Source organism: Flavivirga amylovorans, from assembly GCF_030540875.1.
GTDB classification, from domain to species: domain Bacteria; phylum Bacteroidota; class Bacteroidia; order Flavobacteriales; family Flavobacteriaceae; genus Flavivirga; species Flavivirga amylovorans.
Genome location: NZ_JAUOEM010000004.1, coordinates 57,672 through 115,342, shown reverse-complemented (window position 1 = coordinate 115,342; position 57,671 = coordinate 57,672). Strand labels below are relative to the sequence as shown.

General features: G+C 32.8%; 51 protein-coding genes and 2 tRNA genes (2 of these 53 cut by a window edge). 24 read left to right on the top strand and 29 right to left on the bottom strand.

Going from position 1 to position 57,671, the window contains the following annotated elements:
• Positions 1 to 379 carry the 3' portion of a RagB/SusD family nutrient uptake outer membrane protein gene (locus Q4Q39_RS12220; RefSeq protein ID WP_303282775.1) on the top strand. Its footprint begins 1,097 nt before the window's first position, so the window shows 379 of its 1,476 coding nt (coding positions 1,098–1,476); its start codon lies off the left edge, out of view; it ends in the stop codon at positions 377 to 379.
• A 356-nt stretch (positions 380 to 735) separates the two neighbouring features.
• Here Q4Q39_RS12220 and Q4Q39_RS12215 read toward each other — a convergent pair whose 3' ends face one another.
• Positions 736 to 885 carry a hypothetical protein gene (locus tag Q4Q39_RS12215; RefSeq protein ID WP_303282774.1) on the bottom strand — a complete coding sequence of 50 codons (150 nt, stop codon included), beginning with the start codon at positions 883 to 885 and terminating at the stop codon, positions 736 to 738.
• Positions 886 to 906: 21 nt separating this feature from the next.
• On the opposite strand from Q4Q39_RS12215, the gene Q4Q39_RS12210 reads away from it, so the two are divergent.
• Both Q4Q39_RS12210 and Q4Q39_RS12205 read left to right on the top strand, forming a co-directional pair.
• Positions 907 to 1,224, top strand: a complete 318-nt coding sequence (locus tag Q4Q39_RS12210) for an IS630 transposase-related protein (RefSeq protein WP_303282773.1) — start codon at positions 907 to 909, stop codon at positions 1,222 to 1,224.
• Positions 1,190 to 1,747, top strand: coding sequence for a transposase (locus Q4Q39_RS12205; protein WP_345075378.1), 558 nt, complete (start codon positions 1,190 to 1,192; stop codon positions 1,745 to 1,747). The genes Q4Q39_RS12210 and Q4Q39_RS12205 overlap by 35 nt, the downstream gene beginning before the upstream one ends.
• Before the next feature lie 237 nt (positions 1,748 to 1,984).
• Here the strand turns inward: Q4Q39_RS12205 and Q4Q39_RS12200 are convergent, their stop codons facing one another.
• From Q4Q39_RS12200 to panC, 10 genes are all read right to left on the bottom strand, one after another.
• Entirely contained in the window at positions 1,985 to 2,641 is a 657-nt protein-coding gene (locus tag Q4Q39_RS12200) for a lipoprotein signal peptidase (RefSeq protein WP_303282772.1), read from the bottom strand.
• A 66-nt stretch (positions 2,642 to 2,707) separates the two neighbouring features.
• A complete protein-coding gene (locus Q4Q39_RS12195) occupies positions 2,708 to 3,088 on the bottom strand; it encodes a TraR/DksA family transcriptional regulator (protein WP_303282771.1) in 381 nt (126 codons plus the stop codon).
• Positions 3,089 to 3,092: 4 nt separating this feature from the next.
• On the bottom strand, positions 3,093 to 6,560 hold the full coding sequence (gene ileS / locus Q4Q39_RS12190) for an isoleucine--tRNA ligase (protein WP_303282770.1): 3,468 nt from the start codon (positions 6,558 to 6,560) through the stop codon (positions 3,093 to 3,095).
• A gap of 127 nt (positions 6,561 to 6,687) precedes the next feature.
• The gene (locus Q4Q39_RS12185; protein WP_303282768.1) at positions 6,688 to 6,828 is read right to left on the bottom strand and encodes a hypothetical protein; all 141 of its coding nucleotides are present in this window, start codon (positions 6,826 to 6,828) and stop codon (positions 6,688 to 6,690) included.
• 233 nt (positions 6,829 to 7,061) lie between these two features.
• Complete coding sequence (locus tag Q4Q39_RS12180) at positions 7,062 to 10,970, bottom strand: LamG domain-containing protein (RefSeq protein ID WP_303282767.1); 3,909 nt, start codon at positions 10,968 to 10,970, stop codon at positions 7,062 to 7,064.
• A 359-nt stretch (positions 10,971 to 11,329) separates the two neighbouring features.
• Positions 11,330 to 12,688, bottom strand: coding sequence for a DNA repair protein RadA (gene radA / locus Q4Q39_RS12175; RefSeq protein ID WP_303282766.1), 1,359 nt, complete (start codon positions 12,686 to 12,688; stop codon positions 11,330 to 11,332).
• 63 nt (positions 12,689 to 12,751) lie between these two features.
• Entirely contained in the window at positions 12,752 to 13,900 is a 1,149-nt protein-coding gene (locus tag Q4Q39_RS12170) for an alpha/beta hydrolase (protein ID WP_303282765.1), read from the bottom strand.
• Positions 13,901 to 13,976: 76 nt separating this feature from the next.
• Positions 13,977 to 14,936, bottom strand: coding sequence for a lysylphosphatidylglycerol synthase transmembrane domain-containing protein (locus Q4Q39_RS12165; RefSeq protein WP_303282764.1), 960 nt, complete (start codon positions 14,934 to 14,936; stop codon positions 13,977 to 13,979).
• Positions 14,937 to 14,941: 5 nt separating this feature from the next.
• The gene (panD, locus tag Q4Q39_RS12160; RefSeq protein ID WP_303282763.1) at positions 14,942 to 15,292 is read right to left on the bottom strand and encodes an aspartate 1-decarboxylase; all 351 of its coding nucleotides are present in this window, start codon (positions 15,290 to 15,292) and stop codon (positions 14,942 to 14,944) included.
• 13 nt (positions 15,293 to 15,305) lie between these two features.
• Complete coding sequence (panC, locus tag Q4Q39_RS12155; protein ID WP_303282762.1) at positions 15,306 to 16,157, bottom strand: pantoate--beta-alanine ligase; 852 nt, start codon at positions 16,155 to 16,157, stop codon at positions 15,306 to 15,308.
• Positions 16,158 to 16,356: 199 nt separating this feature from the next.
• Between panC and Q4Q39_RS12150 the strand changes: the two genes are divergently transcribed.
• From Q4Q39_RS12150 to Q4Q39_RS12120, 7 genes are all read left to right on the top strand, one after another.
• Entirely contained in the window at positions 16,357 to 17,166 is an 810-nt protein-coding gene (locus Q4Q39_RS12150; protein ID WP_303282761.1) for a glycogen/starch synthase, read from the top strand.
• 24 nt (positions 17,167 to 17,190) lie between these two features.
• A complete protein-coding gene (bamH, locus tag Q4Q39_RS12145; protein ID WP_303282760.1) occupies positions 17,191 to 18,861 on the top strand; it encodes a BamH family beta-barrel-assembly machinery protein in 1,671 nt (556 codons plus the stop codon).
• Positions 18,862 to 18,997: 136 nt separating this feature from the next.
• Complete coding sequence (glmS, locus tag Q4Q39_RS12140; RefSeq protein WP_303282759.1) at positions 18,998 to 20,845, top strand: glutamine--fructose-6-phosphate transaminase (isomerizing); 1,848 nt, start codon at positions 18,998 to 19,000, stop codon at positions 20,843 to 20,845.
• A gap of 212 nt (positions 20,846 to 21,057) precedes the next feature.
• Positions 21,058 to 23,889: a TonB-dependent receptor gene (locus tag Q4Q39_RS12135; protein ID WP_303282758.1), complete on the top strand. Its 2,832-nt coding sequence runs from the start codon at positions 21,058 to 21,060 to the stop codon at positions 23,887 to 23,889.
• Between the two features lie 10 nt (positions 23,890 to 23,899).
• Positions 23,900 to 25,408: an SGNH/GDSL hydrolase family protein gene (locus Q4Q39_RS12130; RefSeq protein WP_303282757.1), complete on the top strand. Its 1,509-nt coding sequence runs from the start codon at positions 23,900 to 23,902 to the stop codon at positions 25,406 to 25,408.
• Positions 25,409 to 25,575: 167 nt separating this feature from the next.
• A complete protein-coding gene (atpD, locus tag Q4Q39_RS12125) occupies positions 25,576 to 27,084 on the top strand; it encodes a F0F1 ATP synthase subunit beta (protein WP_303282756.1) in 1,509 nt (502 codons plus the stop codon).
• Positions 27,085 to 27,184: 100 nt separating this feature from the next.
• Complete coding sequence (locus Q4Q39_RS12120) at positions 27,185 to 27,463, top strand: F0F1 ATP synthase subunit delta/epsilon (RefSeq protein WP_303282755.1); 279 nt, start codon at positions 27,185 to 27,187, stop codon at positions 27,461 to 27,463.
• 54 nt (positions 27,464 to 27,517) lie between these two features.
• Here the strand turns inward: Q4Q39_RS12120 and Q4Q39_RS12115 are convergent, their stop codons facing one another.
• The 3 genes from Q4Q39_RS12115 to Q4Q39_RS12105 are packed head-to-tail and all read right to left on the bottom strand — an operon-like array spanning position 27,518 to position 29,772.
• A complete protein-coding gene (locus tag Q4Q39_RS12115; protein ID WP_303282754.1) occupies positions 27,518 to 28,072 on the bottom strand; it encodes a GNAT family N-acetyltransferase in 555 nt (184 codons plus the stop codon).
• Positions 28,073 to 28,078: 6 nt separating this feature from the next.
• Complete coding sequence (locus Q4Q39_RS12110; protein WP_303282753.1) at positions 28,079 to 28,519, bottom strand: LexA family protein; 441 nt, start codon at positions 28,517 to 28,519, stop codon at positions 28,079 to 28,081.
• Positions 28,516 to 29,772, bottom strand: a complete 1,257-nt coding sequence (locus Q4Q39_RS12105; protein WP_303283168.1) for a Y-family DNA polymerase — start codon at positions 29,770 to 29,772, stop codon at positions 28,516 to 28,518. The genes Q4Q39_RS12110 and Q4Q39_RS12105 overlap by 4 nt, the downstream gene beginning before the upstream one ends.
• A gap of 82 nt (positions 29,773 to 29,854) precedes the next feature.
• Here Q4Q39_RS12105 and Q4Q39_RS12100 point away from each other — a divergent pair, with 82 nt between their 5' ends.
• Positions 29,855 to 30,403, top strand: coding sequence for a hypothetical protein (locus Q4Q39_RS12100; RefSeq protein ID WP_303282752.1), 549 nt, complete (start codon positions 29,855 to 29,857; stop codon positions 30,401 to 30,403).
• On the opposite strand, the gene Q4Q39_RS12095 is transcribed toward Q4Q39_RS12100, so the two are convergent.
• The 4 genes from Q4Q39_RS12095 to Q4Q39_RS12080 are packed head-to-tail and all read right to left on the bottom strand — an operon-like array spanning position 30,404 to position 32,179.
• Positions 30,404 to 30,862 (bottom strand): DUF3157 family protein, encoded by a 459-nt coding sequence (locus Q4Q39_RS12095; RefSeq protein ID WP_303282751.1) that lies wholly within the window; start codon positions 30,860 to 30,862, stop codon positions 30,404 to 30,406. It lies immediately after the preceding gene.
• Positions 30,863 to 30,913: 51 nt separating this feature from the next.
• Positions 30,914 to 31,120: a helix-turn-helix domain-containing protein gene (locus tag Q4Q39_RS12090; protein WP_303282750.1), complete on the bottom strand. Its 207-nt coding sequence runs from the start codon at positions 31,118 to 31,120 to the stop codon at positions 30,914 to 30,916.
• Between the two features lie 2 nt (positions 31,121 to 31,122).
• On the bottom strand, positions 31,123 to 31,650 hold the full coding sequence (locus tag Q4Q39_RS12085) for a DUF2975 domain-containing protein (protein WP_303282749.1): 528 nt from the start codon (positions 31,648 to 31,650) through the stop codon (positions 31,123 to 31,125).
• A gap of 4 nt (positions 31,651 to 31,654) precedes the next feature.
• A complete protein-coding gene (locus Q4Q39_RS12080) occupies positions 31,655 to 32,179 on the bottom strand; it encodes a DUF2975 domain-containing protein (protein WP_303282748.1) in 525 nt (174 codons plus the stop codon).
• A 143-nt stretch (positions 32,180 to 32,322) separates the two neighbouring features.
• On the opposite strand from Q4Q39_RS12080, the gene Q4Q39_RS12075 reads away from it, so the two are divergent.
• From Q4Q39_RS12075 to bioA, 4 genes are all read left to right on the top strand, one after another.
• Positions 32,323 to 33,471 (top strand): aminotransferase class I/II-fold pyridoxal phosphate-dependent enzyme, encoded by a 1,149-nt coding sequence (locus Q4Q39_RS12075; RefSeq protein WP_303282747.1) that lies wholly within the window; start codon positions 32,323 to 32,325, stop codon positions 33,469 to 33,471.
• Entirely contained in the window at positions 33,464 to 33,877 is a 414-nt protein-coding gene (locus tag Q4Q39_RS12070; protein ID WP_303282746.1) for a putative signal transducing protein, read from the top strand. Before Q4Q39_RS12075 ends, Q4Q39_RS12070 begins: the two co-directional genes overlap by 8 nt.
• A complete protein-coding gene (bioD, locus tag Q4Q39_RS12065; protein WP_303282745.1) occupies positions 33,874 to 34,482 on the top strand; it encodes a dethiobiotin synthase in 609 nt (202 codons plus the stop codon). Before Q4Q39_RS12070 ends, bioD begins: the two co-directional genes overlap by 4 nt.
• Positions 34,483 to 34,566: 84 nt before the next feature.
• Positions 34,567 to 35,832, top strand: a complete 1,266-nt coding sequence (bioA, locus tag Q4Q39_RS12060) for an adenosylmethionine--8-amino-7-oxononanoate transaminase (RefSeq protein ID WP_303283167.1) — start codon at positions 34,567 to 34,569, stop codon at positions 35,830 to 35,832.
• Between the two features lie 6 nt (positions 35,833 to 35,838).
• Here the strand turns inward: bioA and Q4Q39_RS12055 are convergent, their stop codons facing one another.
• Positions 35,839 to 36,270: a cytochrome c oxidase assembly factor Coa1 family protein gene (locus tag Q4Q39_RS12055; protein WP_303282744.1), complete on the bottom strand. Its 432-nt coding sequence runs from the start codon at positions 36,268 to 36,270 to the stop codon at positions 35,839 to 35,841.
• Between the two features lie 136 nt (positions 36,271 to 36,406).
• Between Q4Q39_RS12055 and Q4Q39_RS12050 the strand changes: the two genes are divergently transcribed.
• The 5 genes from Q4Q39_RS12050 (at position 36,407) to Q4Q39_RS12030 (ending at position 42,101) form a co-directional block, all read left to right on the top strand.
• Positions 36,407 to 37,594, top strand: coding sequence for a beta-ketoacyl synthase N-terminal-like domain-containing protein (locus Q4Q39_RS12050; protein WP_303282743.1), 1,188 nt, complete (start codon positions 36,407 to 36,409; stop codon positions 37,592 to 37,594).
• A 59-nt stretch (positions 37,595 to 37,653) separates the two neighbouring features.
• Positions 37,654 to 38,286, top strand: coding sequence for a hypothetical protein (locus Q4Q39_RS12045; RefSeq protein ID WP_303282742.1), 633 nt, complete (start codon positions 37,654 to 37,656; stop codon positions 38,284 to 38,286).
• Positions 38,255 to 39,667 carry a flotillin family protein gene (locus Q4Q39_RS12040; protein ID WP_303282741.1) on the top strand — a complete coding sequence of 471 codons (1,413 nt, stop codon included), beginning with the start codon at positions 38,255 to 38,257 and terminating at the stop codon, positions 39,665 to 39,667. The genes Q4Q39_RS12045 and Q4Q39_RS12040 overlap by 32 nt, the downstream gene beginning before the upstream one ends.
• A gap of 118 nt (positions 39,668 to 39,785) precedes the next feature.
• The gene (gene bioB, locus Q4Q39_RS12035; protein WP_303282740.1) at positions 39,786 to 40,880 is read left to right on the top strand and encodes a biotin synthase BioB; all 1,095 of its coding nucleotides are present in this window, start codon (positions 39,786 to 39,788) and stop codon (positions 40,878 to 40,880) included.
• Positions 40,881 to 41,228: 348 nt separating this feature from the next.
• Positions 41,229 to 42,101: a cupin-like domain-containing protein gene (locus Q4Q39_RS12030; RefSeq protein WP_303282739.1), complete on the top strand. Its 873-nt coding sequence runs from the start codon at positions 41,229 to 41,231 to the stop codon at positions 42,099 to 42,101.
• Here Q4Q39_RS12030 and Q4Q39_RS12025 read toward each other — a convergent pair.
• Positions 42,091 to 42,567: a regulatory protein RecX gene (locus Q4Q39_RS12025; protein WP_303282738.1), complete on the bottom strand. Its 477-nt coding sequence runs from the start codon at positions 42,565 to 42,567 to the stop codon at positions 42,091 to 42,093. The two genes, Q4Q39_RS12030 and Q4Q39_RS12025, sit on opposite strands and share 11 nt — an antisense overlap.
• A gap of 106 nt (positions 42,568 to 42,673) precedes the next feature.
• On the opposite strand from Q4Q39_RS12025, the gene Q4Q39_RS12020 reads away from it, so the two are divergent.
• Complete coding sequence (locus tag Q4Q39_RS12020; RefSeq protein ID WP_303282737.1) at positions 42,674 to 45,205, top strand: DUF8693 domain-containing protein; 2,532 nt, start codon at positions 42,674 to 42,676, stop codon at positions 45,203 to 45,205.
• Positions 45,206 to 45,261: 56 nt separating this feature from the next.
• Here the strand turns inward: Q4Q39_RS12020 and Q4Q39_RS12015 are convergent, their stop codons facing one another.
• From Q4Q39_RS12015 to gdhA, 4 genes are all read right to left on the bottom strand, one after another.
• On the bottom strand, positions 45,262 to 47,673 hold the full coding sequence (locus Q4Q39_RS12015; RefSeq protein ID WP_303282736.1) for a TonB-dependent receptor plug domain-containing protein: 2,412 nt from the start codon (positions 47,671 to 47,673) through the stop codon (positions 45,262 to 45,264).
• Between the two features lie 5 nt (positions 47,674 to 47,678).
• Positions 47,679 to 48,398, bottom strand: coding sequence for a DNA repair protein RecO (gene recO, locus Q4Q39_RS12010; RefSeq protein ID WP_303282735.1), 720 nt, complete (start codon positions 48,396 to 48,398; stop codon positions 47,679 to 47,681).
• A complete protein-coding gene (porZ, locus tag Q4Q39_RS12005) occupies positions 48,398 to 50,734 on the bottom strand; it encodes a type IX secretion system anionic LPS delivery protein PorZ (RefSeq protein ID WP_303282734.1) in 2,337 nt (778 codons plus the stop codon). Before porZ ends, recO begins: the two co-directional genes overlap by 1 nt.
• Before the next feature lie 124 nt (positions 50,735 to 50,858).
• Positions 50,859 to 52,202, bottom strand: coding sequence for an NADP-specific glutamate dehydrogenase (gdhA, locus tag Q4Q39_RS12000; RefSeq protein WP_303282733.1), 1,344 nt, complete (start codon positions 52,200 to 52,202; stop codon positions 50,859 to 50,861).
• Between the two features lie 440 nt (positions 52,203 to 52,642).
• On the opposite strand from gdhA, the gene Q4Q39_RS11995 reads away from it, so the two are divergent.
• Entirely contained in the window at positions 52,643 to 53,437 is a 795-nt protein-coding gene (locus Q4Q39_RS11995) for a THC0290_0291 family protein (RefSeq protein WP_425555610.1), read from the top strand.
• Between the two features lie 4 nt (positions 53,438 to 53,441).
• Here the strand turns inward: Q4Q39_RS11995 and Q4Q39_RS11990 are convergent, their stop codons facing one another.
• Positions 53,442 to 54,581: a cystathionine gamma-synthase gene (locus Q4Q39_RS11990; RefSeq protein ID WP_303282731.1), complete on the bottom strand. Its 1,140-nt coding sequence runs from the start codon at positions 54,579 to 54,581 to the stop codon at positions 53,442 to 53,444.
• A gap of 87 nt (positions 54,582 to 54,668) precedes the next feature.
• Between Q4Q39_RS11990 and Q4Q39_RS11985 the strand changes: the two genes are divergently transcribed.
• Complete coding sequence (locus tag Q4Q39_RS11985; RefSeq protein ID WP_303282730.1) at positions 54,669 to 55,394, top strand: DUF3298 and DUF4163 domain-containing protein; 726 nt, start codon at positions 54,669 to 54,671, stop codon at positions 55,392 to 55,394.
• Here Q4Q39_RS11985 and Q4Q39_RS11980 read toward each other — a convergent pair.
• The gene (locus tag Q4Q39_RS11980) at positions 55,374 to 55,838 is read right to left on the bottom strand and encodes a DinB family protein (protein WP_303282729.1); all 465 of its coding nucleotides are present in this window, start codon (positions 55,836 to 55,838) and stop codon (positions 55,374 to 55,376) included. The two genes, Q4Q39_RS11985 and Q4Q39_RS11980, sit on opposite strands and share 21 nt — an antisense overlap.
• Before the next feature lie 140 nt (positions 55,839 to 55,978).
• On the opposite strand from Q4Q39_RS11980, the gene Q4Q39_RS11975 reads away from it, so the two are divergent.
• The gene (locus tag Q4Q39_RS11975) at positions 55,979 to 56,332 is read left to right on the top strand and encodes an arsenate reductase family protein (RefSeq protein WP_303282728.1); all 354 of its coding nucleotides are present in this window, start codon (positions 55,979 to 55,981) and stop codon (positions 56,330 to 56,332) included.
• A gap of 65 nt (positions 56,333 to 56,397) precedes the next feature.
• Here the strand turns inward: Q4Q39_RS11975 and Q4Q39_RS11970 are convergent.
• The 3 genes from Q4Q39_RS11970 to rseP form a co-directional block, all read right to left on the bottom strand.
• Positions 56,398 to 56,471: transfer RNA gene (locus Q4Q39_RS11970), tRNA-Asn, on the bottom strand.
• A 142-nt stretch (positions 56,472 to 56,613) separates the two neighbouring features.
• Positions 56,614 to 56,687, bottom strand: a tRNA-Asn gene (locus Q4Q39_RS11965).
• 72 nt (positions 56,688 to 56,759) lie between these two features.
• A protein-coding gene (gene rseP / locus Q4Q39_RS11960; protein ID WP_303282727.1) for an RIP metalloprotease RseP crosses the window boundary here: on the bottom strand, positions 56,760 to 57,671 show its 3' portion. It continues 417 nt past the right edge of the window; 912 of the gene's 1,329 nt are visible here — the last part of the coding sequence; its start codon lies beyond the right edge, outside the window; its stop codon occupies positions 56,760 to 56,762.

The following is a 57,671-nucleotide window of genomic DNA, read 5'->3' as shown; positions in this document are numbered from 1 at the left end:
CTCGAACAACGTGCGTCTTATAAGACTTTCTGACGTCTATTTAATGTATGCAGAAGCTGTTTATGATTCGGATCCTGCAACTGCTATAGACTATGTAAATAGAGTACGAAGAAGAGCGAGGGGCACACAACCAGCAACAGTTTTACCAGACTTAGACCCAACTCTTGTTGGTCAACCACTACTGGATGCCATCTATCATGAAAGACGTGTAGAATTAGCTGGAGAAGGATTTAGATTTCACGATTTGGTTAGAACAGGAAGAGCTAGTACGTTATTAGCTCCATTGGGTTTTATTGAAGGCACTCATGAAGTTGTACCGTTACCCGTTCAACAAGTAACCTTATCTAAAGGTGTGCTAATACAAAATCCTAATTATTAAAGTTTAAAAAGTTTACTTTAGTTTATTACCCAGTCATTATTTTAAAATTAATGGCTGGGTATTTTTTATATAGTTAAATCAAAATAAAATATCACATAGAGTATTGTAGACCTGTCAGGTTTTAAAAACCTGACAGGTCTTTCTAGTCGAATAAGTTTATCGTTTATCACACACTATGTCAATTAAGATTTCGCTATACTTACGAAACTGCCTATCTGTTTTTAAAGATTTCGACTATATTTAACTTGAAATAGGTTTAATTTGTTGAAAGTCAATAGTTTAAAAAAATATTATGTTAAACTCACGCTATTTTAATAACCATAGAGAGCTCTTTAAGTTTCGCATCTAAAGCATCTTCATGTAGTTGACATCCTATAATAATCGTTAATGTCTATTAAGAACGTAGTTGGTAAAAAAGACACTTTATAAGCTTTTGCAACGTTTCCATAATTTTCTTTGCCATCTGGGTCTTCATCAAATATAGTTAAATCATTATAATTTGTCATATTATTTTTGTATCTTGCTGTATGGCATATTCATTAGATTTCCGACAACAGGTATTTAAGATAAAGCAAAAAGAGGGGCTAACATTTCAAGAGTTAAGTGAAAGGTTTTCTATTCCAATAAGAACCCTTTTTAGGTGGCAAAAACGTATTGAGCCCAAAACCAAACGAAACAAGCCCTCTACCAAAATAGATATGGAAGCTTTGTCCAAAGATGTAAAAGATAACCCGGACCATTACCAATATGAGCGGGCAAAGACCTTCGGAGTTAGTCAAAGTGCTATATTTTATGCCTTAAAGCGTTTAAATATTAGTAATAAAAAAAACGCTGTTTCATCCTAAATCAGATTGGTTATCAAGATTTATTTTCCAGCTCAAGATATTTAGATATGAATTTATAGAAAAGCGAGCTATAGTCTATCTCGATAAAAGTGGGTTTGCTATGGACGCACCAAGAAGTAATGGCTATAGTTTAAAAGGGAAAAGGTGTTATGCTGGCAAGGACTGGCACGCTAGAGGTTGGGTAAATGCCATCGGAGCAATAGTAGGCTTTAATCTGTTTAATGTCTGTTTATTCGATTGTTATATAAATGCAGATGTCTTTTATGCTTGGTTAACCCAAGAGCTGCTCCCGAACATACCAAACAATGCAGTTATCGTATTGGATAATGCTGCATTCCATGAAAGAAATGATGCATTAAAAGCTATTGAGAAGGCTGGACATACTCCAGTATTCCTGCCCCCATATAGTCCAGATTTAAATCCAATTGAAAAGAAATGGGCGCAAGCAAAAAGTATTAGAAGAAAATTTGATTATACACATGATGAACTTTTTTATACGCTGATTTATGACGCTTTATTTTGATTTAGCTATAATATACCTGAAGAGTTATTCTTTATATGATCAAAAAAGAGAACTGTAGCTTACGACAACCTTCTATGATAAATTTTATAACGAAAACCAAACTTAAGATTGGATTGTGCATTTTGAGCCTAAAACTGAAATCACAGATGTTTAAGAAAATGATCCTAATTGAATTATTAATTATTGTGCAACCCCTAAAATAATCTATATTTTTTAGTCATTTACAATTAGATTTTCTTAATTATCAACTTCTTCCTTTACCTTTACTTTCTCGATATCCTTTGGAAATGCTTTCTTGTAAAAAACAATAAGCATGATAAAGCCTACGCTTATTGCCACATCTGCTACATTGAAAACAGGCTCAAAAAACGTAAAAAATTCACCTCCGTAAAACGGAACCCAATCAGGTAAATAATCATTGTATAAAGGCAAATATAGCATATCTACAACCTTACCATGAAGCAAACTATCGTAACCTCCAGCTTCTGGTAAAAATGTAGCGACTTGATTACGGCTACTATCAAATATAACACCATAAAAAACAGAATCTATTATATTGCCTAAAGCACCAGCAAATATTAAAGCTATAGCTAATATAAGAACTCTAGGGTTTTTGTTTTTTGTTGCATTATATAACCAATAACCAATAGCAAAAATGGCAAAAACCCTAAATAATGTTAATATTACTTTTGCTGTTCTATCTGATATAAATGATGTGAAATCGCTAATTTTTGTCCCCCATGCCATGCCATCATTTTCGATAAAAAATATTTTAAACCATCCAAAAACTTCAACACTATCTTGGAGTTTAAAATGGGTCTTTATATAAATTTTACTTATTTGATCAATAAGTAGGATAAGGATAATGATGAGGGTAGATTTTTTTAAGGACATAATAATGTTTAGACAAAAAAGCGCCTCGTTAAGAACCGAGACGCTTTTTTATAAATTAATTTATAATTATTGCATATTTTTAGCTTCTATACTCAATGTTGCGTGAGGTACTAATTTTAAACGCTCTTTATTAATTAGTTTTTTCGTTACACGGCAAATGCCATATGTTTTATTTTCAATTCTAATCAATGCGTTTTTAAGATCGCGAATAAATTTTTCTTGCCTAATGGCCAATTGAGAATTAGATTCTTTACTCATAACAGCACTTCCTTCATCAAATGCTTTAAAAGTAGGTGATGTATCTTCAGTTCCATTATTATGGTCGTTCATATACGCACTTTTAATAAGCTCTAAGTCATGCTGTGCTTTCTCTATTTTCTCTGTAATTAGTTTTTTAAACTCTGCTAAATCTTTATCAGAATATCTTACGTTTGCGTCTGTACTCATAATTTTAATGTTTTTGTATAAACAATTTGGTATTTACATCATCAAAAACAATTTCGATACCATTATCTAATTTATCAATAATTTCAAGTTCATTGGTTAACGTTTCCGTTTTAATATAGACCATATTTGCATTAACAGCATTTACAACATAATCATCTTTTTGAAGTCTCACATCAATTCTATCTGTTACTTCAAATCCTGAATCTTTACGTAAATTTTGTATGCGATTAATAAGTTCTCTCGCAATACCTTCTTTTCGCAAATCATCAGATATCGTAACATCTAAAGCTACAGTTAATGATCCTTCATTTGCAACTAACCAACCTTCAATATCTTGAGATGTAATCTCTACATCTTCAAGCTCTAAAGTAATATTTTTTCCATTAATTTCAACATCTAAAACACCATTTTGTTCAATTTTTTTTATATCATCAGCATTGAATGCTTTTATCGTGTTGGCTATTAGTTTCATTTCCTTACCAAAACGTGGCCCAAGCGCTTTAAAATTGGGCTTTATTTGCTTTACTAAAATATCTGAAGCTTCTTCTAAAAGCTCTACACTTTTAACATTTACTTCATGTTTTATTAACTCTGAAACAGCCAATATTTCTTCTTTTTGTTGATCATTATCAACTGGAATCATTATTTTTTGAAGTGGCTGACGTACTTTTATTTTCTCCTTAGCTCTTAACGATAAAACTAATGATGATATTGTTTGAGCGCTTTCCATTTTTCGTTCTAAACTTTTATCAATAAAGGCTTCATCATAAACAGGGAAGTTCGCTAAATGCACACTCTCAAATGATTCTTTTTGGGTCACTGAATTTAAATCTAAATACAATCTATCCATAAAAAACGGTGCAATTGGCGCTCCTAGTTTTGCAATCGTTATCATACACGTATAAAGCGTTTGGTATGCCGAAATTTTATCTTGCTCGTAATCACCTTTCCAAAAACGCCTTCTGCTTAAACGAACGAACCAGTTGCTTACATAATCTTGAGTAAAATCTGAGATAGCACGTGCTGCTTTTGTAGGTTCATAATCAGCATAAAAAGCATCCACTTTCTTTATCAATGTATGCAACTCGGACAAAATCCAACGATCAATTTCCGGTCGCTCTTCTAAAACTATGTCTGCTTCAGAATAATTAAAGTTATCTAAATTAGTATATAAAGTAAAGAAAGAATAGGTATTGTAAAGTGTTCCGAAAAACTTACGTTTCACCTCTTCTACTCCTTCTATATCGAATTTTAAATTATCCCAAGGGTTTGCGTTACTAATCATGTACCAACGCGTAGCATCGGCTCCATAATTACCTAAAGTTTCAAAAGGATCTACAGCATTCCCTAAGCGCTTCGACATTTTCTGTCCGTTCTTGTCTAACACCAATCCATTGGATACTACATTTTTATAGGCTACAGAATCAAAAACCATCGTTCCAATAGCATGTAACGTATAGAACCACCCTCTTGTTTGATCGACACCTTCTGCTATAAAATCGGCAGGAAAAACTTTCTTGTCGTTCCGAACTTGTTTCGGAGCCTCGTCATGAGAACCTGGAACAAGTTCAGGTTGACGAGAGCCATCTATAAACTCTCTATTTTCAAATGGATAATGCCATTGTGCATAAGGCATAGAACCAGAATCAAACCACACGTCAATTAAATCGCTTTCTCTGAACATTTTTTGACCTGATGCAGATACCAATACGATGTCGTCAACAATGTTTTTATGTAAATCTATCTTGGCATAATTTTCTTCAGAATTATTTCCAATTTCAAAATCTTCAAAAATATCTTTTGCTAAAACACCTGCTGAAACAGCTTTACCCATTTCAGATTTTAACTCCTCTACAGATCCAATACAAATTTCTTCTTTCCCATCTTCAGTTCTCCAAATTGGTAATGGAATTCCCCAATAACGTGAGCGTGATAAATTCCAATCGTTTGCATTCGCTAACCAATTTCCAAATCGTCCTTCACCAGTACTTTTTGGTTTCCAATTGATGGAGTTATTAAGTTCGTGCATACGATCTTTAATATCGGTTACTTTAATAAACCAAGAATCTAAAGGATAATATAGAATGGGTTTATCTGTTCTCCAACAGTTTGGATAGCTGTGCTTATATTTCTCAACCTTAAAGGCTTTATTTTCTTCTTTTAATTTAATGGCAATCTCTACGTCAATAGAACGTTCTGGTGCTTCGCCATCATTATAGTACTCATTCTTCACATACTTACCTGCGTATTCTCCCATTTCTGGTCTAAAACGTCCTTGCAAATCTACAAGCGGCACCAAATTATCATGTTCATCTTTTACCAGCATAGGTGGTACTTCTGGTGTCGCTTGTTTTGCTACCAAGGCATCATCGGCTCCAAAAGTAGGTGCTGTATGTACAATTCCTGTACCATCTTCTGTTGTTACGAAATCTCCAGAAATGATTCTAAAAGCATTTTCCGGATTATCATTTGGCAATGCATAAGGCAACAACTGTTCGTAAGTAATACCTACTAAATCTTTCCCTACAAATTCTTTAACAACATAAAAAGGAATTTTTTTATCTCCCGATTTATAGTTTAATAATTCAGATTTATCTTCAACTTGATTAAATTTTCCAGAAAACTGATAGTTAACTAGTTTCTTAGCTAAAACAACATTGATGGGTTCGAACGTATATTGATTATATGTTTCAACTAATACATAATCAATTTTTGGCCCAACGGTTAATGCTGTATTACTTGGTAATGTCCATGGTGTGGTTGTCCAAGCCATAAAATAAATATCACCTTCATTTTGTAAAAAGTCTGGTAACGAATCTTGATTTGCTTTAAATTGAGCAACTACTGTGGTATCGGTTACATCTTGATACGTTCCTGGTTGGTTTAATTCATGTGAGCTTAACCCTGTACCTGCTTTTGGTGAATAAGGCTGTATGGTATAGCCTTTGTAAAGCAAGGTTTTATTATAAATTTGCTTTAGCAACCACCAAACACTCTCCATGTATTTAGGATCGTAGGTAATATACGGGTCGTCCATATCTACCCAATAGCCCATTTTTTGTGTTAGGTCATTCCATACGTCTGTATAACGCATTACGGCTTTACGACATGCTGCATTATAATCTTCTACCGAAATTGTTTTCCCTATATCTTCCTTGGTAATACCTAATTCTTTTTCAACACCTAACTCAATAGGTAAGCCATGAGTATCCCAACCTGCTTTACGCTTTACTTGGTAGCCTTTCATGGTTTTATAACGTGGAAAAATATCTTTAATAGCACGTGCTAAAACGTGGTGTACTCCAGGAAGTCCATTTGCAGACGGTGGCCCTTCATAAAATACATAAGGTTCCTTACCTTCTCTGGTAGAAACACTTTTCTCAAAGATGTTATTTTCTTGCCAATATTGTAGTATCTCTTTTGCTACATTTGGTAAGTCAAGTCCTTTATATTCAGGAAATTTAGTGCTCATTTACGCTTTATTCTAATAAGGAAGCGAATTTAAGGAATTTTGAGAAAAAAGTAAGATTAAAAATGATTTTTGATAATCGAAAAATCTTATCTCAATATTCTTATGTTACTATTTCTATTTTGAAAGGTTATTCTTCTTTAAAATGGCTTCTACTGTTTTTGAAATTGGAAGTACTTGAAGTAAAGTTTTTAGTGCCTCGTTTACAGCTTTCATTTTTTTTATTGGCATTACCCAATAAATCAAAATAACGACTATAAATGTTAGACAAAAAGTCAAAATTATATTTTCCATTGTTTAAGTGCTGTTAATGAAGACAAAGTTAAATCATTAAACACTGACATATAAGCCTTTCCTCTTTAAATTACTCACCAGTCTTTAACATTTTAACTGTTAATAACTCATTACTTTTATCTGCTGTAAAAATGTCTTGAAATTCTTTATAAACAAAAAGAGCCAAAATAAATATTTTGACTCTTTTATTACTCTTATAAAAAAACTAAACTAATTAAAAACAATTTTTTTGGTTAATACCTCATTCGTTTCTGTTCTCAAGCATACAATATAGGCTCCTGTTGATATATTGTTAAATTTAAATCCATTTTCTAATCGATCTGTCGAGACGTTTTCAACTTCTAAAACGGTCTGTCCTCTCATGCTAATTAATGCCAACTTTTTAACTCCACTTGTTAGCTTTTTAGCATACAGTGTATTTGTTCTGTTTTGATAATAAACATAATTCTCGGTAAATGTCGCTTCTTCTGCACTCAAGGTGTTAGCTTCATTTTGAAAAACGATCTCAAACCTGTTATTAAACTTCCCTTGTTCTGAACTAAAACTGTATACTTCTTTAGTCGTTAATTCAAAATAAACGCCCGTTAGGTTATCTCTTAAATAGATATCTTGGTCTGCTATGTTCTCTGTTTCGGTTATTCGTATTTCAAAGGAATTATCTCCTGATGATTTAAAGTTTAACGGCACTACTTTATCAGGAGTAATGGCACTATATGCTTGCATATTCATATTCTTGCCTTCTAAACTTAAATTAAAATCATTATTTGTAGATTCATCGCATTCTGTATCGTACCCATAATCGAATCCGTCTGTGGTGGTGTCGCTAAAACCTAGAAGGAGCTCTCTTCTTGTTGCTGGTCCAGATGTTGAATTAAACTCTAATCGGATTTTTTGCATCACATTGCTATCACCAGTTTCTTTGCTCTCTATTGAGCTGCTACTTTTCTTAGATTTTGTACTTGATTTTAAAAATGAAGACCCATTATTATACGTACCGTCTGCATCAGATTCTTTTATAAATACCCGCTGACTGTTATTAAATTCCACGGTCCCATCTGCTATAATTTCTGTAATAAATCCTTGTCCTACGGGAAGATACCTTGATGGTGTTATTGTTCCATCTTGTTCCCCATTGTGAGCACCTTCTATTCCAACAAACTGATAGGCTCTTACAGATCCTAGCTTGTTTACCTGCGCGTAGCCTCCTTTGTACTCATTTAAAACATGTGAATCTCCTGCCCATTGTTGCCATAATTGTAAGGTGCCATCTATAACACCTGCATTATCGTCTATGAATTTATGGATATCCAATGCCGATGGATACGGGTTTCCTAGTAGGTATTCGGTTTTTGATACCGATGTTACTGATCCCGGACCTCCTACATCGATTGCATTTACCAGTATCGTGCCATTATTTGGCTTTCCTTCAAATATATATTGTTGCTCCAATCCAGCATTGCCTGTTCCTTTTTGCGTATAGCCTACACCGACTTCCAGTCCTGTATTTGGTGAAAGTGATGCCCAATCCCAATAGGTCAATCCATTTTTAAAAGTATACAACCAATAGGTACTTATCTTTCCTACTTCGTCATAAGACGTCGTAAAAGAAAAATTAACTCCAGATTCATCTTTTATCGTGTTTAAACTGAACGGGGTATTGTTAGGGTTATTTGTGGAGCCATTGTTATCTATTAAGCTTGTGGCACCTACCGCACCTACTGGGGACGACCAATAGTTATACCTATATACATTGGAGGTTCCTTCTTGGCGTCTTAAAATTTTACCCGTAGCTGAGGTCACCAAATCACTATGCTCCGTCTGAATTAATTGGCAATCATCTTCCAAATCCAAAGTCCCGTTTAATTCTAAATACCAAGAGTTTTCAATAAGATTCTCACTGTGAACCGTAAAAGTATTCCCTGTATCAATTATTAAGCCTGCCGTTTTAATTGGGTGACATGCCGATACATTACTTGCTATTTTTATAATACACCAATCTTTATTATTAGCTGTATTTTCAATATCCCAAACATCTCCATGTTGCCATGTTGATTGTGTTGTCCAACTACCGTTATTTGAAGAAACATAAGGCATTGGAGCTGTTTGATCTTGAATGGTAGTAATATAATTTATATATAATTCTTTATCATAACTTGAATAATCTGAAGTCGTCCCTTTTTTAATATTCGTCATTGGGTAATAGGCTATCAAATTTGTCCAAGGTACAGTATTACTTGTAGATGTGTCCTCAATATCTTTTCCCACAATAGATCCTATAGTATTCCCTGAATTATTTTCAATTTCTTGATACACCATCTTTTTTAATTGTTCGGAAGTTAACACAACGTCAAAGACTCTTACCTCATCAATGTCTCCTTTAAAGTATTCTTTATCAACTATGACATCATTGGAAAATCTACCAATTTCAAAATTTCCGTTAGCGTCTTCAGTATTCTCAATAGCAGCTCCTGTACTTGCAACATTTGTGGAACTTAATAATGTTCCATCAACAAATAACTGCATCAATCCTGTAGAACTAGTATACGTTGCGGCTAAATGATGCCATTCATCAAAATTAATAGCACTACAACTTATAGTCTCTTGTGAGTTTCCAACCGTTTTAGTAGTAAATGATGGCGTATTTCCATTTTGTAACCATAATTTACAACCTGTATCTTCTCCCAGAATAGTCATATTAGTAGCGTTTCCGGAATCAGATTTTATCCAAGCCATTATTGTTACATTATCTAACCCATCTATAAATGATGTTCTGGATAAATAATCATCTATCCCATCAAAATCTATAGAAGCAATTGTTGGCGGGTTAATATCAAATAAATCTCTATAATCTAAATCCCCTCCTAAAGTGGCATCGCTATCAACATCACCAAAAGAATTTGTAAGATCGGTAACATCTCCTGTAGTTACTTCATCATTAACATCCAGAAAACCAGTTACCGAATCAAAGTTATCATCTAGGCCATCATTATCAATGTCGATGCTGTTAAGTGTATTTGCCTGACCATTTTCTTGAATATCCGGTGTGCCATCATTATCGGTATCGCTATCTAAATAATCTTTTAATCCATCACCGTCTGTATCTTCTAATTGGTTTAAATCGGTACCTCCCATAGCAGACTCATAAACATCATCTAAACCATTATTATTAGCATCTGTAATACTACTACTCACATTACTTGGTGGGATATATCCAATTGTAGGCTGTGCTTCCACATTATCTGGAATACCGTCATTATCACTATCAATATCAACTGTATCTAAAAGAAGATCATCATCAAAATCGCATTTAGAACTTACTCCAAAGTTTGTTAATCTTATCCAAGTAAAAGTATCTGTTCCTGTTGCTCCATATAATAAATCTACATGAGAAAATTTATCAAACTCCATGTATAAATAGAAATCTGGATCATCTCCATGTGTTCCTCCATCATCTGGTTCATACTCCCAATCTGAATTTGGAGCTACTATGGTCGGGTCTAAACGATATAGGTTATAACCCAAAGGGTCGGGTCCGTTTGCAAAACCTGCTTGTTCTAAATTTGTTGTAGCACTTAAATATGGGGTTACTGTTGATGTTACTGTTGAAGGATTAAATCCTGCTATTTCTGTAAAATCTGAGCCATATGATGTATCTATATCTCTTAACTCTAAAATAATGTCGTATAAAACTGCTGGTGTACCAATAGGATTTAAAGGTGTTGCACTTCCAGCTTCAACCAGATCAAATGAATATGATACATAATCATCACTACTGGAATCAAATGTACTCACCCTCAATTCGTTATTACAATCTACTGTATACGAACCATTAATGTTTATTATGGTTAAAATAATGTCGTAGTATTTATTTTGATAAAAAAGAGCATTTGAGTACACTACCTTTTCTCCAGCCTTAACATCATACAAATCTGTAGCTGTTAGTAATGATGCATTGTTAAATTGAATAGATGCTGAACATTCGTAAGTATCTATAATACCATCATTATCATCATCTATATCAACAGAATCATCTATACCGTCTCCATCCGAATCTTGTGCAAAAGAATAATTATACACAAATAAAGCCATAAACAGGCTGAAAAGTAGTTTTGTTTTCATAATTAATAGATTTGGGTAGATCTAAATTATCTTACAATCAAATAGTTATATATTTTTCTCGTTAAAATTTAAAATTTTTCTATCAAATACAATAACATCGACGAAATGCATACTAATTGGTATACAGTCATTAAAGTATTGCACAGTTATTTGTAATAAAATTAAAATTACTGTTGAGGGAAAAATGCTTCAATTACAAAATCACTGGTTAGAAATCATTAATTTTATGATTTAGTGTTAAATACCCTACAATATTAATTCAAAAAATCGACAAAAACTAAAAAAAATCAGATAAAATACATTAAATGTTCGATGAAGCGTATATTTTATGCTTTTAAGGGGATTAAAATTGCTAAAAATCAAATAAGAATACCAACTAAATCTTCAATTTTAGAGATAAGTTGAATTTTAATCACGGTGTTTTTCAGTGAAATTTTATTGTATTTTGACACAAAAATAGAGGAGAATCCCAATTTTTCGGCTTCTAAAATACGCTGTTCTACACGCTGTACAGGACGAATCTCTCCAGAGAGGCCAACCTCTGCAGCAAAACAAAAATCTTTTTGTAGTGCCGTATCTTCATTAGAGGACAATATAGCAGCCACAACAGCCAAATCAATAGCAGGGTCATCAACCGTAATGCCTCCGGTTATATTTAAAAACACATCTTTTGCCCCTAACCGGAATCCAGCACGTTTTTCTAAAACTGCTAATAACATATTAAGGCGCTTAGCATTAAACCCCGTAGCACTACGTTGAGGCGTTCCATAAACTGCTGTACTTACTAAAGCCTGTACTTCTATCATTAATGGCCGCATGCCTTCTAAGGTTGCTGCTATGGCATTTCCAGATAATTCTTCATCTTTTTTAGAAATTAAAATCTCCGACGGATTGGTCACCTCTCGAAGCCCAGAACCTTGCATTTCATATATACCCAGTTCATTGGTAGAACCAAAACGGTTTTTATGAGCTCTTAAAATTCTAAATACATGATTACGATCTCCCTCAAATTGCAACACGGTATCTACCATGTGTTCCAATATTTTTGGGCCTGCAATATGCCCATCCTTAGTAATATGTCCAATCAATAAAACAGGGGTAGCTGTTTCTTTTGCAAATTTTATAAGCTCTGTGGTACATTCTTTAATCTGTGAAATACTTCCTGAAGAAGATTCAATATAATCACTATGCAAAGTCTGTATAGAGTCAATTATAACAATATCTGGTTGAAGCGCAGCGATTTGTTTGAATATATTTTGCGTTTTGGTTTCTGTTAGAATATAACAGTTATTATTATTTGGGTTAACACGTTCAGCACGCATTTTTATTTGTTTCTGACTTTCTTCACCAGAAACATATAAGGTTTTATATGGTAATTTTAACGAAATTTGAAGTAAGAGCGTACTCTTACCAATGCCTGGTTCTCCTCCCAACAACGTTAAAGACCCAGGTACTATGCCTCCACCTAGTACGCGATTAAATTCCCCATCGTAGGTATTTAGTCTTGGTTCTTTAGAAACATCTATATCCTTTATACGTAATGGAACAGATGCTTTCTTTGTTGTAGATGTTGGGGTTTTCCAATCATTCTTTTCTGGCTTTTGAATAACTTCTTCAACAATGGTATTCCACTCTTTGCAGGCATTGCATTGTCCTTGCCATTTTGCATATTGAGTACCACAGTTTTGACAAAAAAAAGTCGTTTTTACTTTTGCCATTATATCACTTGAATTTTAAAATTACGTATGAGCAAAATGAACTATTCTAAAAGTTATCTAATGTTAATAACCAAAATCTTCTTTAATTAAATCTATTTTCTCAATTAGTAAATCTTTTGAAATACCCGCAATTTCTTTTAAGGTATAAGCTGTTTGATACGTACGCATAGCTTTTTTTGGCTCTCCCATTTCCTCATAAAAACGAGCTAAATAATAACCTCCTAAAAGCGTATCTGGATATTGATCCCGAGCCATTTTACCTAACGCTTCATAATATTCAAACTGTTCTGTTTTTTCAATAGCTGCCGAAATTGCTTTAAAATCATTAATTAGAACTTTCTTTTTTATTCCAAGCAAATCATTAATTGTTTGATATTTCTCAACCAAATAGTCTACTGGAGATGTTTCTAATTCAAGGATGGTTTCTTTATATTCTTTTTTACTAATAGGCTGAAAGACTTTAAAAATATTTTCAAAGGCATTTGGCAACGCATATAAAGGAACTGAATAATGAGAAGGTGTTTCGAAACTATTAAAACTATAAAGTAAATTCTCATTTTCTATAGCTGAAAGATCTTTATTGAGTACATCAGTCATCTTCTTTATAGAACCAAGATCATTTTTAGTATTTGCTAAGTAATAGTATGTTTTAGACTCCAATTTACTTAAACGTTCTGGAAGATAGTCTAGCATATTTGGAGCTAATTCTGGACTAATTGCAATATAAGCTTGAAATAGAGGTTGAGATTTTAGTAAGTAATAATTAATAAAATTAGCTGTTTCTCCATGTCCGACTGCTATTCTAAAATTAGCTGTCCTATATTTTTTTTCTATATATGGAATAAGTTCTAAGCCTATAAACTCATAAAAAGCGGCTCCTGTTTCAATTGGTAAGGAATTTTGCTCTGAATACAAACAATCGTCAAATCGTTTATCAACCTGATTAATCCCCACAATAATGGACTCTGGCATATCTTCCCAATAGGAGTAATAATCTACATTACCAGCAACAGCTTCAAACATATAATCCCCATCTAGCACTACAAATAACGGATAGGTTTTATCTGTATTAGTTTTATAACCCCTTGGTAACTGAATTTTTAATTGACGATCTTCTCCTAATTTATAAGATTGAAAGGTTTCGTATTTAACTTGCGCTCCTAGGTTTAAAGAAACAAAAAGTAATAAAAAGAAAACAACTGCTTTTTTCATTTTTAAATGATTTGAGTTTTAATATTGGCAAGGTAATAAATAAGGCATAACAATTCAAACAGACCGCAATCGAAATCTATTTAGACTTTACTCTATTGTAAATAGGCAGATAAATTAATGACAGTCCTCCAAAAACAATAATCATGAGGGTTTGCGATGCCCACATAATCCAACCAAAAGCGATACTTGGCTCTTCAGCAATTCCAAATATTGAAAAAGCCGCATAAATAGCTAAAGGATAAGACCCTATACCTCCATTTGTAGCTGCAATACTAAAGCTTGCAGAAATAAAACCTATTAGAATGGCTCCCATTGAAATACCATGTAGATCTCCTATAGAAAAAGATGTTACATAAAACATAAGCACATACATGCCCCAAATAAAAAGTGTATGAAAAATAAATGCCCATTTTTTTTTCATTTTAAAAATGCTAAGGGCACCTTCTACTAATCCATTAATAAATGTTCTAATTTTTAAAGCTATTTTAGACTCACTATTTTTTATATATCTTAAAAAGAAAAATAATAACAAAAGTCCAATAGCCAACGCAATTATAATTTTTATAGGATTAAATTTTTCAACTAAAAAGCCGTATATAAACTCAAATTGAAGGAAAAGCGTCATAGTGATTATACCCAACATAACTATCATATCTGCGATACGTTCGGCAACAATAGTCCCAAAACCTTTTTCAAAAGGGACATCTTCGTAATTAGTAAGTATAGAAGCTCTAGCAACTTCTCCTGCTCTAGGTATCGTATAATTTATTAAATAGGTAGCAAATACAGCCATTACACTATTCCCTAATTTAATATTATAGCCCATTGGTTCTAGTTGAAAACGCCAACGGTATGCACGAGACAAATGACTTAAAAGCCCTAAAAACATACCCGAAATTATCCAGGTGTAGTCTGCGTTTTTGGCATAAACTAATAATTCTTCAACAGACACTTTAGACAATGAATACCAGACCAAAAAAACTCCCAGTAGTAATGGGAGCGTAATTTTTAGTATTCTTTTTATCTTGTGGTTCAAAACCTCTATTTTAATAAGTTGGTAGCTTCATCAGGGAATACTAAAGACGGCTTAAAACTTTTAGCTTCTTCAATATCCATAAAAGCATAAGTAATTAAAATTAACGTATCTCCAACCGAAACTTTTCTAGCGGCTGCTCCATTAAGTGTAATTTCACCACTCCCACGTGGTCCTGGTATACAATATGTTTCTAAACGTTCGCCATTATCATTATTAACAATTTGAACTTTTTCACCTTGTATAATATTGGCAGCCCCCATTAGATCTTCATCAATAGTGATACTACCTATATAATTGAGTTCAGCACCTGTGCATTTTACTCTATGAATCTTAGATTTTACTACTTGAATTTGCATGTGGCAAAGATAATTAATTTAACGCGATATTATCAATAAGTCTAATATCATCTGCATATACAGCTATAAATGCTCTATATGATTTTTTGCTTGATTTTCGCTTAACTGGTTTTAACGTTTCAGCATCAGCAATTATAATATATTCCAGTTCTAACAAATTATGCATAGAAAACCGATTTGCAACCCATTTCACCACTTCATTAGCACTATTTGTGCCAAAATGCTTTTTAGCTGCAATTAAAGTTTTATAAATAAAAGGGGCCGCTTCTTTATACTCAGGTTTTAGTCGTGTATTTCGAGAACTCATCGCTAAACCACTAGGTTCACGATGAATTTTACATCCAACTACATTAACTGGAATATGAAATTTATCCACTAGTTTTTTTATAATCTGTAATTGTTGAAAATCTTTCTCTCCAAAATAGGCATTATGGGGTTTTACTATGTCGAAAAAACGTTTTACAATTGTGCCAACACCATCAAAATGTCCATTGCGAAATTTACCTTCCATTTCAAACTCTAAACCATCAAAATCAAAATTTTGAGACACCGTTTTCCCTTCATAAATATCATCTACCGTAGGCGCATAAACTATGATGTTGTTTTTACTAACCGTTTTTAGTAAATCCATATCGCGCTCAAGTGTTCTTGGATATTTTTCTAGGTCTTCTTTGTTATCAAATTGAGTAGGATTTACAAAAATACTAACAATCACTTTATCATTATTATCCAAAGCTTTTTTAACTAATTGTAAATGCCCTTCATGCAAAGCACCCATTGTAGGAACCAACCCTAATGTTAGTCCTTTTGTCTTTAAAGCATCAATAGCTGCCGTAATTTGTTGTTTTTCTGAGTAAAATTCCACTTTTTAATAAAAAATTAACGCGTGCAAACTTAAGATTTTACAACCAATTTGCATAAAATTTTGTACTTTTGCGTGTTTTTTATTTTGAATTTCTAAAAGCTATACTATCAAAAAAACAAGCTTTAGAAAAAAATTCTTAAAAAAAAGACACTTAATTGCTAGTTATACCAGACTGTAAAAAGTCAACAAAAACAAACATATGAAAGATAAGAGGATATTGTACGTATCATCTGAAGTAGTTCCTTATTTGCCAGAAACCGAAATTTCGTCCATGTCATTTGAAGCACCAAGATTGGTGAATCAGCAAGGAGGTCAAATAAGAATTTTCATGCCTCGATACGGCAACATTAATGAACGCAGGCACCAATTACATGAAGTTATTAGATTATCTGGTATAAACTTGGTGATAAATGATTTAGATATGCCTCTTATTATTAAAGTAGCATCTATTCCTAAAGAACGTATACAAGTATACTTTATTGATAATGATGAATACTTTAAAAGAAAAGCAACGTTGACCGATGAAGATGGTAAATTGTTTTCAGACAATGACGAACGTGCTATTTTCTTTGCCAAAGGTGTTATTGAAACCGTAAAGAAATTAAATTGGTCTCCAGATGTTATTCACGTACACGGATGGTTGGCATCATTACTGCCGTTATATCTAAAAGAATACTATAAAGATGAACCTTTATTTAATGAAAGCAAAATTGTTACTTCAATTTATAATCAAAGTTTTAACAATTCATTAAATAAAGATATGCTTAATAAGATTAAATTTGACAATATTAATGAAGGTGCTGTTAATGTACTTGAAGAGCCAACATATAATAACTTAATGAAAGTTGCTGTTGACTACTCGGATGCATTAATTGAAGGATCTGAAAGTATTCCTGAAGATTTAAAATCATATTTAGAAGCATCTAATAAACCTGTATTAGAATACAAAAACAAAGATGAATTTGGTGAAGCTTATACAACATTTTTAAATACTAACGTTTTAAGTTAACCTAATTATATTCATTTAGTATATATGAAAAAGACGATTAAAGCCCTTAAATTTCCCGTAATTTTTCTATTAATTGCTTTGTCTTTTATCGCTTGCGATGAAGAGTTTAGTGTTTTAGAAAGTGATGTTTTAGGAAAAGGAAATGCTAACTTTGGTATTGGTGATACGATCCTTCCTATAACTGCATATAACAAAAAACTTAACACATTACAGATCAACAATTTAAACTCTAATTTGCTTGGGTTTTATAATGATCCTGAATTTGGACAAACCACTGCAAGTGTCGTTACTCAAGTAACTCCGACTTCATTAAGCCCTTCTTTTGGGGTTAATCCTGTTATTGATTCTGTTATTTTAAGTATTCCTTATTTTAGTAAGGTTATTGGTGTAGATACTAATGGTAATAGCACATATTCTATTAAAGACTCTCTATATGGAGATCCTGAAGCAGAAATTAAACTGTCTATTTATCGTAATAATTATTTTTTAAGAAGTTTTAATCCAAACTCAGCAAATAGTCCTCAAAATTATTTCTCTAATGGCAACAGTGGTATAAACCTAACTGATAATTTTGCTCTTATAGAAAATAACACTATAAACTTTGATGATCATAAAGGAGAAATATTAAAGGATACTATGTTTTCTCCTAGTGCTGATGCCATAAAAACAACTATTGGAGACGGTGACGATGCTGTTACTTCAAGAACTGTCCCAGCATTTAGAACGCATCTTGATGATACCGATGACACTAAGAATTTTTGGAAAACTACAATTATAGATATTGAAGGCCAACCAGAACTAAGTAATGTTAGTAATTTTTATGATTATTTTAGAGGTCTATATTTTAAAGCGGAAGCTGTAAGCGGCAACGGAAACATGTTCTTACTAAATTTCGCTTCTGCAGATGCTAACATAGCTATACACTATTCAACAGGAGAAGAAAATTCCAGAACACAAGCTACATATTCCCTTAATTTTAGTGGAGGCAATAGACTTAATACCTTTATTAACAATTACAATACAACATTTGTTGATGGAGATCCTGATTTAGGAGACGAAACACTTTACTTAAAAGGAGCAGAAGGATCCATGGCTATTGTAGATTTATTCGGTAACGACCCTGATGCTTATGATGATTTTATAAATGATTTTAGAAAAACAGATGATAACGGTGATTTCATCAAAGATAAAAGAACAGGTGATTTTGTATTAAAAAAAATCATTAATGAAGCTCAATTAATTATACACGAAGATATTTCTTCTGATAATGAAGGTCTTCATAGGTATGATAGAATTTATGCTTATGATATTAAAAACAATATTATTCTTGCTGATTATGGAGCTGATCAAGCTACTTCAAATCCTTCAGATCCGTTAAATTCTATAATATTCCATTTAGGACAGCGTGATCCAGATCAAAAGAAATACAAAATACGTCTTACACGGCATTTAAATAATATCTTATTGAAAGACTCTACTAACACAAAAATAGGTCTGGTATTATCCACTAATGTTAATTATCTAAACAATGCTGAAATATTAAATAGCAACAATGATGATGTTACTGCTATCCCTGCTGCGGCAATTTTATCGCCAAGAGGAACTATTTTACATGGAAATAGAGTTAGAAATGGTGTTGATTCATCAAAAAGAATGAAGTTAAGCGTATTTTTTACAGAACCCGAAAACAATTAGTCTTTAAATATATAGAGAAAGTCTTTAATAAGGTGAATTTCATCGTATAAACTATTCCTTATATATAATAAATAATCCTTGTTTGAAATTTATTTTACATATTTGCTCGAGCTAAAGCAAAACAAAAAAATTACTTATGTGTGGAATTGTAGGATATATAGGCCCCAGAGAAGCTTATCCAATTATAATAGAAGGTCTTAAACGTTTAGAGTATAGAGGTTACGATAGTGCTGGTATTGCATTATTTGACGGCACTGACCTAAAAGTTTCTAAAACTAAGGGAAAAGTGGTTGATTTAGAAGCACGTTCTGAAAAAGAAATCACTAAGCACGGATCTGTGGGTATTGGACATACACGTTGGGCAACACATGGTGTTCCAAACGATGTTAACTCACATCCTCATGTTTCAAATTCTGGAGATTTAGTTATTATTCATAATGGTATTATTGAAAATTATGAATCACTCAAACAAGAATTAATATCAAGAGGTTATACTTTCCAATCAGATACAGATACAGAAGTCTTAATTAATTTGATTGAAGATGTAAAAAAACAGGAAAATGTAAAACTTGGTAAAGCTGTACAAATTGCATTAAACCAAGTAATAGGTGCATATGCTATTGCTGTTTTCGATAAAAACAAGCCCGAAGAAGTTGTTATTGCCCGTTTAGGGAGTCCTTTAGCTATTGGTGTTGGTGAAGACGAGTTTTTTATTGCAAGTGATGCGTCTCCTTTTTTAGAATATACTAAAAATGCCATTTATTTAGAAGATGAAGAAATGGCTATTATTAGATTTCATAAAGGCATAAAAATTAGAAAAATTAAAGATGATTCTTTAGTTGATCCTTATATTCAAAAGCTTAAAATTAATTTAGAGGAAATAGAAAAAGGCGGTTTCGATCATTTCATGTTAAAAGAAATTCACGAACAACCTAAAGCAATTACCGATACTTATAGAGGTAGACTTCTTAGACAAGAGGCTATTATAAAGATGGCAGGTATTGAGGATAATATGAAAAAATTCTTAAATGCCGATCGTATTATAATTGTAGCTTGTGGTACTTCTTGGCATGCAGGTTTAGTAGCTGAGTACATATTTGAAGATTTAGCAAGGGTTCCTGTTGAAGTAGAATATGCTTCTGAATTTAGATATCGAAACCCAATTATTACAGAGAAAGATGTTCTTATAGCAATTTCTCAATCTGGTGAAACTGCCGATACATTAGCAGCTATTAAATTAGCAAAATCTAAAGGTGCTTTTGTATTTGGAGTATGTAATGTTGTAGGTTCATCTATTGCCAGAGAGACTCATGCAGGAGCTTATACACATGCAGGTCCAGAAATTGGTGTTGCTTCAACAAAAGCTTTTACAACTCAAATTACGGTTTTAACCTTAATAGCATTGCGATTGGCAAGAGCAAAAGGAACCATTAGTAGTTCAGATTTCCGTCATCATTTGCTGGAATTAGAAATGATTCCTAAAAAAGTAGAAGAATCTTTAAAATCTGATGCTCATATTCAAAAAATAGCTGAAATCTATAAAGATGTTAGTAACTTCTTATACTTAGGAAGAGGATATAACTTCCCTGTAGCACTTGAAGGTGCTTTAAAGTTAAAAGAAATATCCTATATTCATGCTGAAGGTTATCCTGCTGCAGAGATGAAACACGGGCCTATTGCTTTAATTGATGAAAATATGCCTATTGTAGTTATTGCAACAAAAAAAGGGCATTACGAAAAAGTAGTAAGTAATATTCAAGAAATAAAATCCCGTAAAGGAAAAATTATAGGTATTGTAACCGAAGGAGATGTTCAAGTTAAAGAATTGGCAGATCATGTTATTGAAGTACCAGAAACTTTAGAATCACTGTCTCCGTTATTAACGACTATACCTCTCCAATTATTATCGTATCACATTGCTGTAATGTTAGGTAAAAATGTAGATCAGCCTCGAAACTTGGCTAAATCTGTTACTGTAGAATAATTACTACATAAATATTATATCACTATGTCTTAAAATCTAAGGCATAGTGATAATGTTCAATAAACCTTCACTTTTTTTACAAAAAAACCAGTTCTTCACATGTTTTTTTGTTAAAAAATACTATGCATGCATAATTTTTTTCTATTTTTATGTTGAAGTAATATTTAATATCTTTATATTGCTTATCAAAAATATAAACTAATTCTTACTAAATGAAGACAATTTTCTCAATTTTACTGTTGTTGTTTTGCGGTTTATCTTATTCGCAAACAACTATTTCCGGCTTTGTTGTTGATGATAATAATCAGCCCATCCCAGGCGCTAATATTATTATTGTTGGTACTTCAACAGGAGTCGTAACAGACTTTGATGGTAATTTCTCTCTTACTGTTAATCAAAACCCTCCGTTTAGCATTCAAGCTAGTAGTGTTGGTTTTGAAACCGCTACCGAAGTAGTAACGTCAAGTAACCAAAAGTTAACCATTATTCTTAAAGAAGGAACATCCTTAGATGAAGTTGTAATTTCGGCATCAAGAACACCAGAACGAATTTTTGAATCGCCAGTAACAGTCGAACGCTTTGGATTAAAAGCAATCAAAAATACAGCTTCTTCCGATTTTTACGACGGATTAGAAAATCTAAAGGGCGTTGATATTAACACAAATAGTTTAACCTTTAAATCTATTAATACCAGAGGTTTTGCCACATTCGCAAATACTCGTTTTATGCAATTGGTAGATGGTATGGACAATGCTGCACCTGCTCTTAACTTTCCTTTAGGAAACCTATTAGGAATGATAGAAACAGATGTACAAAGTGTAGAACTCCTACCGGGAGCGGCCTCTGCCCTTTATGGTGCTAATGCCTTTAATGGAATATTATTTATGAGAAGTAAAAGTCCTTTTGATCATCATGGCATTAGTGCTTACTATAAACAAGGTATTACCTCTCAAATAGCTGCAGGTGATAATGATTATAAAGATTATGGCATTCGTGTTGCTCACAAATTCAGTGAAAAGTTCGCTGCAAAGGTTAACTTTAGCTATTTACAAGGGACAGATTGGGTAGCAAACGATACTAGAGGGAAAGATCGAACGACTACCTTTGTAGAAGGTAACAGCACCAGAGAAAATGATATAGACTATGATGGTGTTAATGTATATGGTGATATTGCTACCATTAATATTAAGACAGTAGCAGATAGACTAGCTGCACTAGGAAGACTCCCTAATCCCAACTTGGCTAATTTAGTGCCTTCAGTTAACGTTAGTAGAACAGGTTATGATGAAGCCGATTTAACAGATTATGATGCTAAAAGTATTAAAACCGATTGGGGATTGTACTACCGACCTTGGGAAAACGATTTTGAAATTCAATACGTTGGAAAAATAGGTTCTGGATCCACTGTATATCAAGGTTCTAACAGGTACTCCATAAAGAACTTCTTTTTACAGCAGCATAAACTAGAAATAAAAAATGATAATTTTTTCCTGAGGGGATATGTTACTGCCGACAATGCTGGTGATTCTTACGATATGGTATTTACTGGTGTAAATATAAACAGACAATGGAAAGCCGATGACGTTTGGTTTGGTGAATACACCGGTGCTTTTATAGAAGGTACATTAGCGGGGTTAAATGCCAACCAAGCACATGCTAATGCAAGACAAGTGGCAGATACTGGAAGGTTTGAACCTGGTACACCTCAGTTTCAAAGCGCTTTCAATACGGTGATAAACGATCCAGATGTATTAACTGGTAGTAAATTTAGAGATGAATCTAAAATCTATCATTCAGATGCCAACTATAACTTCAGTCATTTAACCGATTTTGCCGATATTCAAGTAGGTGGTTCCTATAGAAGATATGTCTTAAACTCGTTTGGTTCCATTTACACCGATAAATTAGGAGAGATTCCATATTCTGAAGTTGGTCTATACACACAAATTCAAAAGAAGTTTTTAGAAGATGAGCGTTTAAAGTTAACGGCTTCTATTCGTTACGATAAATCAGAACTCTTTGATGCATTTTTCTCGCCAAGGCTATCTCTTGGTTATAATTTAGGAGAAGACAATAATCATAATTTAAGAGCCTCTTTTCAAACAGGTTTTAGAAATCCCGATACACAAGCTCTGTATATTGGTTTCAATGTAGGAAGTATTATTTTATTAGGTAGTGCACCAGATAACCCCGAAAGAGATTTAAGAACAGTTAGTGGTGATGATATTTCTACCACTGGACAAAGCATTATTGGTAATAGCTTTGATTATGATGGTACTGGAGCTTATAATAACTCCTTTACAAGAACTTCGGTTGCGGCTTTTGCTGCTTCACAGAATCCTGCAGATCTAAAAATAGCTAATCCTGGTATTGTAAAACCTGAGCAGGTTAGTTCGTATGAAGTAGGTTATCGTGGAAAACTAGATAAGGTTATTATTGATTTTAGTGCTTACTTAAACCAATATCAAGATTTTATTACCACAGTAGATGTCGTTAACCCATATTATGGAGATGTTCAATTATCTCAAACTGCTCCTGGTGGAACTCCTTTAGCTATAGTTGCAGTAGCTAATAGCGACTTTCAAGCTTATAGAGCCTATACAAATACAACAGCAGATGTTAATTCTTATGGTGCAGCATTAGGGGTGACGACTAAGGTATTTGGAAACTATGATTTAGGTATGAATTACACCTATGCCAAATTAGATTTTGATCGTGAAGCCAATCCAGATTTTCAAACAAACTTTAACACACCAGAGCACAAAGTAAAAGCGTCTTTTGGAAATACTAATCTATTTAAAAACTTCGGTTTTAATGTAGCTTGGAGATGGAGTGATGATTATGTTTGGGAAGCTTCTTTTGCCACAGCAGAAGTTCCTGCTTACCATGTTTTAGATGCACAAATAAACTTACGCGTACCATCTTTAAAATCGACATTTAAAGCAGGTGCCTCTAATCTTTTAGGAGATGAATATTTTACAGCCGTAGGAACAGGACTAATAGGGTCTCAATTTTACCTTTCATGGACAATTAATAACTTATAAAAAGATCATTATGAATATTAGATATATATACCTTTTTGTCCTTGCTTTAGGATTTTTTGCTTGCGACGAAGACGACAAGATATTACCAGAAGAAGTCATATTACCAGAATTAACAGCAGGTACAGCAGATTTCTCGAATTACGTAGCTGTAGGCGCTTCATTTACATCTGGTTTTACAGATGGTGGTTTATTTAAAGCGTCACAGGAAAATTCATTTCCTAACATTTTATCAAAAGAATTTGCAAAAGCAGGTGGAGGTGCTTTTACACAACCTTTAATGAGTGACAATACAGGAGGTATTTTAGCAGGTGGTAACGTAGTACGAGGTTATAGGTTCGTTTTTAATAGCGACATTCCAGGACCGCAATCGCTAGATGCTTTTTTAAATGGATTAGGAGCTTCTGTTCCTCCTATTACTACAGAAGCTGGTGTAAGCATTGGTAGCGACTTTAAAAATTTTGGTATCCCTGGTGCAAAAAGCTGGCATCTTGTAGCTCCTGGTTATGCCAGATTAAATCCTTACTACGCACGTATAGCATCAGCGCCAACAGCTACAGTTTTAGCGGATGCTATGGCGCAAAACCCTACATTTTTTACCTTATCTGAAGTTGGGGGTAATGATGTATTGGGCTATGCCCTGTCTGGAGGAGATGGTTCTAATCTAATTACAGATAGTGCCACTTTTAATGATGCACTTAATGCGCTTATTACTGGATTAACTTCGGGAGGGGCTAAAGGTGTTGTAACTAACGTACCATTTATTACGGATTTACCACATTTTACTACAGTACCTCATAACCCTATTCCTTTAGACACAGAAACAGCAGCGTTTTTAAACAGTGCGGCGGCTTATGGTGCATATAACGCTGGTATTCAAGGAGCATTTGCTTTTCTAGTTGCAAATACACCTTTAACTCAAGAATTAGCAGATATTGAAATTGCAAAAAGAACAATAACCTTTGAAGCTTCTGCAAATAATGCTGTTGTAATTATGGATGAAAGCTTAACAGACTTAACAGGAATAAACGAAGAGTTAGTAAGCATGAGACAAGCGACTGCTGAAGATTTATTTGTGTTACCTGCATCGGCATTTATAGGAACAGAGGCCATTCCTGGAAATGCACAGACTGTTAATGGCGTCGCTGTTCCATTAGCAGACAAGTGGGTATTAACTCCAGAAGAGCAAGAAGACATTAAAGTAGCAACTGATGCCTATAATACCACTATTTCTGATGTAGCAAATTCGAATGATAATATTGCTTTAGTTGATTTAAACGGTATTCTTAGCGAACTAGCAAGTACGGGCATTGATTTTGATGGTTTTAATCTCAATGCAGATTTAGTAACCGGTGGTGCTGTAGGCTTGGATGGTGTTCATTTAACAGGCAGAGGCTATGCTCTTATGGCTAATAAATTTTTAGAAGCTATTGATACTCAATTTGGTTCAAATTTTATTGAATCTGGGAACGTTGCCAACGCAAATGATTACCCAACAAATTACTCTCCTGCGTTACAATAATTTAAGATTAAAATATTATTATAAAACACCTTCTGGCAGGAGGTGTTTTTTTATTATAAAAAAGCTCTAAAAACAACTTTTATTTTAAATTAAAAAATATATCTTTGCACGCGAAAACTAAAAGTGTTTTCATACAATTAAATCGCATAATATTAAATACATAAGTAATGTCTAAAGTTACAGGTAAAGTTGCACAAATAGTAGGTCCGGTAATCGATGTTGAATTCGGTGCAGGTTCAGAACTTCCAAAAATTTACGATTCATTAGAAATTAAAAGACCTGATGGTTCTATATTAGTATTAGAAGTACAGTCTCACATTGGTGAAGATACAGTTCGTACTATCGCCATGGATTCATCTGATGGTTTAAGTAGAGGAACTGAAGTTGTAGCTACTGGTGCGCCTATACAAATGCCGATTGGTGATGATGTTTATGGACGTTTATTTAATGTAATTGGAGACGCTATTGATGGTCTTGGAGATTTACCTAAAGCTAACGAAGCTGGGTTACCAATTCACCGTCAAGCTCCTAAATTTGAAGATTTATCAACATCCACTGAAGTTTTATTTACGGGTATTAAAGTCATCGATTTAATTGAGCCTTATGCAAAAGGTGGTAAAATTGGTTTATTTGGTGGTGCTGGTGTAGGTAAAACAGTATTGATTCAGGAGTTGATCAACAATATAGCAAAAGGACACGGTGGACTTTCAGTATTTGCTGGAGTTGGAGAAAGAACTCGTGAAGGGAATGACCTTTTAAGAGAGATGTTAGAATCTGGAATTATCCGTTATGGTGATGATTTCATGCACTCTATGGAAGCAGGTGGATGGGATTTATCTAAAGTTGATAAATCTAAAATGAAAGAATCTAAAGCAACTTTCGTATTCGGACAAATGAATGAGCCTCCTGGAGCACGTGCACGTGTTGCCTTATCTGGTTTAACTATTGCTGAGTATTTCCGTGATGGTGCTGGTGAAGGACAAGGAAAAGATGTATTATTTTTCGTAGATAATATCTTCCGTTTTACACAAGCTGGATCTGAGGTATCTGCATTACTTGGTCGTATGCCTTCTGCGGTAGGTTACCAACCAACATTAGCAACAGAGATGGGTGCGATGCAAGAGCGTATTACATCAACAAAAAGAGGTTCTATTACATCTGTACAAGCGGTTTACGTACCTGCGGATGATTTAACGGATCCTGCTCCTGCAACAACCTTTGCTCACTTAGATGCAACAACAGTATTATCTCGTAAAATTGCTGAGTTAGGTATTTACCCTGCGGTAGATCCTTTAGATTCTACATCTAGAATCTTAACGGCAGACATATTAGGAAACGAGCACTATGACTGTGCACAAAGAGTAAAAGAGTTATTACAACGTTACAAAGAGTTACAAGATATTATCGCTATTCTTGGTATGGAAGAGTTATCTGAAGAAGATAAATTGGCTGTAGGTAGAGCTAGACGTGTACAACGTTTCTTATCACAACCTTTCCACGTAGCAGAGCAATTTACAGGTATACCAGGGGTATTAGTTGATATTAAAGAGACTATTAAAGGATTTAACATGATTATGGATGGTGAATTAGATCACTTACCAGAAGCTGCGTTTAACCTTAAAGGAACTATCGAAGAAGCTATTGAGGCTGGAGATAAAATGCTTGCAGAGGCATAGCCTAAGCAAGTGCTGAATTTATTTCAGCATCTTAAATTTTGAACTTTGAATAGAAATTAAAAGACCCTGAAACAAGTTCAGGGTACTAAAACAAGTTTGTATGTATTTAGAAATTGTATCACCTGAAGCAACCTTATTTAGCGGAGAAGTAACTAGTGTTGCTGTCCCTGGAGTTAATGGAGATTTCGAAATGTTAAACAATCACGCACCTATTGTATCTTTATTAAAAGAAGGTGTTGTAAAAATTTCAGGAAATATTGAATTAGCTGAAGTTGTTCAGGATAAATTTACTAAAGGAGAAAAAGACACAACTTTATTAAAGATAAATTCTGGAACTATAGAGATGAAAGACAATAAAGTTATTGTTTTAGCAGACTAAATTTATTTTTATAAAATATATTAAAAACGTGAAGTTAATAGCTTCACGTTTTTTTTATACCCATTTCCAGATCATTAACTCCCACTCTTCACCTGCTTCAGTATGAACATCTAAAATCTCAAACCCGACTGCTCGATGTGCGCCAGATGAACGGTTGTTTTTAGAATTAACCTCTGTAATTACTGCATCAAAATCTGACTTTAACTCATCCTTAAAATAATGGTAAAGTCCTTTAAAAATTCCTTGCTTTCTATACGCTTTATCTATACAAATTTGTCCCACAATTAGATAGCGAAGCTCAGATAGATTTTTAGAAGCAATAATACCATCCATATACTCAAACATAGGTATAAGCGCAGGGACATCATTTCTAAAAGCATTGAGCATACATAAAGCATAACCTACAACGTTTCCTTTATATGTAGCAATAATATGTGGACAAGCATCATTCATTCGTTTTAAAACATCATAAGTATGCTTTACAGAAACAAACCCTTCTGCTTTCATAATTTCATTAGACAATAATATCTTAACATTGATACTTTGTAAATCTAAAATTTGTTGTAGTTCTTCTTCAGTTTCTGCACGTTTATAAACAATTTGGGTCATTACAAACTATACTTTCTTAATAACACTAGTAACAATACCCCATATAACAAAATCGTTATCACTAGTAATTTTGATTATCGGATAGTTAGGATTTTCTGGCTGCAACCATACTTCATCTTTATCTACTTTTAAGCGCTTTACCGTAAACTCTCCATCCAAAAAACAAACGGCTATTTTATTATTTGTAGGCTCTAAGCTTCTATCTATGACTAACAAATCATTATCATCCAATCCAGCTCCAATCATAGACTGTCCACTTACTCGAGCAAAAAAAGTAGCCTCCTTATTTTTTATAAGCTCTTTATCTAAAGACAAACGCTGTTCCTTAAAATCCTCAGCAGGCGAAGGAAATCCTGCCGAAATTCCTGTATCGAAAAAAGGAGCTCCTGAATTATTTGTTGCTTTTGGAGTAAAAAACGTTAGAGGTTGTGATTTGTGTCGTATCATGTTACTTTTATAATATCATTAATATTAGTTGTATACCTTGGAGATAATCGCTCTTGACGCATTTTCCAAGTTCGTTTTAAGTCCTGGTTTCCTAGCTTTACTTTATAATTTTCATATTTAGTATTCAATATATCTATAGTATCCATCAATGGTTTATGTTTTGGATTTTCACTTTCAAACATATCTAATTGATGGTTACTTGTTGGAACTAAACCAGTCACAATAACACCTGCTCGTTTATACTTCACGCCTTCTTTAAAAATTGAAACTACACTATCTAAAGCACAATTACTAATAATTAAAGATGAATTAGTTGGGTATGGTAAATTTACAGCTTTACTTGCCCTATGTTGCTCCGTTCCTTTTTTATGTCTGTCACTACTTAAAATAACATAGATAATATGACAACTAGAACCTTGCTTACGTAATTTTTCAGCACAACTTGTTGCGAATGTTGAGATTCGTTCTTTAATATTCTCAATATCAGAGAAGGTATATTCAAAACTTCTGGTTGTTGCAATCGCTCTTTTCGTTTGGAATTCATCCAATGTCAACTTAGAAACGCCTTCTAAATCTTTCTTTAGCTTCCATTCAGTAATTGAGAAATTCTTACGCACCCATTCATCTGGCAATTCGACAAAATCCAAAGCTGTATTGCATCCTTTTATTTTTAATCGCTTTTGCAATCCACGCCCAATCCCCCAAACAGCTTCTAATTTTATCCATTTTAAAGCTTTCATTTTTTTCTCTTCAGAATCAATTACATAAACACCATTGGTTTCGTTTGGAAATTTACGAGCTATTTTATTAGCCACCTTGCTCAAAGCTTTTGTTGGAGCAATCCCCACACAAGTAGGAATACCAGTCCATTTTAAAATGCGCTGCCTTATTTGGTTTCCGTAATCTTCAAAATTGTAATCTTCAAAACCTTTAAATTGCACAAAGGCCTCATCAATACTGTACACCTCAACATCTGGAGTAAACCCCTCTAATATGGTCATAACGCGACTACTCATATCCCCATACAATGGATAATTAGAAGAATACACAAGAATATTATTAGCCTTACAAAAGGCTTCCCATTTAAAAATAGGAGCCCCCATAGGAAGGTTTAATGCTTTAGCTTCATCACTGCGCGAAATAACACAACCATCATTATTACTTAAAATAGCAATGGGTTTGTTGCGTAAATTAGGGTTAAAAGTACGTTCGCAAGACGCATAAAAATTATTACAATCTACTAAAGCATACATAATAGTAAATATACAGGATTTCAATGTTTTTTAAAATACTATAATACATAATAAACATGGCGTCTTTTCTTATATTTGGTTTATGAATAAGCATATAATTGTATCCGAAAAGGGACGCCCTTTATGGCAGCGCATTATTGCCTCTCTTTTTTTCACTACAGCAATAGGGCTTCTGGCTTACATATTATACATGGCTAATTGGAATGATAACAATATAACAGATATTGGTCATAGTCTAGAATCTGTTATTTATTTAATGGGGATCGGCATTGCTTTTTCTTTTCATAAGAGCGTATATATAGATACTAAAAAATCAAAGTTTAGACAAACCTTTGAAATAGGTCCTATCAGATTGGGACAATGGATAACAATATCTAATTATGAGTATGTTTCTATATTTCATCAACCTCTCGAAGATGGAGAAAAAATATTTGAAGTTAATCTATGGTATGATAGAAACAAGCATTGGGAACTTTATGAAAAATATGACTATACAGAAGCATTTTTAATTGGTTATGAAATTTCGGAACTTCTCCAAATTAGTATATTAGACGCAACTGTTCCTAACAATTATAGATGGATAGACAAAAAAGCATCTAAAGAAACAGGTAAAATGGTATATTTAGATTAATTAAAAAAACGTATCCTTCTTTACGATAGAATTACCGATACGTTTGTAAGCCGTTTTAGTACCATTAGCACAAAAATGATAAACAGCTTTCGACTTTTGTTCTGAAACCGATATTAGTAAAACATCTGAAACCTCACATTTATAATCTTTAGCAACTTTCTTTTTCACATGAGCAATTGTTGCTCTCCCCTTTTTTAATTGGGCTTGAATTTTTTTATTCAACTTAGGCTCAACAAAATCCTCAGTTAAGTTACATCCTTCATTTTCTTTTGAATTTAAATCATCTGTTACAGTAGTATTATTTGTAACATCTTCAGACTTTTCTGCATCAATATACTCCCAAGTAAAATCAGCTTTAAGCAAGACACGCCTTCCATCTTCAGTTTTTACAATATGATTATTCTGTGCAAAACCGATACAGGAAATAGTAAGCAATAAAAGAAAGAAAAACGTTTTCATAATAGATTAAGAATTGAATTTGTATTTCAAAAATACATGTTTAAAGTCAAATCATCCCTCTACATACTCTAATATATCAGCAGGTTGACAATCTAATGCTTTACAAATAGCCTCCAATGTAGAAAAACGTACTGCTTTTGCTTTACCAGATTTTAAAATGGAAAGGTTTGCTGTGGTTATACCAATTATTTCGGCCAACTCTTTGCTTTTCATTTTACGCTCGGCAAGTATCCTATCAAGATTTACAATAATTGGCATAGTTATATGGTTAGTTCGTTTTCTTCTTGTATATGCTTACCCTTTTTCAAAACATCTAGATATAGATATATTAAAAAAGCTATTACTAAATGAGCTAATACTATAAAATAATCATCTTCAAGACGAAAAGCGCTTCCGCTTATTAAAAATGAAACAGTCAATATTATAATATAAATAAGAGGAATAACATTTAATATTAAAAAGAATTGCAATCGTTTTAAAGATTTTGTTTCAAACATGTTTTTTTTGACAAATACTTTTAAAAACTCTTTAAATGAGTAAAAATAGATAGCATAATATGACATGGCAGACCACATAATAAGAATGGAATAATTTAATGGAATATTTATCCGTAAACCTAGTATGGGAACCTTAATTTTGGGGCGATTTTCTATAACTTCAATAAACGGAATCTGTATGCCAAATTTATATTCAAAATATGAGAGTATTGAAAATATCATTATAAAAAGATATAAAGCTGAATATATATAAAAGAGAACTTTTGATGATGTATAAGCTATTTTTTTCATTTTTTTAAATTGTTAAATCGTTTTCTTCTTGTATTTCCTTAGCACGCTTAAATATTTCTGCAAGAATATAAAAAGCTAAGCCTGCTGGAATTAAAAAAGTGAATTCTGTTTTTAGTTCATTAAAAAAGTTGAAAGTAGATTTACCTATAGACGCTAAAAGAAATCTTAACACCAAAACGTTAATTGTATACCAAATAAAAATACTTCCTAACTTCTTAAAATACTTAATAATATTGATGCTAAAATAATTTCCGTTTTCCACCTCTTTTAGAATCGATAAAAAATAAGAAAATCCATAAATAAGATAAGCTCTACATAAAAACAAACAAGCACTAATAAAGTAATAACTCCATTGTATCGAATTTTTTGAAGTAAACCAAGATTCGTTTTTGTTTGCAGATTTTGCCCAACTCTGAAACTCTTTAAATTGATTAAAATCAAACTCTCTAATATCATTCAGTAAAATAGAAGCTGAAGACAGTAAAACAACCCAAGTAACGATCATCAAAATATTAGTATTATCTCTCATAATTATATAGCTAAAATTTGTTTTGTTTTCATTTTAAATTATTGTTTAACGATAACAAATATATAAAAATTATTGATAAACAATAATTTTTTATCAAAAAAAAGATATTTCTATAAGCTAATAGGTCTTTGTATCTTTACCCCATGTTTCCTAAAAAACTACAAAAAAGACTAGAAGAACGTAAAGCGAATAATGCGTTACGTCAATTGGGAATACAAAATAATTTAATAGATTTTTCATCTAATGATTATTTGGGTTTTTCTAAGTCTGAAATCATTTTTAATAGGACTCATGAATTTTTAGTTGGACACAACATAACCCATAATGGGGCAACAGGCTCACGGCTACTTTCAGGAAACCATCCGCTTTTCAATATTATAGAATCCTTATTATCTGATTTTCATAATAGCGAATCTGCTTTAATTTTTAATTCAGGTTACGATGCCAATGTGGGGATCTTTTCATGTATTCCACAACGAGGCGATATTATTTTATATGATGAATATATCCACGCATCTATTCGTGATGGCATTAAACTCTCTAATGCAAAAGCTTATAAGTTTAAGCATAATAGTTTACAGGACTTAGAGTATCTCCTCGAGCGCAATCGAGAGGTCTCACAAGAAACTAACATATACATTGTTACAGAATCTATTTTTTCAATGGATGGTGATTCTCCAGACCTAAAAGGGATGGCGCAACTATGTAAAGATCATAATGCTTATTTTATTATAGACGAAGCACATGCTGTTGGTGTTTTTGGAGAACGCGGCATCGGTTTAGTTCAACATTTAGAATTAGAGGAGGATGTTTTTGCTAGAATCATTACATTCGGAAAGGCTATTGGGACGCATGGTGCTGCCATTATAGGAAGTGATGCTTTAAAACAATATTTGGTGAATTTTGCTCGAAGCTTTATCTATACCACAGCTCTAACACCTCATACCTTAGCTAATATTCATGCTGCTTATCACGAATTAGTTTTAACCGAAAACAGAAAACAGCTTCATAAAAACATTGCTCATTTTAAAAGTGAGATTATTGAAAATGGCCTTCAAAACTATTTTATAGAAAGTGATTCCGCCATACACTGCTGTATTATTTCTGGAAATGACACTGTGAAATTAATCGCCCAAAAGTTTCAGGAAAAAGGTTTTAATATAAAACCCATATTATCACCAACGGTTCCAAAAGAGCAAGAGCGATTACGTTTTTGTTTACACGCGTTTAATTCTGAAGAAGACATATCGAACGTATTAAAATTACTAGCTACTCTACATACATATGGGTGATAGATTTAAAACAATAGCTAGGTTTCAATATTCATCTGAAGCCCAAATTATTAAAGGACGGCTAGAAGCAGAAGGTATTGAAGTTTTTTTATCAGACAATCTAACTATAGATACAGATCCTTTAGTAAGTAATGCTATTGGAGGTGTGAAATTAAAAGTGTTATCTCGCCAGGCATTAAAAGCACAACATATATTGGATTCTATTGAGAAGTACTCTATTGATGATGAAGGTCATACTATAAACTGTCCTAATTGTAAAAGTGAAAAAGTAGAATTATTTTCTACAATAAAAGATGCTAAATCATTATTCTGGTTTATTTTTGGTTTTTTATTTTCTTCACTTCCTTTTTATACAAAACACAAGTATAAATGTGAAGATTGCAAAACAGAATTCGATTTAAAATGAAGACATATTTCATCACAGGAATATCTACAGACGTTGGTAAAACGATTGCCTCAGCGATAGTCACTGAAGCGTTGCAAGCAGACTATTGGAAACCAATTCAAGCAGGTGAACTAGACCATGACGATAAACATACCGTTAAAAAACTTATTAGCAATACCAAGTCTAAAATTCACCCAAATAGCTATGCCTTAGAAACGCCCATGAGTCCGCATGCAGCAGCAGATATTGATGGAGTTTCAATAGACATAAAACAAATAAATGCTCCTAAAACAAAAAATCATTTAATCATTGAAGGCGCAGGTGGTTTATTAGTACCTATAAATGATACCCAAACGATTTTAGATCTTATTAAGCCCGACTATAAAGTGATTGTTGTTTCCAGGCATTATCTTGGCAGTATTAATCATACGTTATTAACAGTAAACGCTTTAAAAGAAAAAGGATTCGACATCTCTGTTATTTTTAGTGGCAATGAACATAAAACCACCGAAGATATTATTAATAAAATGACAAAGGTTCCCGTTATTGGCCGTATTAATGAAGAACCTTATTTTGATAAAAATGTGGTGAGTGACTATGCTGAATTATTTAAAAGCAGATTGTAACTGTCATTCCCGCGAAGGCGAATCTTATATATTGAAAATAAAAATAAAATAATGGATACTGCTCTCGCAGAAATGACGATACCTATGACTCTACAAGACCGCGATAAAAAACACCTCTGGCATCCCCTAACACAGCACAAATTGCATCCAGAAACTATTGCTATAACCAAAGCAAAAGACTGTGTTTTATATGATGAAAATGGCAACGAATATATTGATGCCATTGCTTCATGGTACACATGTATGTATGGGCATTGTAACGAATATATCACCAGTTGTGTTGCTACTCAAATGCAGCAATTAGATCAAGTGGTTTTTAGTGGCTTTACTCATGAACCTGCTATAAAACTATCTGAAGCACTTATTAAAATTCTACCAGACAATCAGAATAAAATTTTCTTTAGTGATAATGGTTCAACCTCTGTTGAAATTGGTATAAAAATGGCTTTGCAATTTCATTTTAACAAAGGAGAAAAACGCAATACACTTATTGCTTTTGAAGACGGGTTCCATGGAGACACCTTTGGTGCTATGAGCGTGTCTGGATTATCGGTTTACAACGGACCCTTTGAAGATTTCTTTTTAGAAGTTAAACGCATTCCAACCCCAAACGGAGAAAACAACGAGGCTATTTTAAACACTTTAAACGCCATAGTAGAAACCAATAAAGTGGCGGGTTTTGTATACGAACCTCTAGTACAAGGTGCAGCAGCCATGAAAATGTACAACTCAGAAGGCTTAAATGCTATTTTAGAACTTTGTAAAAAACACGGTATTGTTACTGTTGCTGACGAAGTTATGACCGGTTTTGGAAAAACAGGAGACTATTTCGCTTCGCTTCATATAGACACAAAACCAGACATTATGTGTTTAAGTAAAGCCTTAACTGGGGGTTTATTGCCAATGGCGCTTACTACATGTTCTGAAAAAATCTACGAAGCCTTCTACAGTAACGACATTAGTAAGGGTCTGTTTCATGGACACACATATTCGGCAAACCCATTGGCTTGTACAGCCGCTTTAGCAAGCATAGAATTATTACAATCTGAAGTCATTCAACAAAATATAAAAGCAGTTATTGCGTCACATAAAGCATTTAACAAACGTATAAAAACACATCCTAAAGTAAAATCCACACGACAAACAGGGATTATTTTTGCCTTGGATTTAAACATAGAAATGACACGTTATGGCAATTTACGAGACAAATTATTTAAATTCTTTTTAGATCATGGGGTATTTCTGCGTCCTTTAGGAAGCACTATCTATATTCAAGCACCTTATACAATTACTAAAGAACAACTACAGAAAATCTATCAAGTCATTGAAGATGTTTTAGAAATTGTTTAATCATAGTTAAATACCTTCTAAACCTTTGTCCAACAAATTAATCTCCTCTTTCGTTTCTTTTATTAAAACATACAATTTTTCATAAACCCATTCATCATTTATTTTATTAGCAACAACTATAATGCTTCCGTCTCCATTCTTACCAGCTATAGGAATTTCAAAATCAGCCTCTCCTTCATCATTCTTTAACGAAATATTTCCGCTTATAATACCATCCGTTTCAAGTGGCTCTCCTAAAAAATCAATAACATCCTCATTTTCAAAAGCCCTCTCAACGGCATAAGTATAAGGAGCCGATGATTTAAATATTTTAGAAACACCAAAAAATATGGCTCCCGCTCCCAATGCAAACAATATAATAATTGTTAAACATCCGCCCACTGGTAATACCCATGGCCAATTTCTACCAAACCAACTCTTTCTTTTTATGTCTTCCATAGAAAAGCGTTTTTACATAAACATAAGTATCATAACAGAATAACTTGTTACATACTTTTAAATTATTTTATTTTCATTTGATAAAACCATGTGAAATAAATACAATAAGACTTACTTTTGTCTAAAGTCTAAAATCTTGCAAAAACCAATCTCCATAACCGCTATTTCATCTATTTCTCCATTAGGAAAATCTTTAGATGATGCATGGAAAAGCTACCAAAACGATACGCATTGCCTTTCGGAAAAATCATTTGACAATGAAAATGCTTTAGTTGCTGAAATTCCTAAAGACGCTAAAGAACATATTGAATTATTACGTCAATCAGATTCCAAATACAAATCTCTTGATGACACTGTTTTATTTGCTATTTATGCATCTCGACAAGCTATAAAACAAGCTAACTGGAATGGTTCAGACAATTTTGGAATTAATATTGGGTCTTCTCGTGGGGCAACAGAACTTTTTGAAACCTATCACAAAGATTATCTTGAAAAAAACAAAGCCAAAACATTATGTTCTCCTACAACAACATTAGGTAATATTTCATCTTGGGTCGCTCACGATCTACAAACACAAGGCCCAGAAATTAGTCATTCTATAACCTGTTCGACTGCATTACACGCCATGCTTAATGGTATTGCATGGATTCATTCTGGTATGTGTGATAAATTTTTAGTTGGAGGAAGCGAAGCCCCTCTTACATCGTTTACCATTGCACAGATGAGAGCGCTTAAAATATATTCGAAAAACAAGTTAAGTGATCCCTGTCATTCAGAGCACAGCGAAGCATCTTTTCCTTGCCTAGCTTTAGATCTTAAGAAAAAACAAAACACCATGGTTTTAGGAGAAGGCGCTTCTATGGCTTGTTTAGAAACAGGTGAAAAAGAGAACGCCTTAGCTATTATAAAAGGAATTGGTTACGCCACAGAAATTTTAGAACATAATATTTCTATTTCAAGTGATGCCCAATGTTTTCAAAAATCGATGCAAATGGCTCTAGGCGATTTAAATCCTGATGATATTGATATTATTGTCATGCATGCACCAGGAACTATAAAAGGAGACCTTTCAGAATATAAAGCAATAGAAAAGATATTTTGTAACAAAACACCTGCTTTGACTACAAATAAATGGAAGATAGGTCACACCTTTGGAGCTTCCGGGGCTCTGAATATTGAATTTGCAGTTTTAATGTTACAAAATCAAAAATTTATTGGTATTCCTTATTTAGAAAATCAAGAATCACCAAAAAGAATAAAAAATATTCTTGTAAATGCTGTTGGTTTTGGAGGAAATGCAGTTTCAATTTTACTTTCAAAATAAATTGTAAGCTTATTCAAATAATCTTACATTTAAATCACTAATTTTTAATTCTCAAAACTATGACAGAGTGGTTTTTTAACTTAGAATTATTTCCAAAAATATATTGGCTAATAGCTATTATTGGCTCACTTATTTTTACAATCGTAATGATATTATCTTTTACGGGCGGTGATGCTGACGGAGCTGGAGATATAGATTCTGAAATTGATGGAGACACAGGAATAGGATTTCAATTTATCACTTTTAAAAACTTAGTTGGATTTTTTACCATTTTTGGATGGAGTGGCATCGCATGTATAGATGCTGGGTTATCTATGCCTATAACGATTATCATTTCTATATTCTGTGGATTAGTAATGATGATTATTATGGCCGCAATGTTCTATTTTATGGGTAAATTAACAGACAGTGGCACTTTAAACTATAAAAATGCGATTGATGCCATTGGTGAAGTATATCTTACCATTGGAGCCGATCGATCTAAAATGGGAAAAGTAAGTGTTAGCGTTCAGGGAACTATGCGCGAACTGGATGCTCTTACAGATTCACTAGTAGAATTAAAATCTGGAACAATAATAAAAGTAGTCGACGTTACCTCAAATGGTATCTTAATCGTCGACCAAACAAGAAAACCAATAGAACCTTTAAAACAACACACTTATGAAATTACTGATAATTCAGGAAGGGCCTAATTTAGGGCTCCCAATGACTCTTATTTTTGGAGTATTATTTATATTCCTTTTTTTAATAATTCTAATCAAACGCTATAAACGTTGTCCTTCGGATAGGATTTTAGTAGTCTACGGAAAAGTAGGCGGCGGGCAATCAGCCAAATGTATTCACGGTGGTGCTGCATTTATTTTACCTGTGATTCAAGATTATGAATTTCTTGATTTAACACCAATATCAATTGAAGTAAATCTGGTAAATGCCCTCTCTAAACAAAATATCCGCGTAAATGTACCCTCTCGTTTCACCATTGGTGTTTCTACCGAACCAGGTATTATGCAAAATGCTGCGGAACGTTTATTAGGATTAGGTCAAAACGAAATTCAAGAACTAGCTCAAGAAATTATTTTTGGTCAATTACGTTTAGTTGTAGCTTCCATGGATATTGAAGAAATTAATTCAGATAGAGATAAATTTTTGGCAAATATTTCACAGTCTGTAGAATCCGAATTAAAGAAAGTTGGTTTAAAACTAATCAACGTAAACATTACTGATATTGTTGATGAATCTGGTTATATAGAAGCATTAGGAAAAGAAGCTGCAGCACACGCTATTAATGCAGCTCGTAAATCGGTTGCAGAAAAAACAAGAGATGGATCTATTGGTGAAGCCAATGCAGTACAGGATGAAAGAACTCAAGTTGCCGCTGCTAATGCCCAAGCTGTAGAAGGTGAAAATACCGCAAAAATTGCTGTGGCTAATTCAGATTCGTTACGTCGTCAAAGAGAGGCAGAAGCAGAACGTGTTGCGATTGCTTCAGAGAAAGTACAAAGTGCAAAAGCATTGGAAGAATCTTATGCTGCTGAAAAAGAAGCTGAAACAGCGAGAGCAGAAAGAGAACGTTCCTCTCAAATGGCGGATATTATTGTTCCTGCAGAAATTGATAAAAAGAAAGTTGAAATTGATGCCGAAGCAGAAGCTGAAAAAATTAGAAGACGTGCCAAAGGTGAAGCCGATGCGATTCTTTTTAAAGCACAAGCAGAAGCAGAAGGTCTGTATGAAGTCTTAACAAAACAAGCGGCTGGTTTAGACCAAATTGTAAAAGCGGCCGGTAATAATTCTAAAGATGCCGTACTATTATTAATTGCAGATAAATTACCTGAGCTGGTTAAAACACAAGCAGAAGCCATTAAAAACATTAAGATCGATAAAGTAACTGTATGGGAAAATGGCGGTAGCGGGGAAGATGGAAAATCTTCAACAGCTAACTTCCTCTCTGGTATGTATAAATCGGTACCACCATTACAGGATATGTTCAATATGGCTGGAATGCAATTACCTGAATATTTAAAAGGGAAAGAGACTGGCGAAGACACTTCAAGCTCTACTGAAGAAGGAAAATAAGGTTTTTTTAAAAATTTTTAAAAAATAGGCCTCCAGAATTAGAGTATATTAATTAAAAGAATATTGAACGTATATTCTATTTAATTAGTATTTTTGATACAGATTATTAACTTGATTTATGAGCGAGATACGACACAACTGGACAAAAGAAGACATCATAAAAATTTATAACAAACCTTTAATGGAATTGCTTTACGAAGCAGCTACCGTTCATCGTTTGCACCATGACCCAAATGTCGTACAAGTATCTACTTTACTATCAATAAAAACTGGAGGATGCTCAGAAGATTGCGGTTATTGTCCACAAGCAGCTCGCTATCATACCGATATTGAAGGGAATGATTTAATGTCCGTACAACAGGTAAAAGCACAAGCTTTACGTGCAAAAGCTACTGGAAGTTCTCGTGTATGTATGGGTGCTGCATGGCGTAATGTAAAAGATGGTGATGAGTTTGATGAAGTTTTAGAAATGGTACGAACCATTAATAAATTGGATATGGAAGTATGTTGCACCCTTGGAATGATTACTAAAAACCAAGCACAACGACTTGCCGAAGCCGGTTTATATGCTTATAATCATAATTTAGATTCCTCAGAGGAATATTATAAAGAAGTCATATCCACAAGAGGGTATCAAGACCGATTAGACACCATTGATAATGTACGTAAAACAAACGTTACTGTTTGTAGCGGCGGTATTATTGGTATGGGTGAAAATATAGAAGATCGTGCTGGTATGCTAGTCGCTTTATCGACCTTAAATCCGCAACCAGAATCAACTCCTATTAACGCTTTAGTAGCTGTTGAAGGTACGCCATTAGAGGACGAGAAACCAGTTGAAATCTGGGACATGATTCGTATGGTTGCTACAACACGAATAGTTATGCCAGAAACACAAGTACGTTTAAGCGCAGGTAGAACACAGATGTCTAGAGAAGGGCAAGCCATGTGCTTCTTTGCTGGTGCTAATTCTATTTTTGCCGGAGACAAACTATTAACAACACCAAATCCTGATGTGAATGAAGACATGAAAATGTTTGAATTACTGGGTATGATTCCTCAAAAACCATTTACTAAAAAGGTACAACCACAAACGGTAGAAGCTACAGATTCTCAATATGAAGCTTTAGGTGAAAAACCAAAATGGACACGACCAGAACATACTATTGAGCGTAACGAAATTGCTAAAGAAAAAGCTAAAACTTTAAAGTAATTATATTTTTAAAGCTATTATTTATCTTTAGGCTAAACTAAAGGTGATTTCGACGTAAGCTTTGTTGAAGACATCTTAATAATCCAATGAAATATACCTGTTTGTCATGTCGACAGAGCGAAGCATGAGTGACGAGACATCTCATCATGATGAGATTCCTCCTCGTTCCTCGTCGGAAATGACATGATTTCTTCTTTAAAACCTTTTAAGTCTTTGATTATCAGTTTTTAATATACCGAACTGACGTTACTTAAAATATCATATTTCAACAAATTAGAAACAGCACTCGACATACTATTTTTGATTTCGTAACGTTTTTTTAACTTTGAGAACTAAACTATTTAAGTATTGGCACTTAATCTGCAAGACATTCCTCGTGTAAAAACCATTACTAAAGCGGACTTTTTAAAACATTATTTTAATCCGCAAAAACCTATTGTTATTGAGCAATTTATAAAGGACTGGCCCGCATATACCAAATGGAATTTGGATTATATGAAAGCCATTGCTGGCAATATTATTATTCCACTTTACGATGACAGACCGGTAGATTATAAAGATGGATTTAACGAGCCACATGCAAAGATGAAAATGAGCGCTTATATCGATCTACTAAAAAGTGAACCTACAAAATACCGTATTTTTCTTTGGAATGCCTTAAAAGAAATACCAGAGTTACAAAAAGATTTTACGTTTCCAGATTTCGGGTTACGACTCATGAAAGGTATCCCAATGTTGTTTTTTGGAGGACGTAATTCTCATACTTTTATGCATTATGATATTGATTTGGCCAACATTTTCCATTTTCATTTTGAAGGCGCCAAACAGGTTATTATGTTTAACCAAAAACAAAGTCAGTACCTGTATAAAATTCCACATTCATTAATCACCAGAGAAGACATAGATTTTAAAAACCCAGATTTTAAAAAATGGCCCATGCTAAAAAAAGCTAAGGGATATAAAACCGAATTAAAACATGGTGAACTTTTATACATGCCAGAAGGATATTGGCATTATATGCGTTATATAACAGCTGGTTTTTCCATGAGCTTAAGAGCTATTGCCAGAAACCCTAAAAACTTTAGCAGAGCGATATATAACTTATTGATTATGCGTAATTATGACAATATGATGAGACGTTTAAGAGGCCAAAAATGGATTGATTGGAAAAATGAGCAGGCCATAATAAGAACACATGAAAACAGTAATCTTATTGTATAAGTTCATTTGCTTTTTCATACACTAAATCAGACTCCCATCCTTTATATATTAGAAAATCAATTAATTTCTTTCTTCTCTTAAACTTGTTAGTTTCTTTAATAGAATTTGCCTTTTTTTCGGCTAAATCGTTGAAAACCTCGATATACTCCTCATTTCCTATTTCGCTAAGTGCTTGATTTATATTAACTTTGACCACGTCTTTTTTCTTAAGTTCATAAGTTAAACGACGTCGCCCCCAATGCTTAATTTTAAGCTTACCACTTACGAATGCTTTGGCAAAACGTTCTTCATTAAGAAAGTTATGTTCCAAAAGGTGAACGATTATCATATCGATAGCCTCAGGAATCATATGCATGTTAGTTAGTTTTTGTCTAACTTCTTGATGACAACGTTCTTGATACGCACAATAATGCTCTAGTTTTTTAGTGGCTTCTTGTACCGTATATGTTTTTTTTGATAGCTGCATGGTTTCAAAAATAACAATAGATAAATTAACAATAAGAATAAAAATTTATAAAAACCAAATCCGCTGTACTTAACGTAGTTTAAGTATAGATTTTAAACTTAACATCATGAAAAAAACTACGCCATTGAAATCCCTTGCTTTATTAATTAGTTGCTTATTTATATCCTCTATTGGGTTTGGGCAAACAAAATTGGCTGAAATTACTTTTGAAACACCTGGAGGTTATTCAACTGATATTACAGAATTTACAGATCAAGCCATAAGTACTGGTAGAGATTATTTTATCAGAACAGACGGTTCAACAATAAACGGAGTAGTTTTTTCAAACATTCAAGGTTCTTACTATTTTGCAGCGCAAGACATTGACGGAGAAGGAGCTACATTACCTGTAAGATTTTTAATGAATAATGTGAATATTAGCGGTTATACTAGTCTTGAATTCAGAGTACATTTGGCTGAAGATGACGATGGTGCAAACGAAGATTGGGACGATTCTGATTTTGTTCATTTCAATTACGACATAGATAATACTGGTACTTTTTCAGATTTATTATGGATAGAAAATGATGGTACAGTATTTAATACTGAACCTTTAATAGATACTGATTACGATGGTACAGGTGATGGAACGGCAATAACAAATACATTTACTCAATTCACTCAAAATATAGCTGGAACAGGGTCTTTATTAGATATTGAAATCGTTTTTAACCTAGATTCCGGAGATGAAGATATAGCTATTGATAATATTGAGATTTGGGGAACCCTTATTCCTTGTGGAGCACCTGTAACTTGGGATGGTTCTGCTTGGGATAATATTACTGGTCCTGACATTACTACTGAAGCCATTATTAATGGTAACTATAATACAAGTACAGCAAACTTTAGCGCTTGTAGCTTAACTGTAAATAATAATTCTACATTAACAATAAACGACAATACATATATTGAAATTCAGAATGATATAACTGTTGATATAGGTAGTTCTATTGATGTCCAACCTTACGGATCATTAGTTCAAAACAACGATTCTGGTGTTGTAACAAATAACGGATCGATGACAGTAGATAAAATAACTGCTCCCATGGACGCTTGGTATGAATATACTTACTGGAGTTCACCTGTTTCTGGAGAAACAATTAGTAATGCTATAACTGGTTCGCATCCAAATAGGCGTTTTATATTTAATGGACAAACTTTTTTAGATCATTGTGCCGAAACAGGGAACAATAATATTCTAGTTTGTGATGATGGTTTTGGTAATGGTGTACAAGATGACATTGATGATAATGGAGATGATTGGCAATCAATTAGCGGAGTAATGCAATCAGGAGTAGGTTATGCTACCACCTTGACTCAATTTGCTTATAATGTTGCGCCGGGAGCTTCAAATAAAACTTTTAGATTTACTTTTACAGGAGATTTTCATAATGGTATTTATAATATTCCTATTTATAGAAATGACTCAGAAACTAATGATAATAATTGGAATTTCATAGGAAACCCTTACCCATCGGCTATTGATGTTGATTTATTTCTTGCCGCAAACACGGTGATAGATGAAACAAATACTTTTCCACCTCGACCTATTGTAGGAGCTATTTATCTTTGGTCTCAAAATACGCCTCCATCTGCAATTGCAAACGGCAATCAACAACTCAACTTTTCAGACTCTGATTTTGCCATAATTAATGGTGTCACTCAAATTGCAGGTGGAGATGGCATTTCCCCTACAAACAGAAAGATTCCTTCTGGACAAGCTTTTTTTGTTAGTTATTCAGATTCAGCAACCCCTGTATCTACAAGTATTAATGGTGATGGACATACCATTGCACAAGGCAATATTACGTTTAATAATAGTATGCGAACTACAGGAGCTACAGATAACAGTCTATTCTTTAAAGGTTCTAGTTCAAAAAAGAATTCTAAAACTCAAGCAAATAAATTATGGCTTAATTTAATTTCAGATAATGGCATATTTAATCAAACAGCTATAGCTTATGTAGATAGTGCAACTGATGCTGACGATGGGTCTTATTTTGATACTCAAAAAAATGCAGCAATAGTGACAGGAGCTATTTTATATACAAATATAGAAGACTCTAACAAGAAATTTGGAATTCAGGGTAAAGCCGCAAATAGCCTTGACATAAACGAAACGATTCAATTAGGCTTTAAATCAAATGTTGGAGTAGCTACTTTGTTTAAATTATCAATAGACCATTTACAAGGTGATTTTTTAACTAATAATACCGTTTACCTAAAAGATAATTTACTTAATAAGTTACACGATTTATCTGCATCTGATTACACTTTTACATCAGAAGTTGGCGAATTTAATGACCGCTTTGAAATTGTATTTAATGCCAACTCATTATCTATAGATAATATTGCTGTAGACAAAAACAGTCTAAGTATTATTGAATTAGATAATGATCATGTTCAATTTAAGACCTCAAATAGCTTAAACATTAAAACAGTAGCCGTATTTGATCTTTTGGGAAGGCAATTATATAATTTTGAAGGGCAAAAAAGTTCTGAGACTTACAGGCTTTCTAATTTAAACAGTTCCATTTATATCGCTAAAGTCACATTGTCTAATGGTGCAATAATTACTAAAAAGGCGGTAAAAAAATAAAAAAAGACTAGAAAATAATATCAAACACCACTGCATCATTTGTTCGTGGTGTTTTTTTATAGGCTATATTTTAAAGACACAATAAGGTTTCTCCCTGCCGCGGCAATTCCTGAAGAATATGTTTTATAACGTTGGTCTGTGATGTTTTCTAAACTAGCAGTAACCGTAGTTGAATTACTTATTTTACATTGCGCTCTAAAATTGAATGTATGCCAAGACGGGCTATACGGATTACCGTTAGCATCAAGTGCATAGATATAGTCTTTCTCAACTTCAGAGGGTGCCAATTGATTAAAAGAAAGTTCACTATTATAATTTGCGAATACATCTAATTTTAACCCTTTAGATGTCCAAATTAAATGTGTGTTTCCAAAACTAGGTGCTACATGACGAATAGGGACTTCTATATCCCCTTCTTCTTCAGTGCCACCAATAGCACTATACTGGGATGTCAAATCAATGCGATTGGTAATGGCCGCTTTTAAACCAATCTCAAAGCCATAAATCCATGCTTTAGAAGCATTTTGTATGGCTTGTACATTACTTAACTCGCCATCGTAAACAATTTCTGTATTACCATTTAGATTATAATCTCTACGCACTAATGCGTTGTCTAAATACGTATAATATGAGCTAATATCCAATACTACTTTTTCATTAAAATCTAGCTTTAATCCTAGTTCACCTCCATAAGCATACTCTGGTCTTAAACTTTCGTTAGGCACTACTACTGAACCTGGCTCGGAGTCAAACACCTTGCCTATATCATCAACATTAGGTGCTCTAAAAGCAGAGGATGCGTTCAACTTCCATTGTATGGTTCTATTTGGTGACCATCTTATACCTGCAGTTCCAGTAAGTGCGCCTGCTTCATTTTTAGATGATTCGAAAGGCAGGTTTAAAAAAACATTGTTTTCTTTAAAGTTGGCTTTAGAAACAACATGATTAAAACGTAAACCAGATTGAAAAACAAACTTCGTATTGGGTTTATATTTAATACTGGAATATATAGCTGCCGATTGCCAACTAGCGCCGTTTGGATATCTGGAAATGGATGGAGAACTAAAACCATTAGATATATTTTCCTCTTTTCCGTGCGACATCACTTTATTATAAACATATTCTAGTCCATAAAAAAATTGTGTTTTTTGACTCAATGTTTTTTCTAAGTCTAAATTAAAAGAATAGGCATCTACGGCTTCTTCTCTAACATGTCTTGTTTCAGATTGAAAATCTCTGTCTAATCTACTTTCCTGAAAATTTTGATATGCCAAAGTGACTTTAATTTTATCATGTAAATTAGAATTACTACTTAATTTAGTGACCTGTAAATTAGACATAAACCATTGTTGTGGACCATAATTCCATTCAGCTGAACGCAAGGTATTATTTCTATATCTTATTAAACGATCGTACCTTGGAATATTTGATGTTTTAGTATAATATAAGCCTAAATCAAAACTTAGATTTTTATAAGGTTCATAGCGAACTTTTTGCATCATGTTTAATTGATCATACCCCGAAAATTTTTGAACTCGCGGATCATTATTTTCCATAATAATATCCCCTGTATCTGTAGTTAATACAAATTCAGGTCTTAAATAATCATCAGGCCCATTTTTACCCATTTTTAAATCTCCAAAATTTGTATAACTTCCATTAGTTACAAAGGCCCATTTTTTAAATCCTAAATTGAAATCAAAATGTCCCGTTTTTTCATCACTAGCGGATGAATATCTTGTAATAAGGTTTGATTTGAATAATAACGAATCGGAATAAGATAATTCCGGTTTTTGAGTATAAAAACTCATGACACCGCCAATAGCATCACTTCCATAAATTACAGAACCTGACCCTAAAGTAACTTCTGTACTTTGAACAGAAAACGGATCAATAGCAATAACATTTTGCAAATTACCACCTCTAAAAATAGCATTATTCATTCTTACACCATCAACAGTAATTAATAATCTATTCGTAGCAAAACCTCTAATCATAGGACTTCCTCCTCCTAACTGACTTTTTTGAATATAAACTTTCCCTGTATTTTCCAACAAATCGGCACTTGTTTGCGGATTTGAAAATTGGATACTTGAGCTACTAACACTAACTATTTTTTGTGGAATATCTCGTTTACTTTGTTCAAACTTAGAAGCCGAAATAACAATCTCTTCTAAACCTTGTGTGTTGGAAATTAAATAAACCTTGTTCGAATTCCCTAACTGAAGTTTTGTTATTTTTTTTAAAATATGGGATAAATGTTTAAAGTAAATTATTTCTGTATCTGAAAATTTACTTAAATCTGCTTCGCCTCTAAAATTGGTAACCACACTTTCTGATTTATCCACATTATAAATAGCTACGCCAAAAACAGGTTCTTTTGTAAGTTCACTAAATACCTTTATGTTCTGTGCCTGAGAAGATATAGATACAAGTAAAAAGAAGAAAAAGGAATAAAAAAACTTCATGCTTTTTAATTAAAAACCTGATTAAATATCTGTAATGATTTAGGTATATTAAAACTACCCAAATGTAATTCAAAATATAGCAATATCATACTTAAAAATGATTGTCTTTGCCTGGCATTAATTTGTACTGTAGACAATGCATCAAATGTTGTGCCTAATAGCTGTTTTAGAAGTGTTAAATTTTCTCCAGATATAGAATATCTATCTTGTGATTTTATTTGAAACTTACCTTCATTCAAGTTAAAAGAAGGGTAATCTATATTTTTTGTGTCTGGGTAAAACCCCAAATATCTTGTTAAATTAAGTAAGAATAACAAATGAAAATTTGAATATTCAGAGTGTGTATCAAGCCATAGTAGTGTTGTTTCAATATAACTGTAAAGTGCTTCGTTTTTTTCCTCTTCCTTTAGTGTATTTGATAACACTTCGGATAAAAACATAACAATAGAACTCTTTAAAACATTAGAATGCAAACTTGTATAAATAGAATTCAGTTTCGTTTCTTTTATAGTTTGTAATGATCTATTATTCTTATATAAAAGAACCAGTTGTAATTGTGAGAGCAACTGAAAATAAGCTGCTTTAGAACTCCCTTTTTTACTTTTTAAAACACCTCTTAATAAGAAGCTAACAACTCCTAATTGCTCTGTATAACACCTAACTATTAAGTCGTTATCTCTATATTTTAATTTAGATAAAACGATGGCATTTGTAGTAATTAACATTATCTAACAACCATTAATTTTAAAACCTTGGTTTCAAACGAATCTAAATCGGAAAGCATGATTAAGTAAACTCCAGAAGCAACAACATTATTTGCCATATTCTTTCCATTCCAAAAAGCGGTTCCTCCATCTATTTCAAGGTTAAAGCCTCTATATCTTTGATTCGTTCTCGATTGAGCTTCAGCGACTAAATTACCTTCGATATCTGTTATTTTGATATTTACATTTTCTGAGATGTCTTTAATCTTAACTTTGTCATCTACTATATTAAATCCTGGCCTTACTGGGTTTGGATAAACAAAAGCATTTTCTAAATCTTCAAAAGCACTTGATCCTCCTGCACGGAAGGATACTAAACCTCGACTTGTAGCAATGTATACAATACCATTTGTATCATTTATCGATACATCATTAATAATATTTGAAGGTAATGCAGAATTATCTTTAGTAAAATGAAATATTGTTTTCTGTCCATCTGAAGAAAAATAAAATAGACCAGAATCCGCAGTTCCTATCCATTTATTATTAGACCCATCTACTTCAATATCTGTTATATGTTGCTGAAATAATAGCTCTTTTGCAATACCATCTTCTTCAATAATAATTTCTTCTACACGAATATTTTCATCAGCAAAAAAATTTGAAGTATTATACAAAACACGTAATCCCCCTAAAGTACCTATCCACAGTTGATTCCGTTTATCTAATGCCAAAGCAGTTGCCCAAGCTGTTGGCATATTTTCATCTTCTTTACTAACACTTTTTAACAACGGACTTCCTCCATTTTCTCTAAATCCAATAAGCCCGAAATTGGAGCTACTAATCCATTTTGTTTCATCTTCAGCTATTTCAATATCTGAAAAACCCAAATTACCATCAATCCCGTCAGAAATAATATCGTTAAAACTATAAGAATTCCATACATTTCCGCTAGGGTTAAATGTTTTTAAAGGTTCATTTACTCTACTATTTAACACCCATAATAATCCATTTCTGTCAAATTCAGAAGTTCCAATTCTTATATCAACTCTGGTTGTGGCCATTGATTCAAGTAAACTATTTGTTTCATCGTAAAGCTCCGTAGGAATATTTTCATTAACTTCTAATAAACCTTTATTAAATGAACTTATAAACACTTGATCTGTATTAAGTGGATTGATGGTAATTTTATTTAAACAATTAGCCTCCAATACTTCGCTATACTGAGTATTAATCCATGTTTCATCTTTTAAATGGCTAAACCCTCTATTATTTAATGGAAATGGGTTAAATCTCGAAGTATATTCACCAAAAGTAACCCACAAGCCATTTGGTTCTGCTTCCAGAGAAAAAGGAATATTTAATAAAGGGCCATCTGGATGTAACTCTTCAAAAGCTATTGGATTTACCAAAGATGTTTTTAAAATCCCAAAATCTTTAGTACCGATATAAATATCATCTAAGCTTACTATAGCAACATTATATTGAGTATCAAAAGTAGGGTCTATGGAAGCTTGAGATACTTCATTAAAACTAGTATCATAAACAAATACATTGTTTTGCGTAGTTACTATTAAGTTTGTATCAACCGATCTCATATCCAGTGGAGTATCAGCATATAAAAACATTTCAGTCAAAACATCATTAACTATTTGATAAATTCTCCTATTAGTCCCTATGGCATATAATTTATCTACCTGAGACTCTATTGACAACCAATTACCTGAATTAGTTAATTGCCAGTTTTGAAAATCAATGAGGTTTGGACCAGACACTAGAGCCTTTCTAATACCAGATCCATCCTGACAAGCGGCATAAATATAATCATCAAAAATAGCTGTTTGATTAACTTGTACTTGATTCCCTCCATTACCAATGAAATAGGTATCTCCAAACTCTAATCTTTCTAAATCAAAAACTGAAATCCCATAGTTAGTCGAAATGTATATAACATTTTGATAGGCATTAATATGGTTTATTCTTTTATTTGTTGCGGGAATAGTAACCTTATCAATAATATCAACGACAGAAAGAATGTCATCATCATTATCGAAGGCCACTTCTATTAAACCATTCTCATATCCAACAACTAACAATTCATATACCTCACTATAATAAATCGTTGAAATTGTTTCTCCCGACAATCCATTAACAGTTGTAAGTTCTTCAATTTCATTTGTCTGTATGTCTAGACTAAAAATAGCATTTTCAGACGCTGCATAAATTTTATTATTGCCCTGTGTTATATCCTTTATACTATTATATGAAAAATGTCCCTGCCATAATGCAGAAAAATCTTGAGAAAACTGCAGTAATGGAGATAAAAAAATTACAAAAACGACAAATCTTTTAAACATATATACCTATTAGATATTCAAATATATTTATAACTAACGAGTTTTACTTTAAAATAATATATTTTAAATAAAAAAGCTCCTCATTCATGAGAAGCTTTTTTAGTATTTTATTTTCTGAAATTAATTACACAATACCCTGTGCTAACATAGCATCAGCTACTTTAACAAATCCAGCAATGTTGGCTCCTTTAACGTAATCTATATATCCATCTTCGTCTTTACCATATTCAATACAAGCATCGTGAATGTTAGACATAATATCTTTTAATTTTAAATCTACCTCTTCTCTAGTCCAATTAAATCTTAATGAATTTTGAGTCATTTCTAAACCAGACGTAGCTACTCCACCTGCATTTGATGCTTTTCCTGGAGCAAACAATATCTTAGCTTTATGAAATGCAGTAATAGCATCCTTAGTAGAAGGCATGTTAGCACCTTCACTCACACAAATACAGCCATTATTTAAAAGGATATTCGCATCCTCCTCATTAAGTTCATTTTGAGTAGCACAAGGTAATGCTATATCACATTTAATGTCCCAAGGTGTTTTTCCTTTAATAAACTCTGCATTAGGGTATGCTTCTAAATATTCACTAATTCTAGCTCGTTTTTCATTTTTTAATTGCATCACGAAAGCTAGTTTTTCGATATTTATTCCTTCTGCATCATAGATATAACCTGAAGAGTCCGAAAGTGTTAGAACTTTACCCCCCAATTGTATTACTTTCTCTGCTGCATATTGTGCCACATTTCCAGATCCAGATATCACAACATTTTTTCCTTCAAAGTTGTCTCCTTTATTCTCCAACATTTTTTGTGCAAAATAAACAGTTCCATAACCTGTTGCTTCTGGTCTAATTAACGACCCTCCCCAAGACATGCCTTTACCTGTTAAAACGCCTGTAAAACCATTACTTATTTTTTTATACATTCCAAAAAGGAAACCAATTTCTCTTGCTCCAACACCAATATCTCCTGCAGGCACATCTGTGTTATGACCAATATGTCTGAATAACTCACTCATAAATGCATGACAAAAACGCATAATTTCATTATCGCTCTTTCCTTTAGGATCAAAATCACTTCCTCCTTTTCCACCTCCCATAGGTAACGTAGTAAGACTATTTTTAAACACTTGTTCAAATGCTAAAAATTTCAAAATACTCATATTAACTGTTGGATGAAAACGCAAACCTCCTTTATATGGACCGATAGCAGAATTCATTTGAATCCTATACCCTCTATTTACTCGTATTTCACCTTGATCATCAACCCAACAAACCCTAAATGTTATAACGCGTTCTGGCTCAACCATTCTTAAAAGAATATTTTTACCATAATATATATCATTTTCAATAATATATGGTATAACAGTTTCAGCTACTTCCTCTACAGCTTGTAAAAATTCTGGTTCATGACCATTTCTTTCTTTTACTAAGTCTAAAAATGATTCAATATTACTTTTCATACACAAAAAATTGTATTGTTATTATTAAATAGATGATTTTTGGGTGCAAATATACGTTATCTTAAAAAAATACATTCTTTTTTTTAAAAATTCGCAATAAATAATTTCTACACGTTATAGAAGGAATTGATTGTTGTTTTGATTATTTTTCCCTGATATTTTTTTTAACAAGCGATATAAGTTCAATTTTAACAACATAGAATAAAGACATATAAAACTGTAATATAGACCTTTATGATAATAATTAAAACATCAAGTAGTTAGTTATCAATAAATTAAGTATTAATTTTCCATAAAATTTCAATAAATAACTTTTAATTTATTTGGAAGTATTTATTAAAATTTGTTATTTCAACGATAAAATTTGTTATTTCAACGAGTTTTTCTATATTTGCTTTCGATTATGCCTCATGAAAAACAAAAAAATTACTATGCTTAACATGAAACATTTAGCTTCTGTTTTTTGCTTATTCGTTATTTTTCAAACAGCCAGTGCTCAACTTGGCTTTTCTCATGAAATTGGAGTCATAACTGGTCCATTACAACTTAGATCTGACTACGGAAGTCGTGAAGATTCAAAAACGAATTTTGGAAACTCTGGGTTCGGAATAGGCATTGTACATTATTTAAATTTCTCTTACAGAGCAGATTGTAATTGTTACACTACGGACACTTATTTTAATGACCATTTTAAATTACGAAACGAGATATCATATAATAAAACCAATCTGGAACATCTAGGTGAGTTTGTTGATCCTAGCAAAACAAGCGTTTTGGCCGATCAATTAAGAGGTCATAAAGGTGTTTCTAAAAACTTAGATATAGGAACTCAACTTGAGTTCTACCCTTTTAGCATTCGTTCCTTTCAAGCCTTTAGTTATAGAATTGCTCCTTTTGTTAGTTTAGGAGTTCATTATACATCATTTACTCCTGAAGTTAGTACGACTTACGAAAACCCCAACCCGCTTTTAAATGGAAATGTTCTTGAACCTAGCAATTTTTATTCACTTTGGGAAGCAGGATCGGTAGACGCATCTTCAGGTAGCGCATGGTCTATGGTTTCTAGTGTTGGAGCACGATATAAGCTTAATAAGCTCTCCGATTTAATGCTGGATTTAAGATGGCAATATTATTTTAGTGATTGGGTTGATGGTCTTAATCATCAATTAGAATATAACAAGAGCAACGATTGGCTTTTATGGTTCAATATTGGCTATATCTATTATTTAGATTAAAAAATCACTTTAATGCTTGCTCTAAATCAGCAATTAAATCATCGACATCCTCTATTCCAACGCTTAATCGAATTAAAGAATCTACAACACCTGTTTTTTCCCTTTCTTCCTTAGGAATACTTGCATGCGTCATGCTAGCTGGATGACCAGAAAGCGATTCAACACCTCCTAAGGATTCTGCTAAGGTGAAGATCTTTAAGTTTTCAATAATTTTAATTGACTCCTTCATATCATTCCCTTTTGTAGTAAAAGAGAGCATACCACCAAAATCTTTCATTTGGGATTTAGCAATATCATGATTAGGATGGCTTTCAAAACCAGACCAATATACATGCTCTATTTTGGGGTGATTAGCTAAAAACTCAGCAACTGCTTTACCATTCTCACAATGACGTTGCATTCTAATATGTAATGTTTTTATTCCTCTCAATACTAAAAAGCTATCTTGAGGACCACAAATGGCACCACTAGCATTTTGTATAAAGTAAAGTCTATCTGCTAATTCCTTATCTTTTACAATTAAGGCTCCCATAACAACATCACTATGTCCTCCCAAATATTTAGTTGCTGAATGCATTACGATGTCTGCTCCTAAATCTAAAGGCTGTTGCAAATATGGTGTAGCAAATGTATTATCTACAGCTAGTAAAATGTTATGCTTTTTTGCAATAGCAGAGACTGCTTTAACATCAATAATACTCATCATTGGATTGGTTGGTGTCTCAACCCAAATTAATTTAGTGTTTTTATTAATATAAGATTCAATGTTTGACGCATCTTGCATGCCTATAAAATGAAACTTTATTCCAAAATCCTGAAAGATTTTTGTAAACAAACGAAAAGAACCTCCGTATAAGTCGTTAGTAGAAACTACTTCATCACCAGGCTTTAAAAGCTTAATAACAGCATCTATTGCAGCCAAACCAGAACCAAAAGCTAATCCATATTTTCCATTTTCAATACTCGCAAAAGCATTTTCCAAAGCATTACGAGTTGGATTATGAGTTCTAGAATATTCATACCCCTTATGCCCTCCAGGAGTTGTCTGGGCATACGTAGATGTTTGATAAATTGGAGGCATTACAGCACCGTAAGCTGCGTCATGTTCTTGGCCTCCGTGGATTACTTTTGTATTAAATTTCATTTCAAAAAACCTTTTTATAAAGGTAAGTTTTAATTCGGTGTATTCAAATGCAATAATTATCTTTAATGTTGATTAATTTACCCTAATATGTCTTATAAAAAAGCGCTTTTCATTATATGCTCACTTTTCATTTTTATAGCCTGTAAAAACGAAGTAAAACTATCATTTTCAGAAGTTAACGTTTCAACTAGCAATAATGATATTGTTGAAGTAAATATTCCAAATGCTATCGGAAATAAAAATATCGCTGATCAAATAAATTCAATAATAAATAAAAATGTCATAGCATCATTACATATTAGAGAATCAGATAATATCACATCAGAATCTATTGAAGAAAGTATCGATTTATTCAATAAAGAATTTCAATCATTTAAAACCGATTTTCCAGAAAGTATGGAACAATGGGACGCACAAATAGATGGAGAAATTTTGTTTCAATCATTAGAAATGATAAGCATTGCCATGACGTCTTATGTTAATACGGGTGGTGTACATGGAACTTTAAATATTACTTTCTTAAATTTTGAAATCGAAACAGGAACTTTAATTCCTAATAATAAATTATTTAAGGATATTGACGGTTTCAAAAAGGTTGCAAAAATTTATTTTGACAAAGCCATTAACGAAAAAGACATTATATTAGAAAACATGGATGCTTTCAAACTGCCATCAAATATGGCATACAATCAAAAGGAAGGTGTTATTTTACTTTATAACACTTACGAAATAGCACCATATTCTGCAGGTATTATTGAGTTTACTATTCCTTTTGAAGAAGTCAATTCTTTTTTACTTTTTAATAACTTTTAAAAGAGCTTTAATATATCCTATATGCAATCCTTCATGAAATAACACAAACTGTAATGCATCGTCTACATTAGTTAATGTATTACCTGTAGTAGAAACTGTATATTCATTATATGCTTTGAAGATTCCATTTTTATAATCCGCTTTCGTTTTTTCTATAGTTGAAAGAAGTAAATCTTTTATCTCATTAACTTCATTTTGTGCAACAAAAGCCTCTGGCTTACTATCTTTTCTATATTTATCAATCATTTCATCAGACAAGCTTGTTTGCAGTCCTGATAACTTATAAACCAAAAGTTGCTCACTTACTACTATATGTCCAATATTCCAAATGATGTTATTATTAAACGTTTCGTGAATTTTATTTAAATCTTCTAAGCTTGTTTTTTCTAAAATATTTTTAAGATAGTTTCTTGTATTAGAAAATACTTCGAATGTAAATTTCATATCATGTATTTTTTGGATAAATATACTTCTAAATGATATAATTACTTTTATTTTGTTGAAAATAGTTTTCGCAAACAAAAGTTTATCATACATAGACAATCTTATAGCGATAGTCATATGAAAAATTAAAAAGCTAACACATGAAAAAAGTATATTATTTAAAAACTTGTAGTACTTGTATTAGAATATTAAAGGATTTAAATCTGCCTTCTGAATTTGTTTTACAAGACATTAAAACTGAAGAAATAACAGTAAAGCAATTAGAGCAAATGAAAGCCCTTTCAGGTAGTTATGAGTCTCTTTTTAGTAAACGTTCTAAACTTTACAAAGAAATGGATTTAAAAAACCAACCATTAGAAGAACGTGACTACAAACATTATATACTGGAACACTATACTTTTTTAAGCAGACCAGTTATAATAAATGGTGATCAGATTTTTATTGGTAATTCTAAAAATACTGTTGCAGCAGCCAAAACAGCTATTCTTTCTTAATAAAAAAAAGAAAGATTATTACATAAAAAGGCCTGATATTTTCATATCAGGCTTTTCTAATCAAGCTCCTTCTCTTGGGCTCGAACCAAGGACCCTCTGATTAACAGTCAGATGCTCTAACCAACTGAGCTAAGAAGGAATGTATTACCGCCTAAGCGAGCACAAATATATATTTTTTTTAATAAGTAATTCTAAAATTTAATGTCCATTTGCACATTTTATTAAAATAAATGTTTGCATAAAAAAAACCTGACACTTTCATATCAGGTTTTAAATTTTTGCTCCTTCTCTTGGGCTCGAACCAAGGACCCTCTGATTAACAGTCAGATGCTCTAACCAACTGAGCTAAGAAGGAGTGTATTTTTCGCCTTAGCGAGCGCAAATATATGTATATTTTTAGTTACTGCAAATAAAATTTTTAAAAACTTTATCCAAAAATGGCTTTATAAATATCATTGCCATTAGCGAATAAAACTAAAGCTATCAAAATAAAGAAACCAACCATTTGTGCATACTCCATGAATTTATCTCCTGGCTTTCTTCCAGACACCATTTCATATAGTAAAAACATCACATGACCACCATCTAAGGCTGGAATTGGCAACAAGTTTAATACCCCTAGCATAATAGATAAAAAAGCTGTTAATTGCCAGAATGCCGCCCAATTCCAAGTAGCAGGAAACATTTTCCCTATGGCTGCAAAACCACCTATTTGAGACGCTCCTTTTTTAGTAAATATATATTGAAACTGTGCTAAATAATCTTTAATTGACCAATACCCAACCGATAAACCACTAGAAATACTTTCTCCAAAAGAATAATCTCTATGTTGATATTCAACATAAGATGTATCTGTAGGGATTGGTAAGATTCCTATTTTATTATCCTCAGTAGGTATTATTGAAATTGTTTTGACTACAGAATCTCTTTGAACTATTAAGTTAATCTTTTCTTCTTCTTTATTTTTTAAAGCATAGGTTAAATCGGAATAATAATTAATCTCTCTCCCATTAATACTTAAAATCTTATCCGTCAATAAAAGTCCAGCTTTCGCTGCAGGATAATCAGGAACTATTGAATCTAATTTAAAAGGAAACCTAGGCGTTAACGCTGGTATATCACCTGATTCAAAAAGTTGCGTTCCTATATCTTCAGGAACTGTTAGAGATTCAATTGAACCATCTATTCTTTTTACTTCAATATTATCGACTGTTCTAAACATTAAATAGGTAGACAAATTATCCGCTTCAGCAAAAGGAATGTTATTTATAGAAACTATTTTATCTCCATCTTTAAAGCCATATTGCTCCATGGTCTTAGTAACACCATATCCATATTT

Coding starts and splice junctions, on each gene's coding strand:
- Q4Q39_RS12215 (WP_303282774.1), bottom strand. CDS start 885: ATGACAAATTATAATGATTTAACTATATTTGATGAAGACCCAGATGGC.
- Q4Q39_RS12210 (WP_303282773.1), top strand. CDS start 907: ATGGCATATTCATTAGATTTCCGACAACAGGTATTTAAGATAAAGCAA.
- Q4Q39_RS12200 (WP_303282772.1), bottom strand. CDS start 2,641: ATGTCCTTAAAAAAATCTACCCTCATCATTATCCTTATCCTACTTATT.
- Q4Q39_RS12195 (WP_303282771.1), bottom strand. CDS start 3,088: ATGAGTACAGACGCAAACGTAAGATATTCTGATAAAGATTTAGCAGAG.
- ileS (WP_303282770.1), bottom strand. CDS start 6,560: ATGAGCACTAAATTTCCTGAATATAAAGGACTTGACTTACCAAATGTA.
- Q4Q39_RS12180 (WP_303282767.1), bottom strand. CDS start 10,970: ATGAAAACAAAACTACTTTTCAGCCTGTTTATGGCTTTATTTGTGTAT.
- radA (WP_303282766.1), bottom strand. CDS start 12,688: ATGGCAAAAGTAAAAACGACTTTTTTTTGTCAAAACTGTGGTACTCAA.
- Q4Q39_RS12170 (WP_303282765.1), bottom strand. CDS start 13,900: ATGAAAAAAGCAGTTGTTTTCTTTTTATTACTTTTTGTTTCTTTAAAC.
- panD (WP_303282763.1), bottom strand. CDS start 15,292: ATGCAAATTCAAGTAGTAAAATCTAAGATTCATAGAGTAAAATGCACA.
- Q4Q39_RS12150 (WP_303282761.1), top strand. CDS start 16,357: ATGAAAGATAAGAGGATATTGTACGTATCATCTGAAGTAGTTCCTTAT.
- bamH (WP_303282760.1), top strand. CDS start 17,191: ATGAAAAAGACGATTAAAGCCCTTAAATTTCCCGTAATTTTTCTATTA.
- glmS (WP_303282759.1), top strand. CDS start 18,998: ATGTGTGGAATTGTAGGATATATAGGCCCCAGAGAAGCTTATCCAATT.
- Q4Q39_RS12135 (WP_303282758.1), top strand. CDS start 21,058: ATGAAGACAATTTTCTCAATTTTACTGTTGTTGTTTTGCGGTTTATCT.
- Q4Q39_RS12130 (WP_303282757.1), top strand. CDS start 23,900: ATGAATATTAGATATATATACCTTTTTGTCCTTGCTTTAGGATTTTTT.
- atpD (WP_303282756.1), top strand. CDS start 25,576: ATGTCTAAAGTTACAGGTAAAGTTGCACAAATAGTAGGTCCGGTAATC.
- Q4Q39_RS12120 (WP_303282755.1), top strand. CDS start 27,185: ATGTATTTAGAAATTGTATCACCTGAAGCAACCTTATTTAGCGGAGAA.
- Q4Q39_RS12115 (WP_303282754.1), bottom strand. CDS start 28,072: ATGACCCAAATTGTTTATAAACGTGCAGAAACTGAAGAAGAACTACAA.
- Q4Q39_RS12110 (WP_303282753.1), bottom strand. CDS start 28,519: ATGATACGACACAAATCACAACCTCTAACGTTTTTTACTCCAAAAGCA.
- Q4Q39_RS12105 (WP_303283168.1), bottom strand. CDS start 29,772: ATGTATGCTTTAGTAGATTGTAATAATTTTTATGCGTCTTGCGAACGT.
- Q4Q39_RS12100 (WP_303282752.1), top strand. CDS start 29,855: ATGAATAAGCATATAATTGTATCCGAAAAGGGACGCCCTTTATGGCAG.
- Q4Q39_RS12095 (WP_303282751.1), bottom strand. CDS start 30,862: ATGAAAACGTTTTTCTTTCTTTTATTGCTTACTATTTCCTGTATCGGT.
- Q4Q39_RS12090 (WP_303282750.1), bottom strand. CDS start 31,120: ATGCCAATTATTGTAAATCTTGATAGGATACTTGCCGAGCGTAAAATG.
- Q4Q39_RS12085 (WP_303282749.1), bottom strand. CDS start 31,650: ATGAAAAAAATAGCTTATACATCATCAAAAGTTCTCTTTTATATATAT.
- Q4Q39_RS12080 (WP_303282748.1), bottom strand. CDS start 32,179: ATGAGAGATAATACTAATATTTTGATGATCGTTACTTGGGTTGTTTTA.
- Q4Q39_RS12075 (WP_303282747.1), top strand. CDS start 32,323: ATGTTTCCTAAAAAACTACAAAAAAGACTAGAAGAACGTAAAGCGAAT.
- Q4Q39_RS12070 (WP_303282746.1), top strand. CDS start 33,464: ATGGGTGATAGATTTAAAACAATAGCTAGGTTTCAATATTCATCTGAA.
- bioD (WP_303282745.1), top strand. CDS start 33,874: ATGAAGACATATTTCATCACAGGAATATCTACAGACGTTGGTAAAACG.
- bioA (WP_303283167.1), top strand. CDS start 34,567: ATGACTCTACAAGACCGCGATAAAAAACACCTCTGGCATCCCCTAACA.
- Q4Q39_RS12055 (WP_303282744.1), bottom strand. CDS start 36,270: ATGGAAGACATAAAAAGAAAGAGTTGGTTTGGTAGAAATTGGCCATGG.
- Q4Q39_RS12045 (WP_303282742.1), top strand. CDS start 37,654: ATGACAGAGTGGTTTTTTAACTTAGAATTATTTCCAAAAATATATTGG.
- Q4Q39_RS12040 (WP_303282741.1), top strand. CDS start 38,255: ATGAAATTACTGATAATTCAGGAAGGGCCTAATTTAGGGCTCCCAATG.
- bioB (WP_303282740.1), top strand. CDS start 39,786: ATGAGCGAGATACGACACAACTGGACAAAAGAAGACATCATAAAAATT.
- Q4Q39_RS12025 (WP_303282738.1), bottom strand. CDS start 42,567: ATGCAGCTATCAAAAAAAACATATACGGTACAAGAAGCCACTAAAAAA.
- Q4Q39_RS12020 (WP_303282737.1), top strand. CDS start 42,674: ATGAAAAAAACTACGCCATTGAAATCCCTTGCTTTATTAATTAGTTGC.
- Q4Q39_RS12015 (WP_303282736.1), bottom strand. CDS start 47,673: ATGAAGTTTTTTTATTCCTTTTTCTTCTTTTTACTTGTATCTATATCT.
- recO (WP_303282735.1), bottom strand. CDS start 48,398: ATGTTAATTACTACAAATGCCATCGTTTTATCTAAATTAAAATATAGA.
- porZ (WP_303282734.1), bottom strand. CDS start 50,734: ATGTTTAAAAGATTTGTCGTTTTTGTAATTTTTTTATCTCCATTACTG.
- gdhA (WP_303282733.1), bottom strand. CDS start 52,202: ATGAAAAGTAATATTGAATCATTTTTAGACTTAGTAAAAGAAAGAAAT.
- Q4Q39_RS11995 (WP_425555610.1), top strand. CDS start 52,643: ATGAAACATTTAGCTTCTGTTTTTTGCTTATTCGTTATTTTTCAAACA.
- Q4Q39_RS11990 (WP_303282731.1), bottom strand. CDS start 54,581: ATGAAATTTAATACAAAAGTAATCCACGGAGGCCAAGAACATGACGCA.
- Q4Q39_RS11985 (WP_303282730.1), top strand. CDS start 54,669: ATGTCTTATAAAAAAGCGCTTTTCATTATATGCTCACTTTTCATTTTT.
- Q4Q39_RS11980 (WP_303282729.1), bottom strand. CDS start 55,838: ATGAAATTTACATTCGAAGTATTTTCTAATACAAGAAACTATCTTAAA.
- Q4Q39_RS11975 (WP_303282728.1), top strand. CDS start 55,979: ATGAAAAAAGTATATTATTTAAAAACTTGTAGTACTTGTATTAGAATA.